This window comes from Flavobacterium subsaxonicum WB 4.1-42 = DSM 21790 (genome assembly GCF_000422725.1).
GTDB classification, from domain to species: Bacteria; Bacteroidota; Bacteroidia; order Flavobacteriales; family Flavobacteriaceae; genus Flavobacterium; species Flavobacterium subsaxonicum.
Genome location: NZ_KE383912.1, coordinates 68,611 through 126,281, shown reverse-complemented (window position 1 = coordinate 126,281; position 57,671 = coordinate 68,611). Strand labels below are relative to the sequence as shown.

The 57,671-nt window shown below is 44.0% G+C and carries 39 protein-coding genes (1 of these 39 running past the window's edge); 20 read left to right on the top strand and 19 right to left on the bottom strand.

The features are described from left to right. The 5 genes in view from G509_RS0120405 to G509_RS0120385 are tightly spaced (at most 16 nt apart) and all read left to right on the top strand, a layout consistent with a single transcriptional unit that may run on beyond the window. Positions 1 to 263: the 3' portion of a sensor histidine kinase gene (locus G509_RS0120405; RefSeq protein ID WP_026993243.1), read on the top strand. It extends 943 nt beyond the left edge of the window; only the last 263 of its 1,206 coding nucleotides appear in the window; the start codon falls outside the window, past its left edge; the stop codon is at positions 261 to 263. 9 nt (positions 264 to 272) lie between these two features. Next, positions 273 to 3,857, top strand: a complete 3,585-nt coding sequence (locus G509_RS0120400; protein WP_026993242.1) for a response regulator — start codon at positions 273 to 275, stop codon at positions 3,855 to 3,857. 16 nt (positions 3,858 to 3,873) lie between these two features. Further along, positions 3,874 to 4,236: a response regulator gene (locus G509_RS0120395; RefSeq protein ID WP_026993241.1), complete on the top strand. Its 363-nt coding sequence runs from the start codon at positions 3,874 to 3,876 to the stop codon at positions 4,234 to 4,236. Then, positions 4,237 to 5,052 carry a CheR family methyltransferase gene (locus G509_RS0120390; RefSeq protein WP_316931122.1) on the top strand — a complete coding sequence of 272 codons (816 nt, stop codon included), beginning with the start codon at positions 4,237 to 4,239 and terminating at the stop codon, positions 5,050 to 5,052. Then, complete coding sequence (locus tag G509_RS0120385; RefSeq protein ID WP_026993239.1) at positions 5,034 to 5,615, top strand: chemotaxis protein CheB; 582 nt, start codon at positions 5,034 to 5,036, stop codon at positions 5,613 to 5,615. Before G509_RS0120390 ends, G509_RS0120385 begins: the two co-directional genes overlap by 19 nt. On the opposite strand, the gene hisIE is transcribed toward G509_RS0120385, so the two are convergent. The 10 genes from hisIE to G509_RS0120335 all read right to left on the bottom strand — a co-directional run bounded on the left by hisIE (position 5,612) and on the right by G509_RS0120335 (position 20,398). Then, positions 5,612 to 6,199 carry a bifunctional phosphoribosyl-AMP cyclohydrolase/phosphoribosyl-ATP diphosphatase HisIE gene (hisIE, locus tag G509_RS0120380; protein ID WP_026993238.1) on the bottom strand — a complete coding sequence of 196 codons (588 nt, stop codon included), beginning with the start codon at positions 6,197 to 6,199 and terminating at the stop codon, positions 5,612 to 5,614. The two genes, G509_RS0120385 and hisIE, sit on opposite strands and share 4 nt — an antisense overlap. Further along, positions 6,196 to 6,948: an imidazole glycerol phosphate synthase subunit HisF gene (gene hisF / locus G509_RS0120375; RefSeq protein ID WP_026993237.1), complete on the bottom strand. Its 753-nt coding sequence runs from the start codon at positions 6,946 to 6,948 to the stop codon at positions 6,196 to 6,198. Before hisF ends, hisIE begins: the two co-directional genes overlap by 4 nt. Further along, positions 6,942 to 7,655 carry a 1-(5-phosphoribosyl)-5-[(5-phosphoribosylamino)methylideneamino]imidazole-4-carboxamide isomerase gene (hisA, locus tag G509_RS0120370; protein ID WP_026993236.1) on the bottom strand — a complete coding sequence of 238 codons (714 nt, stop codon included), beginning with the start codon at positions 7,653 to 7,655 and terminating at the stop codon, positions 6,942 to 6,944. The genes hisF and hisA overlap by 7 nt, the downstream gene beginning before the upstream one ends. After that, the gene (hisH, locus tag G509_RS0120365) at positions 7,652 to 8,230 is read right to left on the bottom strand and encodes an imidazole glycerol phosphate synthase subunit HisH (protein ID WP_026993235.1); all 579 of its coding nucleotides are present in this window, start codon (positions 8,228 to 8,230) and stop codon (positions 7,652 to 7,654) included. Before hisH ends, hisA begins: the two co-directional genes overlap by 4 nt. Continuing rightward, positions 8,227 to 9,315, bottom strand: a complete 1,089-nt coding sequence (gene hisB / locus G509_RS0120360) for a bifunctional histidinol-phosphatase/imidazoleglycerol-phosphate dehydratase HisB (protein ID WP_026993234.1) — start codon at positions 9,313 to 9,315, stop codon at positions 8,227 to 8,229. The genes hisH and hisB overlap by 4 nt, the downstream gene beginning before the upstream one ends. Beyond that, positions 9,312 to 10,337 carry a histidinol-phosphate transaminase gene (gene hisC, locus G509_RS0120355; RefSeq protein ID WP_026993233.1) on the bottom strand — a complete coding sequence of 342 codons (1,026 nt, stop codon included), beginning with the start codon at positions 10,335 to 10,337 and terminating at the stop codon, positions 9,312 to 9,314. The genes hisB and hisC overlap by 4 nt, the downstream gene beginning before the upstream one ends. After that, complete coding sequence (hisD, locus tag G509_RS0120350) at positions 10,330 to 11,619, bottom strand: histidinol dehydrogenase (RefSeq protein WP_026993232.1); 1,290 nt, start codon at positions 11,617 to 11,619, stop codon at positions 10,330 to 10,332. Before hisD ends, hisC begins: the two co-directional genes overlap by 8 nt. Positions 11,620 to 11,625: 6 nt before the next feature. Further along, positions 11,626 to 12,483, bottom strand: a complete 858-nt coding sequence (gene hisG, locus G509_RS0120345; protein ID WP_026993231.1) for an ATP phosphoribosyltransferase — start codon at positions 12,481 to 12,483, stop codon at positions 11,626 to 11,628. A 256-nt stretch (positions 12,484 to 12,739) separates the two neighbouring features. Then, positions 12,740 to 18,541 (bottom strand): choice-of-anchor J domain-containing protein, encoded by a 5,802-nt coding sequence (locus G509_RS0120340; RefSeq protein ID WP_161627190.1) that lies wholly within the window; start codon positions 18,539 to 18,541, stop codon positions 12,740 to 12,742. Between the two features lie 216 nt (positions 18,542 to 18,757). Further along, positions 18,758 to 20,398 carry a tetratricopeptide repeat protein gene (locus G509_RS0120335; protein ID WP_026993229.1) on the bottom strand — a complete coding sequence of 547 codons (1,641 nt, stop codon included), beginning with the start codon at positions 20,396 to 20,398 and terminating at the stop codon, positions 18,758 to 18,760. A gap of 165 nt (positions 20,399 to 20,563) precedes the next feature. Between G509_RS0120335 and G509_RS0120330 the strand changes: the two genes are divergently transcribed. Then, positions 20,564 to 22,381: a hypothetical protein gene (locus G509_RS0120330; RefSeq protein WP_026993228.1), complete on the top strand. Its 1,818-nt coding sequence runs from the start codon at positions 20,564 to 20,566 to the stop codon at positions 22,379 to 22,381. Positions 22,382 to 22,391: 10 nt separating this feature from the next. Here G509_RS0120330 and G509_RS0120325 read toward each other — a convergent pair whose 3' ends face one another. From G509_RS0120325 to fucP, 6 genes are all read right to left on the bottom strand, one after another. Beyond that, positions 22,392 to 23,171, bottom strand: coding sequence for an L-fucose dehydrogenase (locus G509_RS0120325; RefSeq protein ID WP_026993227.1), 780 nt, complete (start codon positions 23,169 to 23,171; stop codon positions 22,392 to 22,394). Between the two features lie 30 nt (positions 23,172 to 23,201). Beyond that, complete coding sequence (locus G509_RS0120320) at positions 23,202 to 23,531, bottom strand: L-rhamnose mutarotase (protein WP_026993226.1); 330 nt, start codon at positions 23,529 to 23,531, stop codon at positions 23,202 to 23,204. Between the two features lie 3 nt (positions 23,532 to 23,534). Beyond that, the gene (locus G509_RS0120315) at positions 23,535 to 24,389 is read right to left on the bottom strand and encodes a fumarylacetoacetate hydrolase family protein (protein WP_026993225.1); all 855 of its coding nucleotides are present in this window, start codon (positions 24,387 to 24,389) and stop codon (positions 23,535 to 23,537) included. Between the two features lie 17 nt (positions 24,390 to 24,406). Next, the gene (locus tag G509_RS0120310; protein ID WP_026993224.1) at positions 24,407 to 25,171 is read right to left on the bottom strand and encodes an SDR family NAD(P)-dependent oxidoreductase; all 765 of its coding nucleotides are present in this window, start codon (positions 25,169 to 25,171) and stop codon (positions 24,407 to 24,409) included. 111 nt (positions 25,172 to 25,282) lie between these two features. Next, positions 25,283 to 26,923 carry a UxaA family hydrolase gene (locus G509_RS0120305; RefSeq protein WP_026993223.1) on the bottom strand — a complete coding sequence of 547 codons (1,641 nt, stop codon included), beginning with the start codon at positions 26,921 to 26,923 and terminating at the stop codon, positions 25,283 to 25,285. Positions 26,924 to 26,929: 6 nt separating this feature from the next. Continuing rightward, positions 26,930 to 28,243 carry an L-fucose:H+ symporter permease gene (gene fucP / locus G509_RS0120300; RefSeq protein WP_026993222.1) on the bottom strand — a complete coding sequence of 438 codons (1,314 nt, stop codon included), beginning with the start codon at positions 28,241 to 28,243 and terminating at the stop codon, positions 26,930 to 26,932. Between the two features lie 171 nt (positions 28,244 to 28,414). Here fucP and G509_RS0120295 point away from each other — a divergent pair, with 171 nt between their 5' ends. The 4 genes from G509_RS0120295 to G509_RS0120280 all read left to right on the top strand — a co-directional run bounded on the left by G509_RS0120295 (position 28,415) and on the right by G509_RS0120280 (position 32,231). Beyond that, positions 28,415 to 29,278: an AraC family transcriptional regulator gene (locus G509_RS0120295; protein WP_026993221.1), complete on the top strand. Its 864-nt coding sequence runs from the start codon at positions 28,415 to 28,417 to the stop codon at positions 29,276 to 29,278. A gap of 264 nt (positions 29,279 to 29,542) precedes the next feature. Further along, a complete protein-coding gene (locus G509_RS0120290; protein WP_026993220.1) occupies positions 29,543 to 30,433 on the top strand; it encodes an AraC family transcriptional regulator in 891 nt (296 codons plus the stop codon). 72 nt (positions 30,434 to 30,505) lie between these two features. After that, the gene (locus G509_RS0120285; RefSeq protein WP_026993219.1) at positions 30,506 to 31,243 is read left to right on the top strand and encodes an SDR family oxidoreductase; all 738 of its coding nucleotides are present in this window, start codon (positions 30,506 to 30,508) and stop codon (positions 31,241 to 31,243) included. Between the two features lie 112 nt (positions 31,244 to 31,355). After that, positions 31,356 to 32,231 (top strand): NmrA family NAD(P)-binding protein, encoded by an 876-nt coding sequence (locus G509_RS0120280; protein WP_026993218.1) that lies wholly within the window; start codon positions 31,356 to 31,358, stop codon positions 32,229 to 32,231. A gap of 16 nt (positions 32,232 to 32,247) precedes the next feature. Here G509_RS0120280 and G509_RS0120275 read toward each other — a convergent pair whose 3' ends face one another. From G509_RS0120275 to G509_RS0120265, 3 genes are read right to left on the bottom strand one after another with little or no spacing between them, the layout of a single operon-like run. Further along, positions 32,248 to 32,793, bottom strand: a complete 546-nt coding sequence (locus G509_RS0120275; protein ID WP_026993217.1) for a DNA-3-methyladenine glycosylase I — start codon at positions 32,791 to 32,793, stop codon at positions 32,248 to 32,250. 12 nt (positions 32,794 to 32,805) lie between these two features. Further along, a complete protein-coding gene (locus G509_RS0120270; RefSeq protein WP_026993216.1) occupies positions 32,806 to 33,720 on the bottom strand; it encodes a helix-turn-helix domain-containing protein in 915 nt (304 codons plus the stop codon). Between the two features lie 19 nt (positions 33,721 to 33,739). Then, positions 33,740 to 34,552 carry an SDR family oxidoreductase gene (locus tag G509_RS0120265; protein WP_035739404.1) on the bottom strand — a complete coding sequence of 271 codons (813 nt, stop codon included), beginning with the start codon at positions 34,550 to 34,552 and terminating at the stop codon, positions 33,740 to 33,742. Between the two features lie 284 nt (positions 34,553 to 34,836). Between G509_RS0120265 and G509_RS0120260 the strand changes: the two genes are divergently transcribed. From G509_RS0120260 to galA, 10 genes are all read left to right on the top strand, one after another. After that, positions 34,837 to 36,480, top strand: coding sequence for a DUF6377 domain-containing protein (locus G509_RS0120260; protein ID WP_035739402.1), 1,644 nt, complete (start codon positions 34,837 to 34,839; stop codon positions 36,478 to 36,480). 173 nt (positions 36,481 to 36,653) lie between these two features. After that, complete coding sequence (locus tag G509_RS0120255; protein ID WP_026993213.1) at positions 36,654 to 38,867, top strand: glycoside hydrolase family 3 C-terminal domain-containing protein; 2,214 nt, start codon at positions 36,654 to 36,656, stop codon at positions 38,865 to 38,867. Between the two features lie 7 nt (positions 38,868 to 38,874). Then, positions 38,875 to 39,525 (top strand): DUF1349 domain-containing protein, encoded by a 651-nt coding sequence (locus G509_RS0120250; protein ID WP_026993212.1) that lies wholly within the window; start codon positions 38,875 to 38,877, stop codon positions 39,523 to 39,525. A 29-nt stretch (positions 39,526 to 39,554) separates the two neighbouring features. Continuing rightward, positions 39,555 to 40,685, top strand: a complete 1,131-nt coding sequence (locus G509_RS0120245) for an acyltransferase family protein (protein WP_026993211.1) — start codon at positions 39,555 to 39,557, stop codon at positions 40,683 to 40,685. 207 nt (positions 40,686 to 40,892) lie between these two features. Beyond that, complete coding sequence (locus G509_RS0120240) at positions 40,893 to 44,960, top strand: hybrid sensor histidine kinase/response regulator transcription factor (protein WP_026993210.1); 4,068 nt, start codon at positions 40,893 to 40,895, stop codon at positions 44,958 to 44,960. Positions 44,961 to 45,488: 528 nt separating this feature from the next. Then, positions 45,489 to 48,641 carry a SusC/RagA family TonB-linked outer membrane protein gene (locus tag G509_RS0120235; RefSeq protein ID WP_026993209.1) on the top strand — a complete coding sequence of 1,051 codons (3,153 nt, stop codon included), beginning with the start codon at positions 45,489 to 45,491 and terminating at the stop codon, positions 48,639 to 48,641. A gap of 10 nt (positions 48,642 to 48,651) precedes the next feature. Next, on the top strand, positions 48,652 to 50,346 hold the full coding sequence (locus G509_RS0120230) for a RagB/SusD family nutrient uptake outer membrane protein (RefSeq protein WP_026993208.1): 1,695 nt from the start codon (positions 48,652 to 48,654) through the stop codon (positions 50,344 to 50,346). 69 nt (positions 50,347 to 50,415) lie between these two features. Beyond that, complete coding sequence (locus G509_RS0120225; RefSeq protein ID WP_026993207.1) at positions 50,416 to 51,987, top strand: glycoside hydrolase; 1,572 nt, start codon at positions 50,416 to 50,418, stop codon at positions 51,985 to 51,987. A gap of 56 nt (positions 51,988 to 52,043) precedes the next feature. Beyond that, positions 52,044 to 54,470 (top strand): glycoside hydrolase family 2 TIM barrel-domain containing protein, encoded by a 2,427-nt coding sequence (locus tag G509_RS0120220; protein ID WP_026993206.1) that lies wholly within the window; start codon positions 52,044 to 52,046, stop codon positions 54,468 to 54,470. 176 nt (positions 54,471 to 54,646) lie between these two features. Next, positions 54,647 to 57,484, top strand: a complete 2,838-nt coding sequence (gene galA, locus G509_RS0120215; protein WP_026993205.1) for a beta-galactosidase GalA — start codon at positions 54,647 to 54,649, stop codon at positions 57,482 to 57,484. The last annotated feature ends 187 nt before the right edge of the window (positions 57,485 to 57,671 follow it).

Below are 57,671 nucleotides of genomic sequence, written 5' to 3'. Positions count from 1 at the left end.
ATAGTAAAGATTTTGATGCAGTACCATCTGCCACAGGTAATTACTGCCGGATAACGGTAAAAGACAACGGTATTGGCTTTAACGAAGTCTACCTGGATAAGATATTTAAGATATTCCAAAGCCTTAACGACCGTAATAGTTACGAGGGCACGGGTATTGGGCTTGCCATAGCCAGTAAAATAGTAGAAAAACACAACGGCTTAATAACAGCAAAAAGCAGCAACGGCAACGGTGCCAGCTTTATTATTGTTTTGCCTTTATAGTAGAAATATATGAACGGAAATTTTAAAAGAAATTTATTAATTAGCTCTGGGGCATCTATACTAATACTGATGGTTAGTTCTTTAGCTTCTTTTTTGAGTATAAGAAGTTTGCTGGACAGTAACGAATGGGTTAGCCATACCCAGGAGGTAATTTATGATGTTAACGAGTTTACCGCTATTATGACCGATGCACAGTCGGGCATGCGGGGCTACTTGGTTACGGGCGAAGAAGACTTTTTAGATAAATTTAGCACTGCCGAAGAACGCAGCGATGTGCTTTACGAAAAGCTTAAAAAACTTACTGCCGATAATCCGCAGCAACAAAGCAATTTACGAGAGCTTAACCCGCTAAAGGATGAGTTTTTTAAATACCTTAACCAGCGCATTTCGCAAAGAAAAAAGGGCTGGCCTGTGGTAGCCGAAGAACTTAACAGGGGCAAAGTGCTTATGGATAAAATGCGCAAGGTGCTTAAACGTATGGAAAGCAGCGAGCAGGACCTTTTAACCGAGCGTACTTCCAAATCTAAAAAATACGGTTTTTACAGTTCGGTACTTATTGTGGCTGCTGCTGTAATTGCACTTTTTATAACCGTTATATTTTTTGCGCGTACGCTGCGTGATTACGCGCAACGCCTTCAGCTTCAGCTACAGCTGGAAAAAAACGACCGTGAAACTGCCGAGCGTATCCGTGTAATAAGCGGTGTTGCAGGGCAAATATCCGAAGGTAATTATGATGTTAGGGTTGAGGACAGCGAAAGCGACGCCCTGGGCAGCGTGGGCGGGTCGCTTAACAACATGGCCAGTGCACTTAGCACATCGTTTAAAACCTTGTCTGATAACGAGTGGCTGCAGGCCGGTATTGCCAGTTTAAATGATGTAATGATTGGCGAGAAGAACCTTAACCAGCTTACTAAAGATGTTATAGAGCACGTGGCTATTTATACCAAAAGCAGTGCCGGGGCCTTATATTTACTGGAAGGTAATGATATGTGCGTAGCATCGGGTTACAGCTATGTGCCAACCGAAGAACGCAAATATATTAAGGTAGGCGAGGGCTTAACGGGACAGGCTGTTAAATCTAATAAGGTGTTAGAATTAAAAGCATTAGCTCCGGATGCCATTAAAATATCGTATGCTTTGGGCGAGGTTAAGCCAAGCCATGTAATTGCAGTGCCGCTTACAGATAATAAAGTGGTAGGCGCACTGGAACTGGTTGCTGTTAAGGAATTTACTAAACGCGAAACAGAATTTTTAAAGGCAGTTGCCAACAATATAGGTATTGCTATCTCGGCAGCACAAAACAGGAAACGCCTGCAGGAACTGTTAGAAGAAACACAATCGCAGGGTGAAGAATTACGCGCACAACACACCGAACTGGAGGGCATGAATGCCGAATTGGAAGCGCAAACGCAAAAACTTCAGGCATCTGAAGAAGAGCTTCGCGTACAGCAGGAAGAGTTGCAGCAAACTAACGAAGAGCTTGCCGAGCGCAGCGTATTGCTGGAAGAAAAGAACATGGAGATCCAGAAAAAGTCGGAAGACCTGGAACTTACCACAAGGTATAAGTCAGAGTTTTTAGCCAATATGTCGCACGAGCTTCGCACACCGCTTAACTCTATATTGCTGCTGAGTAGGTTGTTATCTGAAAATAACGACAATAATATGAATGGCGAACAAATTGAGTTCGCTAAAGTTATTCAAAGCTCCGGTAATGGGTTGTTAGGCCTGATAGATGAAATTCTTGACCTTTCTAAAATAGAGGCCGGTAAAATGGAACTTGAGTTTTTAGATGTGTCGGTTAAAGAAATTACCGATAGCCTTAAAGCCCTGTTTACAGAGGTTGCCAAGCAAAAAAATATACAGTTTAACATAGTAACCAAGGGTGCGCCACTGGTTATACGTACCGATAAAATGCGTTTGGAGCAAATACTTAAAAACCTGCTATCCAACGCTATAAAATTCACATCGCAGGGGTCAGTAACCTTAGAAGTTACCAAGCATCCTAAAGATGATAAGCAGGTGCTGTTTACCGTTAAAGATACCGGTATTGGTATTCCGCGCGAAAAGCAACCGCTTATATTTGAGGCGTTTCAACAGGCAGATGGCTCTACAAAGCGTAAATATGGCGGTACCGGCCTTGGGTTGTCTATAAGCCGTGAACTGGCAAAGCTACTTCGTGGCGAAATTACACTTAAGAGTGCCGTGGGCGAGGGTAGCGAGTTTACGCTTAACATCCCGGTTATTGGGTCGGCCATTGCGCAGCTTCCGGAAAGGACAGAGCCATCAACCGAATCTAATTTTTCTGATACCCCTGTTTTAAACGCTGAGGAAAAGAAAGATGCCATAATCAAGCAATTTATTAGTCCTAACATACCCGACGATGTGCCCGATGACCGCGAGGCTATTGCCGAGACGGATAAGGCCATCCTGATTGTGGAAGATGATATTAACTTTGCAAAATCATTATTGGAATTTACACGGAGGCGTGGGTACAAAGGTATCGTATCGGTACGTGGAGACCATGCCCTAAACCTGGCATTGGTATACAAACCGGTTGGCGTACTGCTTGATATTCAGTTGCCTATAAAAAGCGGCTGGGAAGTAATGGAAGAGTTGAAAAACAACTCGCAAACCAAGCACATTCCGGTGCACATTATGTCGTCTCATAAGCTAAGGCAGGAAAGTCTGCTAAAAGGCGCCGTAAACTTTTTAGATAAACCGGTGGCTTTTGAGCAAATGCCCGACATTTTTAAAAGGATTGAGCACATAATTAGCCGCGAATCGCAAAAAGTATTAATTTTTGAAGATAACCCTCAGCATGCTAAAGCGTTAGCTTACTTCTTAGAGAGCAACAATATTAATTCTGAGATTAAGAGCGAGATAAATGAGGGTGTAAGCACGCTGCAAAGAACAGAGGTAGACTGTGTTATCCTGGACATGGGTATACCGGACAAACAGGCCTACGAAATTCTTGAAAACGTAAAGAAAAACCCTGGTTTAGAGAATCTTCCGGTAATTGTATTTACAGGCAAGAGCCTTTCGATGAAAGAGGAGCTGAAGATTAAAAAATATGCCGACTCAATAGTTATTAAAACGGCGCATTCGTATCAGCGTATGCTGGATGAGGTGTCGCTTTTCCTTCACTTGGTGGAAGAAAATAAGAAAGAAGGCGGCAAAAAAGACTATAAAAAACTGGGCTTGCTAAACAACGTGCTTAGCGACAAAACAGTTTTAGTGGTTGATGATGATGTGCGTAACATTTACTCGCTTACTAAAGCGCTCGAAGCCCTTAAAATGAACGTTATAACGGCTATAGACGGTAAAGAGGCATTAAAATCGTTAGAGGAGCATCCTAACGTAGACGTGGTTTTACTGGATATGATGATGCCTAATATGGATGGCTACGAAACCGCCACACGCATCAGGGAGAACAGGAAATTTAAGACCCTTCCGGTTATTGCTGTTACTGCCAAGGCCATGACAGGCGACAGGGAGAAATGCATTAATGCAGGCGCGTCCGACTATATTACAAAACCGGTAGACGTAGACCAATTGCTCTCATTATTAAGGGTTTGGTTATACGATAAAGCTTAATCTGTAATTATATAATATGAAGAAAAGAGTTTTAATTATAGATGATGATTCGCGTAATATATTCGCGTTAAGCGCCACATTACGTGCCAAAGGTTTTGAGTGCCCGTCGTGCACCAGCGCCAAAGAAGCCTTAGAATTGCTTAAAGGTACCGAGGTTATAGATGCAGTACTGATAGACATGATGATGCCCGATATGGATGGTTATGAGGCTATTCCGCTTATTAAAAAGATACCCGAAAGGGTGGGCACCCCGGTAATATCGGTTACGGCGCAGGCCATGGTGGGCGACCGCGAAAAATGCCTTGCCGCTGGTGCCGACGGCTACATATCTAAACCGGTTGATGTTGATAAATTGTTGCAATTATTAAGTACGATATAGATGGTGTTGATAGATGACCGTGAGCTGGAGGTATTGATAAATGAAGTATTTGAATACTACGGTTTCGATTTTAGCGGCTACTCCCGTGCATCGCTTAAAAGGCGTGTAGACAGGTTGTTGCATTTAGATGGGTTCAGGAATTTTACCGAATTGCTCTCTAAAGTGCGCTCTGAACCGGCCTACTTTAAGCACATGGTAGAAGAAATTACGGTAAATGTTACCGAGATGTTTCGCGACCCTCTGTTTTACAATGTGTTGCGTACCGAAATACTCCCCATAATTGGTACCAAACCCTTTATACGTATCTGGCATGCGGGCTGCTCTACCGGCGAAGAGGTGTACTCTATGGCTATTTTGCTTAAAGAGCTTAATTTATTGCACAAATCGTTACTGTACGCCACTGATATTAATGCACTTGTACTCGATGTAGCTAAAAAAGGCATCTTTCCGTTACAGATGATGAAACAGTACTCTGAAAACTACATGGCATCGGGCGGTAAAAAAGACTTTTCACACTATTACACAGCTAATTACGGCTTTGCAAAGTTTGACAGCGAGCTCTCAGAGAAAATGGTATTCTCGCAGCATAATTTAGTGTCAGACGGATCGTTTAATGAATTCGACCTGATACTGTGCCGTAACGTACTTATATACTTTGATAAAGATTTGCAGGACAAAGCTTTAGTGTTGTTTGACGATAGCCTTGCCAAGCTTGGCTACCTGGCTTTAGGCACTAAAGAAACCATAAAATTCTCTCCCCTTCAAAACAGTTTTAAACAACATAACAAAGAAAAGATATGGAAAAAAGTCCAATAATTTCGGGTTGTAAAGTTGTAATTATCGGAGGCTCAGCAGGTAGCCTCGATGTGCTTTTAAAATTGCTGCCGCGCCTTACTGTAGCTACTTTTGCTATTGTACTGGTAGTGCACCGCAAAAGCAGCGAAGACTCTACCCTCGAAGAGCTAATTGCCATAAAAACAAGCATTCCCGTTAAGGAAGTTGAAGATAAAATAGCCCTTTTACCGGGCAATATTTACATTGCCCCGTCTGATTACCACCTGCTTTTTGAGAAGAACGACCAGCTTTCGCTCGATACGTCCGAAAAGGTAAATTACAGCAGGCCAAGTATTGACGTATCGTTTGAGTCGGCGGCTGATGTATACGGGCCGGCATTGGTTGCAGTACTGTTATCGGGCGCTAACGCCGATGGTACCCAGGGCCTGCAGGCCATTAAAGCGGCGGGGGGTATTGTTGTAGTACAAGACCCGGAAACCGCCGAAATGCCTTTTATGCCCCGCAACGCTATTGAAAACCTTACTGCTGATTACATATTGGGAATCAATGATTTATACGAATTTATAAGTACTATTAACATCTAACGGTTTCTTTCCTGCAAGATAGATTCTATATCCTCTAACTTCATATTCTTAGCTTTCAGTAAAATAAGAAAGTGGTAAAGTAAATCGGCGGCCTCATTTTTAAAGAGGCTGTCATCGTTGTCTTTAGCTTCAATAATAAGTTCAACAGCTTCTTCGCCCACTTTTTGCGCAACTTTATTTATACCCCTCTTATAAAGTTCGTTAGTGTAGGATGTGGGGTCTTCGCCCGATATTTTCTCTTCAATAATTTGCTCCAGTTTATACAAAAAACCTTTGTTAGTGGCTGATTTAAAGCAGGTTTCGCTGCCGGTGTGGCAAGTTGGACCCTCGGGAATTACGGTAATAAGCAGGGTGTCATTATCACAGTCAGGTAATATTTGTACCACATTTAGGTAATTGCCCGATGTTGCACCCTTGGTCCACAGCTCGTTACGGCTGCGGCTAAAAAACGTAACCCTTTGTTCTGCAACGGTTTTTTCGTAGGCTTCCTCATTCATATAACCCAGCATCAGCACTTTAAGGCTGTAGGTATCCTGAATTACAACGGGTATCAGCCCATTGGTTTTATTAAAATCTAATTTCATCGTATAGCAATGTTTTCTGTTTTTAAATAATCTTTAAGTTGCTGAATGCCAATCTCTCCATAGTGAAAAATACTGGCAGCCAGTGCCGCAGTAGCGTGAGTTTGGGTAAATACCTCTTTAAAATGCGCCATATTACCCGCACCCCCCGATGCAATTACCGGAATACTCACGGCATCGCATATAAGGTTCAGTATATCAAGGGCAAAGCCGGCTTTGGTACCATCATTATTCATGGAGGTAAGCAGCAGTTCTCCGGCACCCAGTTGTTCGGCCTGTTGCGCCCATTGCACTGTATCTAAGCCTGTTGCTACTTTACCACCGCTGATGAAAACCTGCCACTTGCCATCAATAAGCTTAGTATCAATAGCTACTACAACGGCTTGTGTGCCAAGGCTTTTGGCAATGTCGGTTATCAGTTTCTGATTTTTTACTGCCGACGAGTTAAGGCTTATCTTGTCGGCACCACTGCGTATAATCTTCTCAGCATCAGCCACTGAGTTAATGCCGCCACCCACGGTAAACGGTATGTTAATTTCGGCAGCAATTTGGGCAACCAGGTCGGTTAATGTTTTTCTATTCTCTTGTGTAGCAGTAATATCCAGAAAAACTAACTCATCGGCACCGGCCAGGGCATACTGAGCTGCCAGCTCTACAGGGTTGCCGGCATCGCGCAGCCCCACAAAGTTAACGCCCTTAACCACACGTCCGTCTTTTATGTCAAAACACGGTATAATCCTCTTTTTCAGCATAATGTACTCAATTCTTTTAATGAAATTTTGCCTTCGTAAATGGCTTTTCCTATAATAACACCTTCACAACCAATTTGTTGTACTTTCAGTACATCATTCATCGTAGCAATGCCACCACTGGCGATCAGGTTGATAGTTACGTTACTTAATATTTCTGTATACAGCTCATTAGAAGCGCCTTGCAGCATTCCATCCTTGCTAATATCGGTACAAATAACGTTGTTTATACCTTTTGCCTTATAGGTTTTTATAAATTCGATTACATCTAACTCGCTGTTTTCCAGCCATCCGCTGGTTGCGATTTTACGGTTAAGGCAATCGGCACCCAGGATGATTTTCTCGGGTCCGAATTTGGCAAGCCATTCGTACACCAGTTCAGGGCTTTTAACCGCTATGCTACCTGCTGTAATCTGGGATGCACCGGCATTAAAGGCAGTATTCAGGTCGGCTTCGGTTTTAATGCCTCCACCAAAATCGATGGTTAGATTTGTGTTTAATGCAATGGATTCCAGTACTTTATAGTTGACTATCTGGCCTGATTTAGCCCCGTCAAGGTCTACTAAGTGCAGGTATTTAATGCCGGCGGCTTCAAATTCTTTGGCAACTTCAACGGGGTCGTTGTTGTATATTTTTTGGGTGCTGTAATCGCCTTTGGTAAGGCGTACACACTTGCCGTTTATAATGTCTATGGCAGGTATAATTCTCATAATTTCAAGAAGTTAGTAAGTATTTGTTCACCCACGTTGCCCGATTTTTCGGTGTGGAACTGCACTGCATAAAAGTTGTCTTTTTGCAGCGCAGCGCTAAACGGCAAAATATAGTCGCATTGGGCAATGGTATATTGAGACAATTCGGCGTAGTAGCTGTGCACAAAATATACGTCGTCATCGGGCAAAATAGTGCTTAATATTTCACTTTCGGACTCTGAGATTGTGTTCCAACCCATGTGCGGCACTTTATCTTTTGGCGGAAATTTTTTTACGTCCACATCAAAAATTCCAAGGCCGGTTGTAGCACCTTCTTCAGAGTACCGACACATCAATTGCAAACCAAGGCAAATTCCTAAAACGGGTTGGGTAAGCTCCAGAATAATTTTGTCGAGACCCTTGGCACGCAAATAGGCCATAGCCGATGCCGCCTCTCCCACACCCGGAAAAATTACTTTATCGGCACTTTGCAGCAGTTGCACATCATCGGTAACCAAACAATCGTAGCCCAGCCGCCTTATGGCGTTCTCGACCGACTGCGTGTTGCCCGCATTATATTTTAGTATGGCTATCATAATGTTCCTTTTGTGCTTGGTATCTTAAAATTGTCGGTTTGCTGCACGGCCATCTTAATGGCTTTGGCAAATGCCTTAAAGATCGACTCGATCTTGTGGTGCTCGTTAGTGCCCTCGGCCTTGATGTTCAGGTTGCATTTGGCACTGTCGCTGAATGATTTAAAAAAGTGCATAAACATTTCGGTAGGCATCTCGCCAATCTTTTCGCGCTTAAAATCGGCATCCCAAACCAGCCAGGGTCGGCCGCCAAAATCTATGGCCACCTGCGTCAGGCAATCGTCCATTGGAAGCAGGAAACCATAGCGCTCAATGCCCTTTTTGCTGCCTAATGCCTGTAAAAAAGCATCGCCAAGGGCAATAGCCGTATCTTCTATCGTGTGGTGCTCATCAATTTCCAGGTCGCCGGCCACCTTAATGGTCAGGTCTACATTTCCGTGGCGCGCCAGCTGGTCGAGCATGTGGTCAAAAAACGCCAGCCCGGTGTTAATGTTGCTTTTGCCGCTGCCGCTAAGGTTAACATCAACAAAAATATCGGTCTCGTTGGTTTTACGGGTAACGGTGGCAGCACGTGGCACGGCTTTTAAAAAGCCGTAAATAGCCTCCCAGCTTTGGGTAACCAAATCGGCTTCGCAGGGCTCTGTGCCCATGTAAATAGCCTTGCTGCCCAGGTTTTTAGCCAGTTGCACATCGGTTAGCCTGTCGCCAATCACGTAGCTGTTTGCAAGGTTGTAATTGCCTTTAAGATAGTGCGTAAGCAGGGCAGTACCCGGCTTGCGCGACAGCAAATTTTCGTGCGGAAAGCTCTTATCGATGATGATCTCGGCAAAGGTAATGCCTTCATTTTTAAAGGCCTGAAGCATTTTGTTTTGGGCGGGCCAAAAGGTATCTTCCGGAAAAGAACCTGTACCCAACCCATCCTGGTTGGTAACCATTACCAGCTCATAATCCATCTCGCGGACAATGCGCGAAAGGTTAGCAAAAACCCCAGGGTAAAACTCCAGTTTTTCCAGGCTATCTAACTGATAATCTATAGGTGGCTCTATAACAAGGGTGCCATCGCGGTCTATAAAAAGTACTTTTTTCATGGTTGTATATTTTGTAAAGCGGTTAAAAGCACGGCATTTTCATGCGGCCTGCCTATGGTTATCCTCAGGCAGTTTTTAACCACTTTGTTACGGTTTCTTATTATTATGTTTTGGGCTGTAAGGGCGTTGTAAACAGCATCGGCATTGGTGACTTCGATTAGAATGAAGTTGGTATCCGACGGGTAAATTTTACGCACATAATCCAGTTGCCTTAGCTGCTGTATCATTATTACACGCTCATTAAGCAGGGTTTCCTTCTGCCTGTCGTACTCATCTGTCTTTTCTAACGTCGCTAAGGCAGCAATTTGGTTGGGCGCGCTAATGTTGTACGGCGGCTTTACCTTGTTTAAAAAGCTAACAATGGCCGCATTGGTAAACGCCATGCCCACACGCGCCGCCGCAAGCCCCCAGGCTTTGCTAAGGGTTTGCAGCACAATGAGATTAGGATACTGAGCTATTTTTTGTGATAGTGATTCCCTGTCGGAAAAATCAATGTATGCCTCGTCTACCACCACAATGCCCTTAAAATTCTGGATAATAGCCTCAACCGCATCAATACTATTGGCGGTGGGGTTGTTGGGCGAACAAATAAATACAAGCTTAAGGCTGGCATCGGTTAGTAGAGGCAGGGCTTCGCTCATATTGATCTGAAAGGTTTTATCCAGGTTAACGGTAACCAGCTCTACGTTATTTATAGCTGCGGAAACCTCGTACATGCCATAGGTAGGCACAAACGTAAGGGCTTTATCTTTGCCGGGTTCGCAAAAAATACGGAAACACAGGTCGATTATCTCATCGCTGCCGTTGCCTAAAAAGATATTTTCGGTTGCAACCGATTTAATTTCAGACAGTTTTTGCTTTAGCTGTTTCTGGAACGGGTCGGGGTAGCGGTTCAGGTTGCCGTACGGGTTTTCGTTGGCATCCAGAAAGATACCCTCGGTGCCCGAAAATTCATCCCGTGCCGACGAATACGGCTCTAAATTGAGTATGTTGGGGCGTACTAATGTAGTGAGGTTAAACATTGTTAAGGCTTTTTAAACGGATGGTTACGGCATTTTTATGGGCTTGTAGCTGCTCGGCGGCAGCCATAAGTTCTATGGCAGGGCCAATATTTTGAAGGCCGGCGGCACTGATTTTCTGAAAGGTAATCTTTTTTACAAAGCTATCTAACGATACCCCACTGTAGCTTTTGGCATAGCCGTTAGTAGGCAGGGTGTGGTTGGTACCGCTGGCATAATCGCCGGCGCTCTCGCAGCTGTAATTGCCTAAAAAGACCGACCCGGCAGTTGTAATTAAATTAACGAAACTTTCTGCGCTATCCGATGCGATAATAAGGTGCTCCGGTGCGTACAGGTTACTGAAATTTACACAATCGTTAATAGTTGCAAGTACAATAGCCTTGCTGTTTTGCAGGCATTTAAGTACGGTTTCCTTACGCGGAAGCGCCTCCGTTTGCTGTTGCAGCGCTTTGATAACCGCATCGGTTACTCCCTCGCTGTCCGAAAGCAAGATAACCTGGCTATCGGCACCGTGTTCTGCTTGTGATAGTAAATCGGCCGCCACAAAATCGGGGTTGCAGGTAGCATCGGTAATAACCAGTACCTCGCTTGGCCCCGCTGGCAGGTCGATAGCCACACCGTAGTTTAAGGCAGCCTGTTTTGCGGCGGTTACGTACTGGTTACCGGGACCAAAAATCTTATCTACTTTTGTAATGCTCTCTGTGCCAATGGCCAGTGCGCCAATGGCCTGTATGCCGCCAATGGCGTACACGGCCGTAATGCCTACCAACTGTGCCGTGTACAAAATGGCGGGGTTAATGTTGCCGTTTTTGTCGGGTGGCGAGCACAGCACGATCTCTTTACAGCCCGCAATTTTAGCGGGTATACCCAGCATTAATACGGTTGAGAACAGCGGCGCTGAGCCTCCTGGAATGTAAATGCCCACCCTGTCTATAGGGCGGCTCTCTCTCCAACACTCCACGCCGGGCGTTGTCTCGATAACCTTTTTTTGTTCCTGCTGCGATGCGTGAAATTGCTCTATGTTGCTTTTAGCCAGTTGTATGGCCTGTTTTAAATCTTGTGGAATTTGCTGTGCCGCGGCCTCAATGGCTTCCGCCGAAACTTTTACGTTCTCTATAAGGGCATCATCAAAAAAGCCGGTGTATTTTTTAACGGCTTCGTCGCCATTGCGTTTTATCTCGGTAAAAATTTGCTGCACCAGTTCCTGCACATCCAGTTGGGGCAGGGCAGGGCGCTCGCAAAGGCTTTGCCATTGGTTTATACTGGGGTTTATTATCTTTTGTATCATGGCTTACAATATCATTTTTTCTACGTTTATAATCAGTATGCCTTCCGCGCCAAGCGCCTTAAGCTGGTCGATGATATCCCAAAATTCGTCTTCTTTTACTACGGAGTGGATGCTGCTCCAGCCCGGTTCTATAAGGGGCAGCACGGTGGGGCTTTTCATGCCGGGTAGTATGTTGCTTATTTTTTCGATCGATTCGTTAGGGGCGTTAAGCAATATGTATTTGTTCTCGGCTGCATTTCTAACCGATTGTATCCTGAACAGCAATCGCTCTAAAATTTCCTGTTTTTCGGCATCCAGGTTGGGGTTGCTTATCAACACCGCCTCGCTGGTGGTAACCAATTCTACCTCTTTTAGACCGTTAATTTGCAGGGTGCTGCCGGTGCTTACAATATCAAAAATAGCATCGGCAAGGCCAATACCGGGGGCAATTTCCACACTGCCGCCAATGGTTTCTATCTCTACCTCTAAGTTGTTTTGTTTAAAGAATTTATCCAGTATGCCCGGGTAACTGGTAGCTACCTTTTTTTGGTTAAAGTAGCTAAGGCCGGTGTATTGCACATCTTTAGGTATGGCAAGCGACAGCCTGCAATTAGCAAAGCCCAGTTTTTTGGTAATAACTACATTCTTGTCTTTTTCCCAAACCTCGTTTTCGCCCAGTATGCCCACATCGGCAACGCCCTGCTCTACATACTGTGGGATATCATCATCCCTTAAAAATAATATTTCGATAGGAAAGTTAGACGATGTAGTTTTTAGCCTGCGCTCGCCGTTAGACAGCTTTATGCCGCATTCTTTTAATAACTGTAGCGATTTTTCGCTTAACCTGCCGTTCTTCTGGATGGCAATTTTTAATTTACTCATTGTTTGTTTTAATAAGCCTGAGTAAAATAAGAGGGGGAGAAGTTGGTGCAAATAAAAAACCCGTCTGATTTTACTCAAACGGGTTTAGAAAAATATTTTAGGTTACTACCATATCATTTCCTTCTCGCGTAAGAGCCAGTTTGAAAATGATGATGATGTAGCTGATTGAATATCATAAATGGGTGTCAGTTCTTGTACTGATTGCGTTGCAAATATATACATTTATGTAATCCAAACTAAAAACTTTAAGGAAATTTTAGTTTTCCTGTCGGTTAATATAGATCCAGCCGGTTTTGGTTTCGCCATTGGTACGCTCAAAAGTATAAAAATACGTACCCGTTGGCAGCTCGTCGCCACCATCGGTCTGGCCATGCCACTCGTTGCTGTAATTTGTTTTATGATACACCTCTTTACCATAACGGTTAAAGATGCTTATGGTTCTGACATTAAGTGCTGTAAGTTCAAAGTTATCGTTAAGGCCATCATTATTAGGCGATATACCTTTCTGAACTTCGCACATAGTGTCGTCTACCACAATGGTAGCCTCAACAGCGCATGTATTGCCCTCTAAAGGCGATACAGTAAGCGTGTAGGTGCCCGGCGTGGTAATAACCAGCGTTGGCTCGCTACCCGTTTGCGGACCCGTCCATTCAAAAGTTGCGTTGTCCTGGTTGTAGGTATCGTCTAAGAAAATAGCCGTAAGCTCGTACTCGTTATTGTTGTTACAGTTTTGCGCCAGCTCAATTTGCGGCGTTGGTGTAACCGTTACCGTAAAGCTGCTCTGTGCAAAACAATCGGCATTTGCCGCCGACTGGGCGTACACATAAATCAACTGGGTGTCTATAATCACAGTTCCGGCAGCTAATAATGTACCCGTGCCGTTAGGGCCGGTGTAGTAGTTGTTACCTGCGCTTAGCGGCTCTAAAGTATAGCTGTCGCAACGGGTAAGGTCGGTAAATACATCGGCCACCGGTTGTGGTGTAACCGTTACTGTAACCTGCTGCGTTGCCACACAACCTGAGTTATCTATAGTTACCACATACAAACCACCCAAAGTAACGGTAATAGCGTTTACATTACCTGCAAACGGAGCTCCGTTTAGTGTCCAGCTGTAAACAACTTCGGCATCGGTAAAGTTTATAGGGGTAACTTGTAACGTGCCTACTGCGCCTTCGCACAATTGCAGGTCGCTGGTAAGCGTAAACTGCGGCGTAAGGTTTTGTACAATAAGCTTAAAGGTTTTAACACCAAAGCATTGGGTAACGTTGTTGTATACCCTAACGTAAATGGTTTGTTCAAACTGCGTTGCATTTTCATACGAAACTGCGTTTAAAGCGCCCGTATTGTTTTCGGCTTCCGCCTGAGAAGCATGGTAGCTTACTATATAATCAGAAGCATTTTGGCCTGCTAATATAACCGCTATATTTTGCGAAAGGTTAAAGGTGGCAAAACCATCGGCATCGCAGATAGTTAGGTCTGTAGGGTTGGCTACAACATCTTCAACAGCAGGGTAAAACTCTACCACAACGGTATCGGTTACCACACAGCTTGTGCCGGTAAGGGTAGCGTTTATAGTATAGGTTCCCGGTTCTGTAACTACAAGTTCGGCACCGGTCTGACCTGTTATAACACCGTTGGCGTTGTTCCATGTAAAATCGAAAATAGTATCGCTAAGGCCGCTTTGCAGTGTAACCTCTCCGCCGGCACAAATAGCGTTGTTGGTAGCAACAAGCAGGTCGACACCAAGGTCAGGATTAGCAATAGCGCTAACGCCACCTTTAATAAACACGCCCGAATCCAGGTTGTTATCGGTCTCGGCAATAGCAATTTTAAGGTGGTACTGCTGGTTAACCTGCAGGGTGGCCGTAGCCGTCATTACAACCGTTTCTCCGGCAAAAGAGGTAGGCGAGTAATCCTGTTGGTCAAAAACATTGTAATGGTCAAAATAAGGCAGGTTATAGCCCGGGCAAACGTTAGGATATCCGGCACCGCTTATGTTGAATACCGATATGGCATCGTCCGTATCCGGAATTACTGCAATATTCTGCGTAGTACCGTCGGGGCCAGTAAGCAATATGGCAAAGGTATCGTAGCTGTAGCACTGTATAAAATCGCCATATTCTTCCGATGCGAATAAAAAGTCTAAGTTAAGCTCCGGTATTGCCGGAATAAAGTCGAATTCTATTACCGATGCATTGGTAGACGGCCATAACGGCGGTGCGCCCAGCATATTTTCCATAACGGCATCAATATCGGTATCGCCCAGCCAAACTGCCGATCCCTGTTCCATAGCCGTATAGTTAGGGCCAGGGACTTTAGTAACGTCTCCGGTGGTCATTACAATACCTTCAGATAAAGGGAAAACCGAACCGTTTTGGTTAAAGTAGCCAATACCGTTAGGGTTATCGCCAAAAATATTTTCAGGGTCAGGGTAGTTAGTACCTGTAGACCAGGTTACATTGCTTACCTGTGTACAGCTTTCGCCGAAAAGTACATCGGTAACCAATTGCTCAACGGTATACTGCGTAGTGCTAACCGTAATTGGTTGTACCGGCACTTTTACACACACATTAAATGTAGTGGTTTGGTTGGTGTCCTCATCTGGGGTAAATATCCTTATCATGTAGGTGTTGCCTACCGTAAGGTTGTTTAGTACCGCGGTGCTGGCGTCAAGGCCATATTCGGCGTATGCAGTGCTGCAATCTCCTATTTGGGTAAGGTTGCCACAACCATCGCCCTGGTAAATCATATACATTAAAAAGCTGGTGCTGCCTGCTATATTTAGTATAGATACCGTGTGTAGCTCGTTGGTGGCCGTAAACTGGAACCAAACATCGTCATCGGCAAAAGTCCAGTCGCCGCAAGGGTTTTCCTGGGCAGATGGTGTTGCACCATATACCGTTCCCGATGCAAAAACATCGCACGCTGCGCCGGTGTTAACAGGTATTACAGTAGCCGAATCGCAATCATCATTAGATATTGCAGTAATAAACGTAGTTGGGTCAGAGGGCAGGCTGCTTTCGGTAGGGCTGCAAACCGCTTTAACTATTACATGATAAATGGTACCCGACTGTATAGGGCTGCCATCGGCAAGTGTGGTTACAATTATCGAGTTGCTGGCAGCAGGCTGGCCCGATGTTGGTACATCCTGGCCTTCGGCATATACTATTACTTCCCATGCAGTTTCTGTACCGCCTGCTGTCCAACTAATCCCGGCAGAGTTTTGTGTTATATCTCCCACAACCACATCAAGCGGTTCAGGGCAAACCGGTATTTGCTCTATAATTATATTATCAAGTGTAAATTCTTCACCAAAAGCATCGGCCGGTGGTACCTGCCATGCAATATATACGGTGCCGGTATAGGCGGCTAACGATACAATTTGTTTTTTATAATCTGAATTGGTGTACGATGCCTCCGGTACCAAAACATTGGTAAAGTCAGCAAGGTCTGCCTGTGTGGTAGAAAGCAAAACTTTAAACGTAGTAGCATCGGCTACTTTGTAGTTATACTTAAGCCTTTGGTTAGGGGTAAGGTTAATGGCCGGCGATATCAACCAATCATTATTGGGCGGGTTGCCTGTGTATATGGTAGCAGCTTCGTCGCCCTCAAAAGGGGTGCCGTCTTCCATATTCCACTCGGCCCAGTCGCCATTGGTATTTTTAATGGTCCAGCAGTCCTGTGTGGCCGAATCTGAGTTAAAACCTTCAAAGAAAGGCACATCAAAAGCCTCGCAGCCTGTGGTAAAAAATATTGGGCCAACCCAGGTGCTGTTACCTTCGGCTCCGCAAGCCGAGCGAACGTAAAACGAATATTGGGTAGAAGGTGTTAACGTTGTTGCCTGATACGGATTAGTAGCCGCTATGCCCGGTGTTTCCGGACCCGGAATTACGCCGGTATTAGGATCGGATATAAACACTTCCCAAGCCGTTTCATCGCTACCCGCTGTCCATGAAAATTGGGCTGTGGTAGCGGTAACGTTGGTAGCAATAAGGTCTATAGGTTCTGCACAGGCAGGCAGGTCTTCTATAATAACATTGTCTATTATTACCTGAAAGCCAGGGTTTAATCCCGGTGGCACCTGCCATGCAATATACACCGGCCCTGCGGGGATGCTGCTAAGGTTTACTACCTTTTGAACGAAATTGGTAGTATTATAGGTGGTTAGCGGAATAAGCTCTGTAGTAAAATCTTCTGGGTCTGTACCCGTAGTAGATAGTACCACTTTAAAGGCAACCGCGCCGGCATCTTCGGTTTTATAATGAAATTTAAGCCTTTGGTTGCCCGTAAGCTGTATGGCCGGAGAAATAAGCATATCGTTATTATCTTCGCCGTTCATGCTGGCATCAAACTGTGCCGCTTCATTACCTTCAAAAGCTTCAAAGTTAGAATCCATGTTCCAGGCACTTTCTTCGCCGCTAAGGTTAAGCACCGTCCAACAGAATTGCGAATCAGAATCGGAGTTAAAGCCTTCGTAAAACGGCGTTGTAAATACGCCGCAAAGGGTATTAAAGGTTACCGGGCCTGCCCAGCTGCTAAACGTGCCGTCGCCACAATCTGAACGAACATAAAACTCATATTGCGAGCTTTCGGGCAGCGTTAACGCTACCGATGCGCTGCTTGTTGCTGTTCCTGCAACCATTGGCATACCTGTGCCTACCGGCTGGTAAACGTATTGCCATGCCGTTGCGGTACCGGCTTCTGTCCACTGTAGTGTAATGCCGCTCGATGTTGCGCCTGATGTGGTAAGGTCTGTAGGTTTATCGCAGTTTTCCTGCTGTATATTAAGGGTATAACCTGTAGCATCGGCAAACCATGTAGAAATCACTATATAGTAGGTAGTACCGGCGGTAACATTAACTTGCTCAATATTAAGGTCGGTTGTCTGCATAAAGTCGTTTATTGCAGCACCGTAACAGGTTTGGCCAATATTAGCGCACGATGTGTACACAAACATACCGGCATAATCCTGGGTAATGTTGGTAAGGTTAAGGCTTATAGCGCCCGTTGTGGTTGGCGTGTACGTATAAATAACATCGTTACCATCTAAATAACTGGCCCAGCTTGGTGTACCACACCCCGTGCCCGAGCTGCCATCTATGTTATCTTCAAAAGTACCGGTATTGTCAGACGATGTAAAAGGTAAAGCGGTTACCGTAATGGGCAGCGCACAGCTGTCGCCATACTTTGCAGTTCCAAAATTGTAGGGGTCAGACCATTCGCTGGTGTTATCGGCACATAAGGCACGCACGCGGAATTTATACTGTGTATCTTGTAGCAGCCCTGTTTTTATATACGGCTGTGTGCCGTTATATTCTACGCCCGTTCCTGTAAACGATTCCTGGCCTGGTACAACCTCAATTTCCCATTCTGTTGCAGGGCCTGTGCTATCCCATGTAAGGCTGGCCTGGTTTACACCAATGTCTGTAGCACCGAGGTTTTCGGGCACCTGGCATTTTTGAAGTACGGCAACATTATCTATAGCCCAGCGCTCATCATTATTGCCCTTCATTACAAAGGCAATGTGTACAGATGTTCCTGCCGGAAAAAGGGTATTGTCTATATTTACTGTTTTTTTAACCCACGCTGTCTGGCTCGGGTTAAGTTCCAGTTCTGTATACGCTACCAGTTCGTCATAAGCAGCCATGTTAAGCTGTTGTGTAACCGTGCCTGTTTCGTCGGTAATCATTACTTTAAACTGCGTACCCTGATCAGCATTAAAAAACAGTTTAGAGTAAAAGGTAAGCTCAGCATTTTCGGGCATGCTAAAGGCCTTTGTAATCAGCCAGTCTTCAGAAAGGTCGGCAGCAGCCAAAGTCTCTTTATCAAGAAATGCAGCGTGCGCACCTTCAAAATAAGGTTGCTGCGCACTTCCGTCGCCCTGTATCCAGGTAACATTTACGCCGGCCTGGTTAATAATAGCCCATCCGGCCGGCCCGGCCGCGCCCGATGTACCCGTAAGGGCGGTCCAGGTGTTTTCAAAACCCTCGTTGGCAAGCTGGGCAAAACCCAGTGCCGGGAGTAGTGAAAGGAGAAACATTAAGGTAATTTTTTTCATAGCAATTGTTCCCATTTTGTAATTAATAATCGGGGTTAATACGGGCAAAAACTCCGCGGTATAAAAATCTAAAATAGCTTTTGGGGACAGCATTTACATTTTTAATGCGGAGTTACATACAACGTTAACACAAATTTTACGTAATATTATAATACCACCTAAAAATGAATAGGGAAACAATACGACATTAACCGGAAAAAGTGAGACATAGGTATCTTAAATGCTTGAAATGTAGTCGTATAAGGCTAAATTTTCGGGTAATTCCATTTTGGCTGCCATACGGTCTTTTCGTTTGCGGCAGGCCTCTATTGTAATGTTTAAAATAGAAGCAATTTCCTTTACGCTAAGGTTCATGTAGATGTAAGCAAGAAAGCGGGTATCGTTTTGCGTAAGGGTGGGATGCAGGTTTTTTAGGCGCATTAAAAAGCCGTGGTTTACCTCTTCAAAATGGGTAATAAAATTATCCCATTCGCCATCGGTGCGCAAATGTTCTTTAAGGGTTTTTATCTGGCTCGATAAGGTAAGGTCTTTAGACAATTTTGGCTTCTTAGCTAACGACGTTACAATATCTTCAATAAGCTGGTTCCTGTCGGATAAATACAATGCCCTTGCCGACAGCTTGCGGTTACGTGCCTCAATTTCGTTCTTAAGGCGTTCCTGCTCCAGTTGCGATGTAGTTTCGTTTTCGCGGTACTGCTTTTCGAGTATCAGGTTGTCCCGCTTTTCTTTTTCCAGTTCTAACGATGTAATGCGCTGGTTGCGCTCGGCAATCAACTTTTTCTGCCGTAGTATAAGGATCGTAACCGTTACCGCCGCAATAATTACAGCCAATAATGAGTAGACGATTTTACGTTCCAAGGCTATCAGTTCTTCTTCGGCAGCCATCTGGTTCTTGTAATTCTGCATCTCAAATTTTACCCTGTTGTTTTCAAACAGCCTGCCGTTTTTAATTTCATGCAGCTGGGTATCCGCCACAATAATAGAATCTTTAAATCTCAGAGCATCGGTAATAGCACCGCTTTTAGAGTATATATCGGCCAATAGCTCATACAGCCTGCGTTTGGTTTCGAGGTTAGAACTCGCATTAAGCAGCTCGTTTACAGTAGCCGAAGCGTTTGCAAAATCACCCTCTTTTAAATAGCTCTTGGCAATAATTTCCGATAAGGGTATGGCAATATCGTTATAGGCAACATCGGCTTTTTGTTTTAGCAGTTCGGTGGCGCTTTGCCTTGCCAGTGCCGTGTTGCCTAAAAGCAGGTCGGCTTCGGCAACGATCATTTCAGCTGCTACTATCGACCGTGGCCAGTGCTTTTTAAGGTTGGGCATGGCCTCCTGCATGTACAGCTTGGCCTGTTTGGGGTTATTGAGTATATTCTCCATATTACCCAGGTTGATAAGGTAAATGCCCAGGCTTTTAAACTTCTCTTCCTTAGCAGTATCGTAGGCCTTCTGGTAGTATTCCTTGGCCTTTTTATAGTTTTTATCGGCGGTATAAATAATGGCAATGTTGTTAAGCATTATCATTTCAAACTCCGGACCCAGCTCTTTGACCGACAGATTGTAAGCTTCCAGGCAGTAGTTTAGTGCCTCGCCATAATCCATCATGTAAATGTAGTTAATGCCTGCATAATTTATGGACCAGAAAAGCTGCTTGTTCCAGCGGTTTTTTTCGGCAAGGTCGCGGGCGGTAGCCAACAGCTCCAACGATTTTACATAATCTTTGGCATGGGTTGCCTCTTTGGCTTTTTTTATAAGCGAATCGCAATAGGTAGCCGTTTGCGCCCTGGCCGAAAAGCACAGCATAACAACCAGTAAAAAACTGTATAGTAATGTGTTATGTTGGTTGCGTTTTTGCATAGTCTGGAGCTGCCGGTTGGCGATAAATGGTAGCCGTAAAAATATAAATTAAAGGGCAAATATATACACTAATTAACTGATGCAAAAACTATTATTCGGGGTATGATAAATATCAGGTTTTAAGTGGATGCGATGTGCAATATTTGCTGATAAATTTATTTGCAAATGACAACAAAAACCCAACAGCCGCACAGCTTTCATATACCTGTTATGGGGCTTGCTTATACTATAGATTCGCCCATTAGGGTGGCGCAATTTGGCATAGACTCGGTAATTTCTATTGTAGACGACGAGCTTATGGAAAAAATGCGTGCCTTTTACAGCCAGAAGTTCGAGCTGCCCTACAAAGAGATTACCCAGAAGATGCATGACTACCGCGCCGAACGCGTAACGGGCTACCTTAACCTTGTTGACAGGATTGTTAAAAAAAAGTATGCTGCCTTTTGTGCCGAACTGGCCACCAGCAAACAGGCACTCAACAACTTTATTGCCATGCTGCCGCAGATGAGCGACATTAAGCGCGGACTGCAGTTTTATGCTTCAAGCGATTTTGACAAGTCGAACGAGATAAGGAGTTTTGTGGCAAAACACCTGCAACCCGGTGCCATAGATGTAAATATTATGACAAAGGTTGATAAAACCAATTACATTAAAAACCTGCCGTTGCCTGCTGCTTATAACGATGCCCATGCGGCATTGCGTGGTTTTGCACAGAGTCAATTAAGTTCATCAGTAGTGCTTTCGGCGGGTATGAACCCTTCGCTGTATAATTATATAGGCGAGTTCAGTGATTTTTTTCCTGATGAGAACGGTAACCTGAAAAAGAAAGTCATACTGAAGGTAAGCGACTTTAGGTCGGCACTTATACAAGGTAGTTTTTTAGCCAAAAAAGGAATTTGGGTAAGCGAATACCGGATAGAGTCGGGCCTTAATTGTGGTGGCCACGCCTTTGCAACAGAGGGTTTGCTGCTTGGCCCAATTATGGAAGAATTTAAACAACGCAAACAAGAGCTTATAGATACCGCACATGGCCTGATGATTAAAATACTCGCGCAGAAAGAAATGCCCGTACCAAAAAAAACTTTGGCTCTAAAAATAACCGTTCAGGGTGGGGTTGGTACCGCAGAAGAGCACGATTTTTTGATTGATGAGTACCAAGCCGACTCGGTGGGGTGGGGCTCGCCTTTTTTACTGGTCCCGGAGGCTACCGCTACCGATGCTGCTACACGTCAGCTATTAATGAATGCCGGTGAAGCCGATTTTTACAGGAGCGATATATCGCCACTGGGGGTACCATTCAATACCGTTAAAGGCACTACAAACGAAGCCTTTAAAAACAAACGCATTGCCGATGGCAGGGCAGGCAGCTCCTGCCCTAAAAAACTTTTAGCCTTAAGCAGAGAGTTTGACGAGCAGGGCATTTGTACGGCATCGCGCAAGTACCAACAATTAAAATTAGAGGAACTTGAGGGGCAGAGCAACGGCCTTTCAGCCTCAGAATATAAACAGCAGCAGCAGGTTATAACCTTAAAGTCGTGCCTTTGTGTTGGCCTGGCCAATCCGGCTTATTTAGAGAACCATATTGCCATAAAGGGCGAAGCACAGGGCGTTGTTATTTGCCCCGGCCCTAATATGGCGTATTTTGATAAAGAAGTATCGTTAGCGGCTATGGTGGGCCATATTTATGGGCACAAATCGGTGTTGGGTGCTGGGTACCGACCTAATATGTTTGTAAAAGAGCTACAGTTGTATGTTGATTATTTTAAGGAAGATATAACTTTAGGAAAAGAGGTAACAACGGCCCAGATTAAAAAATGGACCGCCTTTAAAAACAACCTCTTATCAGGCATCGACTATTATCAAACGCTGTTTGCCGATGGCAATTATTTTGCACAGGATGCCGACATCCTTAAACAATTACAGCACTACAGGTCAGATTTACAGGCAGTAGAAATTCCCGGCCTGGTAGCCTGTGCTGTATAAGTAGTTTATGTTATAATGAGCGGTCCAGGTGTACGTAACCGCCGTCTACATGTATCAGCTGGCCGGTGGTATGGCTGGACCGTTCTGATAATAAAAACAATACCGTATCGGCAATTTCGTCCACTTTGGTCATGCGCTTGCCTAATGGAATTTTATCGGTAATGGTCTTTAGTTTTTCTTCAGGATTATCAAAAGAGCTTATCCATGTTTTATACAAAGGGGTATAGGCTTCGGCCACAATAACGGCGTTAACCCTAATTTCATAAGGCAGCAATTCTACCGCCCACTCGCGGGTTAGGGCGTTGCGCGCTCCGTTTGCCGCCGCATAGCCCGATGTGCCTCCCTGGCCGGTTTCTCCTGTTTTGCTGCCAATATTTACAATGGCGCCTTTGCTCTGCTTTAAAGCAGGCAGGGCATGTTGTGCCAATAAATAATAATGCACCACGTTTTTGTGCAGCGATTGCATAAAGGCATCGTAATTGCCGTTTTCAAGGCCCACGCTGTCGTTAGCGCCGGCATTGTTTACAAGCCCGTCTATAGTTTTATATTTTTCTAAAATAGTATCTATAGCTGCTTTGCAGGCATCAGGGTTCGATAATTCGGCGGTAACATAATCGGCTTTAAAGCCTGATTCCTGAATTTCGGCAACCAGCTTCTCATTATCGGCCGTGTCTCGGCCAATAATTACCGGAAGGGCATTTTCTGCCGCAAGGCCTTTGGCAATGGCAGCACCAATACCTTTGGCGCCACCACTAACCACTATAATTTTATTGCTTAAATGTAAATCCATTTGTGTACGTATTTAATGTTAACCCGATGGTTAAAGCGTAAATATCTTATCCATCATTACCCACTTTTCGCCGGGTTTTGCGTTAGGCAGTGCCTGTTGGTACTTCCACATCAGCTGTTCCCACTCCTGTACTTTGGGGTTGGCGGCATCTGCTTCGGACTTGGCCTCAAAACTAAAACTATCGTTAACCTCCATAATCATAAACAGGCGGTTGCCGGTACGGTAAATTTCCATAGCGGTAACCCCGGCCCCTTCAATACTCTGCTGAATTTCAGGCCATATCCGGTTATGGTATGCCTCATATTCGGCAATCAGGGTGGCATCATCAACCAGGTCTAAAGCAAGGCAATAGCGCGTCATAAATTATATTTTTTGATAAGCCTTAGCCGTTTGTTTGCTCGACCCTAATCCGTCGATTCCTAACTCTACAACATCGCCCGGGTTAAGGTACCACGGCTCCGGTTTCATGCCAAGGCCAACACCGGCAGGAGTACCTGTGGTAATAACATCGCCCGGCAAAAGCGTCATAAACTGGCTGATATAACTCACTAAAAACGGAATATTAAAGATAAGGTTGGCGGTGCTGCCATCCTGAACTTTTTTGCCATTAACCGTTAGCCAAAGCTTTAGGTTGTGCACGTCTTCAATTTCATCGGTAGTGGCAATAAAAGGGCCGAGCGGTGCGAATGTATCGCAGCTTTTACCCTTAACCCACTGGCCGTTGCGCTCAATCTGGAATTCGCGTTCGCTGTAATCGTTATGCAAAACATAGCCCGCAACGTGGTTTAAAGCCTCTTCTTCAGATACGTAACTTGCTTTTTTGCCTATAACAAGGGCAAGCTCCACCTCCCAGTCAGTTTTTTTACTGTTTTTTGGTATGATAAGATCATCGTTAGGCCCCACAATGGCGGTAGTCGACTTAAAGAACAAAATAGGCTCTGCCGGAATGGCCGCATTGGTTTCTTTAGCGTGGTCTTTATAATTAAGGCCTACGCAAACCAGCTTAGAGGGCCTTGCCATAGGTGCGCCCAAACGGGTGCTTTTATCTACTTGGGTTAGTCCGCCTTTATCTACAGCAGTTTTAAGTTCTGCCAGGGCACCGCCGGCAAAAAAAGCTTCGTTATAATCGGCAACAAGGTGCGATACGTCAAACCATGTATCGTTTATAATAACGCCCGGCTTTTCGTGGCCTTCGGCTCCAAATCGTATCAGTTTCATATAATTAATATGTTTTATTAGTTGTTAAGGGTGGTAAAACCACCATCTATAGGATAATCTACACCGGTAATAAAGCCGGCCTCGTCGCTGCAAAGATACAACGCTAACGATGCTACTTCTTCCGGTTCGGCCATACGGCCTATGGGCTGCGTTTTAGACAGTTTCTGGAACATCTCATCGATGTTATCCGGGTAGTTTTTCTGAAGGAAACCATCCACGAAAGGGGTATGCACCCTTGCAGGGGAAATGGAGTTACAACGGATGTTCTCTGCAATATAGTCTTTAGCCACACTCATGGTCATGGCCTTAACCGCGCCTTTGGCCGTGCTGTAGGCAAACCTATCGGGTATACCTACCAATGCCGCAATAGATGCCATATTGATAATAACCCCTCCATCGGCCAGTCGCAATTGCGGAATGGCAGCAAACAGGCAGTTGTAAACACCTTTTACGTTAACGCGCATTACCCTGTCAAAATCGTCTTCGGGGGTGGTATCGGCTTTGCCAATGTGGGCAATACCGGCATTGTTGACCAGTATATTAATAGGCCCAATGGCTTTAAAAGTATCTAAAACCGCTTGCTGGTTAGATACATCGCACACATGCGCCACGGCCTTATTATAGTTTTGAAGGATCTCCGAAACCGTGCCGCCAGCTTGTTCCTGGCTGATTTCTAAAACATGCACTTCGGCACCCTGTTTAGCAAGCAATACCGCAATAGCCCTGCCAATACCGCTGCCGGCACCGGTTACTACCGCTATTTTATTTTGTAATGAAAACATATTTTATGTTTATTTGATTATTCGATAATTTGGTTATTTGATGGCTGGTTGATGGTTGCCAGTTGATGGTTGTTGGGAATTTAAAATTTAAAATTCAACATTTAAAATAAATTATAAACTGACACCCCGTTTCCACGGAATAAAGTCGTCTTGGTTAAGTTGCACGGCTTTAGGTATTTCTAACCCGCTTGCTACCTTAATGCAGTACTCCAGTATATCTTCGCCCATTTGGGTAATGGTTTTTTCGCCACTAATAATGGGGCCGGTATCAATATCTATAATATCGCTCATGCGGTTAGCCAGTATCGAGTTGGTAGCCACTTTAATGGTAGGGCAAACGGGATTACCGGTAGGCGTGCCCAACCCGGTAGTGAACAATATAAGTGTTGCGCCCGATGCTGCTTTACCCGTGGTAGCCTCCACATCGTTACCGGGGGTACACACAAGGCTAAGGCCGGGTTTGGTGGCAGGCTCGGTATAATCCAAAACATCTACCACAGGTGCCGAACCCGCTTTACGCGCCGCTCCTGCCGACTTAATGGCATCGGTAATCAAGCCATCTTTAATATTACCGGGCGACGGATTCATATAAAAACCGGAGCCCACTTTATGAGCAAGCTCATCGTACTCGGTCATTAACCGTATAAATTTCTCTGCCGTAGGTTTATCAACAGATCGGTCTATCATTTCCTGCTCCACACCGCACAGCTCAGGAAATTCAGCCAACAGTACCTTTGCGCCAAGCCCAACCAGTAAATCGGCCGTATGGCCCACGGCAGGGTTGGCAGATATACCGCTAAAACCGTCGCTGCCACCGCATTTAACGCCAACGGTTAGCTTATCTAAGGTTGCCGGCTCGCGTTCCTGCTTGTTGGCTACAATAAGGCCCACAAAAGTATCGCGAATGGCCTGCTGTATCAGCTGCTCTTCGCTTTGCGCCTTTTGCTGTTCAAAGATAAACACAGGCTTATCAAAATCGGGGTTACGGGCAAAAACATCGCGCGTAAAATCAGATAGCTGCAGGTGCTGGCAGCCAAGGCTAAGCACAGTTACACCCGCAACGTTAGGATGATCGGCATACGCAGCCAGCAGCTTGCTTAGCATATCGCTGTCCTGCCTTGTACCGCCGCAGCCGCCATTATGGTTCAGGAATTTTATACCGTCTATATTTTTAAATGTTCGGTTAGCTTTAGGCTCTCGACTGGGCTCAAAAGTAATGTTGGTAACATCCTGGCCATTCTCAAACGCCTGAACCAGTTTGTGGGTGTACGATTTATATTTATCGTCTACCGCATATCCTAACTCGCTGTATAACGATTCTTTTATAATGCTCAGGTTGCGGTTTTCGCAAAAAACAGTAGGTATAAACAGCCAGTAATTGGCCGTGCCCACATCGCCGTTTTTACGGTGGTAACCGTTAAAAGTACGACCGGCATATTTGCTGACATCGGGGGCTTCCCAGGTGTAATCAACATCGCGATAAGCAAAAGGTTCGGCGGCATGTTTAGTGTTCTCCACATTCATGCGCGATCCCTTTGGCACATCAAACTGCACCTTACCAACCAGAACGCCGTACATAAAAATTTCATCGCCGGCATGCATATCCTGCATAAACAGCTTGTGCTTGGCCGGTATAGCCTCTATAGTGGTATAGGTTTCGCCTTCAAAAACAAGCTCGGTACCTTTAGGAAGGTCCTGAAGGGCAACCAGTACATTATCGGCCTTGTTTATTTTAATAACTAAGTGTTTCATTTATAATTATTGTATTTCTAAAGCAATATTATTTTCTGTAGCAGTGGGCCTCCATTTTTTCCATCCGAAGAAAAACACCACCAAAAAGCAAATTAGCGGCACCACGTAACCGTACTGTATGTTACCTGTAATATCTGATATATAACCCAAACCCAATGGTAGCAAAGCCCCGCCAACAATAGACATTACAATGAGCGACGACCCCAGTTTGGTATCCCTTCCTAAACCGGCAATGCCCATAGAAAATATGGTAGGAAACATGATAGACATAAAGAACGCAATGCCTATTAGCGCATATACGGTAACAATGCCGCTTGCAAAAATTGCCACCACGGTTAGCAGTATACTTATAATTGCATACAGCATAAGCAGGCGGTTAGGGGCTATGTATTGCATAAAAAATGTGCCTGCAAAGCGCCCCAGCATAAAGGCAAGGCCTGCTGCCCCGGCATACCAGCTGGCTTGGATTTCTGATATTCCGGCTGATGTGGTTACAAACCGGATAAAGAAACTAAGCACGCAAACCTGTGCCCCCACATAAAAAAACTGTGCTATAATAGCCCAAAGTAAATTTTTATGCCGTAGCGCATGCCTTATGTTAGAGCCTTCTATCTCGGCTTTGTTTTCTTTAATATCGGGTAATTTGGTAAACACGAATAGTATGGCTACTATTATTATAATGATGCCCAGCGTTAGGTAAGGCCCTTTAACACTGCTGGCTTCTTCCAGTAGGTAGGCTTCTTTGTCAGATGGTAGCATAGCCGCCAGTTGTGCCTCGCTGTAGTTGGTGCCCGACAGTATAAATTTACCACCCACAACCGGGGCTAAAAATGCTGCCAGACCGTTAAACGATTGCGAGAAATTAAGGCGCTGTGTGGCCGTTTTTGGGTCGCCCAAAACTGTAACATAAGGGTTTGCAGCGGTTTCTAAAAAGGTAAGTCCGCAGGCGATGATAAACAGCGCCCCCAGAAAGAAAATATATTCTCGGGTATCTGCCGCAGGCAAAAATAATAGCGACCCAATGGCAAAGAGGCTCAATCCTAATATAATACCGCTTTTGTAGCCGTATTTTCTCATAAAATAACCGGCAGGCAATGCCATTACAAAATAAGCTATAAACACAGAGAAATCTACAAAGGCAGTCTCCAGGTCGGTTAATCTAAATGCTTTTTTAAGGTGCGGAATTAACACCGGGTCCAGGTTGTGCACAAACCCCCAAAAAAAGAACAGGCTGGTTACCAAAATTAAAGGAAACAGGTAGCCACGGCTACTTTTTTGTGTAACCGGTGTAATAAAATCTGTATTGGAAGAGTGGCTCATGTTGTTACCTGAATAAATTACGAAATTGTTATAGTGCTAAACGGGTAATTACAAAATACGGTTAAATTTCCAGTTTAAAATTTTACCTTATTGTCTAAATAGTAAGCCATATTGTACGATATTTGTTTGATAAACGAAAATAAGTGCGCAAATTGCAAACTTTTTAAATTAATGAAACCACACAGATTAACCATAGCGTCGGGTTCGGCACAGTCGTTTAGCGGGCGGCATGATGTACTGCCCGATATTAACAACCGCTGGCATTATCATGACGAGCTGGAGCTTATTTATATAAAAAAGGGTAAGGGTACACAGTTTATTGGTGATAGCATCAGCAATTTTGCCGATGGCAATGTTGTGCTGATTGGCAGTAACTTACCCCACTTGTGGCAGTTTGACACGGAATATTTTAAAGAGGGGCTTACTGAAGCCGTTGATGTTTATGTGGTGCACTTTGCCCGCGATTTTTGGGGCAGGGATTTTTTAAACCTGCCCGAAAACCAGGAACTTAACAAGGTTATAGAGCATTCTAAGCAGGGTATACAAATAACAGGGCCGGAGAGAAAAGTTATTGCCGAATTAATTGAGGAAATAGTGGAAACATCGGGTAGCCGAAAAATTATTAACCTTATGGAGGCGCTGCTCGAAATTGGCCGCTGTAAAGAGGTTAACTATTTGGTGTCGTTCGGGTTTCAGTATGACTTTCAGCAAACCGAGCGCGACAGGATACAATCCATCTACAACTACACCATCCTTAATTATAAAAAGAAAATTGAGTTGCAGGAAATTGCGCAGGTAGCAAAAATTAGCCGAAATTCGTTCTGCAAGTTCTTTAAGTCGCGCACGGGCAAAACATACTCATTGTTTACCAATGAGATACGCATTGGGCATGCCTGTAGGTTACTGATAGAAAACAAAATGAGCGTGAAAGAAATTTGCTTTGAATGCGGCTTTTACAACTTTGCCAGCTTTCATAAATGTTTTAAAGACATTACGGGCATGACGCCCCTAAAATACCAGAAATCGTATAACTAATTTGATAATTTGGAAATTTGATAATTCGGGGATCTGGTTATTTGATGAGGAAGTGGATACGGTTATTTGGAGATTTAGTTATTTGTCTGGGATGCCTCTTAGCTCCAGAGGAGCGATATATGTATAAGATAAATATACCCTAACGGTATAGAGCTTCGGAGAAGCGGCATATAAATCAACATGCTATTTCTCCGAATTTAAAATATCATATATACATTTAAAATCAAAAAACTCAATTCAAAAAAATAATTCATAGCTTTAAGCATGCAACTACTCACTACTAATCAGCAATTACCGGTTTACTCTATAGTGCCCGATGATACCGGAAACAAACACTTTAGGGTGTATAATTTTGCGGGCACGTTGCCCAGCCAGGACGACCTGCTTATACCACACCGCAAAGACCATTACCTGCTTGTTTTTATGAGGCGCGGCGGCAGCAGCCACTGGATAGACATGACCCAGTACACGCTTAAAGACAATGCCATTTACTTTGCCGCCCCCAACCAGATTATTGTTAAAGAAGGGGTTGGAGAATTATGGAGCACCGGCATTACCTTTACACCCGAATTTTTATCGCTTCAGGAAAATGATGCGTTGAGCAGGCTGCCGTTTATTCAGAATTCTAAAAATGCACACGAATTACTGCTTACAGCGCCCGATATACTTTTTGTAGAAGATATGCTTAGCAAGATTGATACCGAATACCAACACCCCGGCGAATGGCAACAGCGCATGCTAACCGCGTACCTTTCGGTTTTGCTAACCTATTTAAGCCGCCTTTATACACAACAATATAAAGATGATGAGGCATCATCTGCAGATAAATTATTACTAAGGAAGTTTCAGGCGAAGATCGACGAGTCATACCGGGAACTGCACGAAGTAGGCGATTACGCGTCTATGCTCAACATATCGGCCGGGCATTTAAGCGAGGTAGTTAAAAACCAGAGCGGTAAGCCGGCCATTAAACACATACATAACCGCCTGTTGCTTGAGGCGCGCCGCCTGCTGTTTCATACCAATACTTCTTTAAAAGAAATTGCTTTCGACTTAGGATTTTCTGATGCCTCCTATTTTAACCGCTTCTTTAAGCGCGAAACGGGCATAACACCTGCGGAGTGCCGGGCCAACTTCCGTAAAATGTACCATTAATACCATTAGATGTGTTACAGGCACGCAGGGTGCAGGCTGTAATTTTGTACCAGTAAACAATTAAATACAATTATGAAAACAGTACTTATTACAGGAGCCAACAAAAGCATTGGCTTTGAAACCGCCAGGCAATTATTACAGCAAGGATATTACGTTTACCTGGGCTGCCGCGATATACAAAAAGGGCAGGAAGCCGTAAACCAGCTACAGTCGGAAGGCTTAAATAATGTAGAGTCTATTAATATTGATGTTAATAGCAAACAATCGGTTAAGGCGGCGCGCGAAGTGCTTGGCCAAAAAACTAAAGTGCTCGATGTACTTATTAACAATGCAGGCATTTTAGGCCCTGTGCCGCAAACATCGTTAGAGGCAGATACCGATGCCATTAAACAGGTATTTGATACCAACTTTTTTGGTGTGATAGAAACTACTCAGGCGTTTATCGACCTGCTTAAAGAGTCTGCCGAACCACGAATAGTTAATGTAACGTCTGGGTTGGGTTCTCTTACATTGCATAGCGACCCTTCATGGAAATATTATGCTGTTAAGGCAGCTGCTTATGTATCGTCTAAGGCCGCCCTTAATGCCTACACTATTATAACTGCTTACGATTTACGCGATACTGCTTTTAAGGTAAACGCTGTAGACCCCGGCTATACCGCAACCGATTTTAATAACCATTCCGGACCCGGAAGCGTGCAGGATGCCGCTGCCCGTGTGGTAAAAGCGGCCGTTTTAGGTGCAGATGGCCCTACAGGTCATTTTTTTAGCGACGACAATAACCCCGAAACCGGTATCAGTCCGTGGTAAGATATAGCCTTGCCTAAGGGTATATGTTATTAAAATTATAAAGTGCATAAGTGGTGATTTTCTTTTTGGTAACTTAAAAAAATATTAGGCTACTAAATTTAAATCATCATTTATGCACATTATTTTAGGGGGTACCGGCCACATTGGTAAGTCGTTATGCAAAGAATTGTTGGCGCAGGGCGAAGAAATACTTGTTATTACCCACAACCCCGATAACATTACCGAAATTAAAGCTACCGGTGCCGATGTTGCTGTTACCGATGTGTTAGATACCAACAGGCTACAGGGCATTATTAAACGCGGTAAGCGGTTGTATTTGCTTAACCCGCCCGCGGCTCCTTATACAGATACTGCTGCCGAAGAACGTAAAAGTCTGGAGTCTATCCTGGCGGCGCTTGAAGGAGCAGGACTCGAACGCATTGTTGCTCAATCTACCTATGGTGCACAGCATGGTAATGCCATTGGCGACCTTGGGGTGCTTTACGAAATGGAAGAGGCTCTTAAGGCTATGCCGGTGCCTGTTAGTATTATTCGGGGTGCCTATTACTACAGCAATTGGGATGCTTCTCTCGACACCGCAAGAACAGAAGGTGAAGTGTACAGTTTTTATCCGCCCGATTTTAAATTGCCCATGGCAGACCCTGCCGATATTGGCAAATTTGCCGCCCAACTGCTTACCGCAGAGGGTATGGCATCTAATCTTACTTATTTTACCGGCCCGCAAGATTATTCGCCTAACGATGTGGCTGCTGCTTTTGCAGAGGCACTGGGCAAACCTGTTACCGTGGTGCAAATACCCGAAGACGAGTGGGAAGAATCACTGATTAAAGTGGGCTTTAGCGAAGTCGCTGCGCAGAGCATGGTGAATATGACCAAAATTACGTTAGAGCAAAAATATGAGCAACCCGATGCACCGCAAAGGGGCAGTACCACTATAACCGAGTATATTAAAGCGTTGGTGGGAGTTGACGCTACAGAGGCTAAGTAAACAAGCTATCAGATAGCTACAGCATCCATAGGGCACCTGCTTTTTTGTTTTCGTTATATACAGGGCAGTTGGCTACGTGTGCGCCTGGTAGCATACCGATACTCATAAAAAACTCATTTACAATTTCGCCACCCGTAAATCTAAAGGTCTTTTTAAAGATCTTAACCCATTCTTCTTTGGTTTTTGGGTGCTGCATTTCGAGCCAGTTTTTAAAAGATCCGTGCTCTTTTTGCAGTAGCTGTATGGCTTTGGCGTTTTCTATAGCAGCATTAACTTTAAGGCGATTACGGATTATGCCGGGGTCGGATAAAAGACGCTCGCGGTCAATTTCGGTATAGGCAGCTACTTTGCCAATATCAAAATTATCGTAAGCCAGCCTGAACGATTCTTCTTTTTTAAGGATGATCTCCCAGCTAAGGCCTGCCTGGTTAATTTCCATAACCAGCCTGCAAAACAGTTCGTTATCTTCCTCGATCGGGAAACCGTAATGGTGGTCGTGGTACCTTTTGTGTAGGGCCTTTTTATCGGGGGCCATGGTTTCTATTGCGCTACAGTAAGACATTGTATATGTTTGTTAGTTAAACGATTGCCTGAACTCTACAGGCGAAATATCTGTTTTCTTTTTAAAAATTTTATTGAACGATTGCGGATGCTCAAACCCTAACTGATAGGCCACTTCGGCAATAGAAAATTCGGTAGTGCTCAATAACTCCTTAGCCTTTTCAATCAGTGCATTATGTATGTGTTGTTGCGTATTTTGCCCTGTATGAGCCCGCAGCATATCGCTTAAATAGCGGTTAGACACATTAAGCTTATCGGACAAATACTGCACCGTAGGCACGCCGCTTACCAGCGTTTTCTGTGTAGCAAAGTAGTCGGCCAATAGTTCTTCCATTTTGGCAACCAGGTCGTTGTTGGGCAGCTTGCGGGTAATAAACTGGCGGTTGTAAAAGCGGTTACTGTAATTAAGCAGCTGCTCTATTTGCGATATCATAATATCCTGGCTAAAGTTATCTATAGACAGCGTAAGCTCGTGCTGAATGGTACTAAAAATACCGGTAATTATCTCTTTTTCCTTATCGGAAAGATACAGCGCTTCGGATGCTGAGTACGAGAAAAATCCGTAATTTTTAATGTTCCTTCCCAGCGGATAGTTCCTTATAAAATCAGGATGAAACAGCAGGGTATACCCGCCATAATCGGCCTCCTCCTGCGTGGCAGAGATAACCTGGTTGGGCGATATGAACGACATGCCGCCTTCCTCAAAATCATAATAACCCTGCCCGTACTTTATCTGTCCCTTAAAATTCTTTTTAAACGATACCTTATAAAAATTGAGTATCATTCCCTTGGCAATCTCTTCGGTATCGGCAGTAACATCGCTGTAATCTACCAGGCTTAGCAAAGGATGCAGGGGTTTTGGCAACCCCAGTGCACGGTGCAGCTGTGATATAGAATTGAATACGTAAGGTTGTTTAAAATCTTTCATTGCTGCTAAGTTACTAAAGTTATACGGTTGCTGTTTCAGGTTCAAACAATTTTGTCATGCCAATCCTAAAAGCATCGGCACCCTCGGCCTGCCTTTTGGCTATCAGGCTAATGGCATCAATACCGGCAACGTAAGTCAGTTGGTCCTTACCATCGGTAGCGGCTTCGTACACACTTTGGGCAATTATTTCAGGCTCGGTAAAAATAAGCAGGCCGTTAGAAAATACCTCGTTTAGTTTTTGTGCCAAAGGCTCGTAAGCACTATGCCCGGCAGATTTCATACCTTGCATAAACTTACTTTTAATACCGCCGGGGGCAACGGTTTTAATGCCAATATTAAACGGGGCAAGCTCGTAGGCGATACTTTCGCTCCAGCCTTCCAAAGCCCATTTAGTGGCGTTGTACACGCTTGACAGCGGATTAGACGTAAGTCCGCAAACCGATGTTGTTGTAATAAACAGGCCGCTTTTTTTCTCCCTAAAATGTGGTATAAAAGCCTGTGTAACCCTAAGCACCCCTGTAAGGTTGGTAGCAATCTGGTCGGTTATCTGGTCATCGGTGCAGGCCTCCAAGGCGCCAAATAAGCCGTAACCTGCGTTGTTAAACGCCACATCTATATTGCCTAATGCTATGGCCTTTTGTGCGGTAGACCAAATCTGGTCGGGGTTGGTAACATCCAGCGGTAACAGTGTAACGTTTGGCAGGAGGTTAAGTTCGGTTTCTTTTTCGGGGTTACGCATGGTTGCTATAACGCTCCATCCTTTAGACTGAAATAATTGTGCAGTGGCTTTGCCCAGTCCGGCCGATGCGCCGGTAATAAAAATGGTTTTCATGATGATGTGTATTTATAAATTATTTACACTACAAAGATGCACCGGTACATAAAAGCCGCTGTAGCCAAAATGGTATATGTAGTAGCCGAAAATACGTGTAAGTAAATGGGTGAGTATAAGCCACGACTATCACAAATAATTAATAGAAATTTGATTAATTAGTGCAATTCATGGCAAAGAAAAATCACAAGTGTAATCTGTCTCATAAAGCCGCTGCTTAAATTATTATATTATTAAAGTGTATTGTTATATTTGTGTACCAAAAACATTTATATCCGCGACTTGTGAAAAACTTCCTGCTTTTTCTTGCCTTTATTTTATGCCTGCCATGTTGCTTTGCAAATAAACCCGACTCCATTTTTGCAGCGTTAAACTATGCCATAAAAAATAAAGAGCTGTACGTTAAGGAAAAGGAGAAAACGATAGCCGGTTACAAACGAATGCTTTCGGGCGACCTGTCGTTAGAAAAAGAATACGATTGCAATGGCAACCTGTATAAAGAGTACCGTAAGTTTAAACTGGATTCTGCCATTTACTATGTAAAAAAGAACCTGAGAATATCTAAAGCGCTCAGCAATAACGAACTGGACCAACAGGCACAATTGCAACTGGCCAACCTGTATTCGTCATCGGGCAGGTATCGGGAGTCAGAGATTATCCTTAAAGGCATCAGCACAAAAAACCTGTCTAAAGTATTGCTGCCCATTTATTACGAGGCCTACAGCCAGTTTTTTGAGCATTATTCTACCAATACGTATAACGAGCAGTACGTTACCTATATAGAGGTGTACCGCGATTCGCTGTTGTCGGTTTTAGATACCGCATCGGTTAAATACAAGATCAACCTTGCCCAAAAAAACATCTACAATAAAAATGTAACAGAGGCACAAAACAGCCTTCTTACCCTTTTAAAAACAGCAAAAAGTAAAGATCAGGACTACGCCATGATAGCCTACCTTTTAGGCGATACTTTTAAGATGCAAGACAAACCGGAGCAGGCAAAGGAGTACTATATTATTTCGGCTACAGCCGATATTACCAACGCCATAAAAGACAATGCATCGGTGCAAAACCTTGCCTTGATGTATTATGAAGCCGGCGATATAGATAATGCCTACATTTTTACAAAATCGGCTATAGCCGATGCCATTTTTTGTAATGTAAAGTTCCGTACGCTGCAAATGTCTGAGCTTTATTCTATTATAAACACGGCCTATTTGGATAAAGAAGCCAGGAGCAAGCAGCAACTGCAAACTTATCTTATATTAATCAGTGTGCTTTCGTTATTCCTTATATTGGCTGTAGTATATGTGTACAAGCAAATGAAAAAAGTATCGCGTATTAAAGAAGAACTGGGCAATACCAGTAGTAAGTTAGCCGATCTGAATACCGATATTAGCCGTGCCAACAGCGAATTGCAGGAACGTAACGCCCAGCTTTTTGAAGCCAATCATGTTAAAGAAGAATACATTGCCCATTTTTTCGACCTGTGTTCTACCTACATAAACAAGCTCGAAAATTATCGTAAAGCCTTAAATAAAAAAGCGAACGATAAGCAGTTGGATGAGCTGTTTAAAATGCTAAAATCGACCACGGTGGTAGATAACGAGCTGGAAGAGTTATACGAAAATTTTGATAGTATATTTTTAAACCTGTACCCAACCTTTGTAAAAGATTTTAATGCGCTGCTTGTAAAAGACGAACAGGTAACCTTAAAACAGGGCGAATTGCTTAACACCGAGCTCCGTATTTTTGCCTTAATACGTTTAGGAATTACTGATAGCGTTAAGATAGCGGCGTTCCTTAGATACTCTTTAAGCACCATTTATAATTACCGTACAAAGGCACGTAACAAGGCGGCAGTTTCGCGTGATGCGTTCGAGGTTATGGTGTCTAAAATAGGAAATATACCCGATAAATCACTATAAATAGTTCTTGTTTTACTACTTTTTTAACAGAGGGTAAATGTGTTATATGTCTGTAATTTAACTATTTAATGTTTGTAGGTTGCTACTTTTTTCTACCAAAAATTATATGTACACTATAACGTTATAGTTTTGTACTGAATGTTTTATAAAGAACCAATAATAAAATTAACTATATGTTTAAAAAAAGTATCGCGGTTATAGCCCTTGCTTTAACATCAATAGGCCTGCAGGCGCAAACTAAAACACCTGCTTATCTGGACGACGCCAAGCCCATGAAAGAAAGGGTGGAAGATGCCCTGAAACGCATGACTACCGAAGAAAAAATAGCGCTTATACACGCGCAGTCTAAATTCAGCTCGCCGGGTGTGCCGCGTTTGGGCATACCGGAAATTTGGACAACCGATGGCCCACACGGTATACGTACCGAGGTAAAGTGGGATGAATGGGACCAGGCCGGCTGGACAAACGACTCATGTATTGCTTTCCCGGCGCTTACCGCTCTTGCTTCTACATGGAACAAAGAAATGTCGGCGCTTTATGGTAAATCTATTGGCGAAGAGGCGCGTTTCAGGAATAAAAATATTCTTTTAGGCCCCGGTGTAAACATTTACCGAAGCCCGCTTAACGGCCGTAACTTTGAGTATATGGGCGAAGACCCGTTTCTTGCAGGCCAAATGGTAGTGCCTTATATAAAAGGGGTACAGGCCAATGGTGTGGCTGCCTGTGTTAAGCACTTTGCGCTTAACAACCAGGAGGGCAGGCGTAACGATGTAAATGTGGTTGTGGATGACCGTGCCCTTTACGAAATTTACCTACCGGCTTTTAAAGCGGCGGTACAACAGGGTGGCGCATGGGCCATTATGGGGTCGTACAATCAATATAAAGGCCAGCAATGCTGCCATAACGAGTTTTTACTAAACGATATTCTTAAAGGCGAATGGGGCTTTGACGGCGTTGTAGTATCCGACTGGGGTGGCGTACACAATGGCATGCAGGCCATTAAAAACGGTCTTGACCTTGAGTTTGGTACCTGGACCGATGGTTTATCGGCCGGCAGGAAAAATGCTTACGATAATTACTACTTAGCACAGCCATACCTGGATAAGATCAAATCGGGCGAGGTTGGTACTACAGAGTTGGATGATAAAGTGCGCAGGGTGCTTCGCCTTTGCCTTTTAACAACAATGAATAAGAACAGGCCATACGGCTCTTTTGGAACTGAAGAGCATGCACTTGCAGGCCGTAAAATAGCCGAAGAGGGTATTGTATTGCTTCAAAACAATAATAGCCTGCTGCCGCTTAACCTGACTAAAATTAAGAAGATTGCAGTTATTGGCGAAAATGCCATTAAAGCCATGACAGTAGGCGGGGGTAGCTCATCGCTTAAAGCTAAGTATGAGGTTTCTCCGTTAGACGGAATTAAAAAAAGGGTAGGTAACAAGGCTCAGGTAGTGTATGCACGTGGCTATGTTGGCGATGCCAAGAGCGATTATAACGGCGTTGCCTTTGGCGCCGACCTTACCGAAAAAAGAACGGCAGAACAGCTTTTGGCTGAGGCTATTAAAGTAGCTAAAGATGCCGATGTGGTTATTTTTGTAGGTGGCTTAAACAAAAGCGATTACCAGGATTGCGAAGGCTACGATCGTAAAGAGCTTGGCCTGCCGTACAACCAGGATAAGGTGGTTACAGAGCTTGCAAAAGCAAACAAAAACATTGTGTTTGTAAACATATCGGGCAACGCGGTGGCTATGCCGTGGGTAAAACAGGTTCCTGCTATTGTGCAGGGCTGGTACCTTGGTACAGAGGCCGGTAATGCGCTGGCATCAGTACTAATGGGCGATGTTAACCCGTCAGGCAAGCTTGCCTTTACATTCCCGGCTAAATTAAACGATAACGGCGCGCATGCCCTTGGAGAATTTCCCGGTGGCGATGAGGTTAAATATAACGAGGGCCTTTTTGTAGGCTACCGCTGGACCGAAAAGCAAAATATTACTCCGCTATTCCCTTTCGGGCACGGCTTAAGTTACACTACTTTTGAATATGGTAAAGTAACGGCCGATAAAACCAGCATGGCAGCATCAGATAAAATAACCTTTTCTGTAAAAGTAAAAAACACGGGTAAACGCGAGGGCCAGGAAGTGGTTCAGCTGTATATAGCCGACTTTAAATCGTCGTTACCGCGCCCGGTAAAAGAGCTTAAAGGGTTTGAAAAAGTAAGCCTTAAAGCCGGTGAAGAAAAAACGGTAACGTTTACCATCAATAAGACTGATTTAAGCTTTTTTGATGATAAAAAACACGAATGGGTTGCAGAGCCGGGCGATTTTGAGGCTGTTATAGGCGCATCTTCTTTAAACATTAAGGGTAAAGTACAGTTTGTGCTTAAATAGTAAATTTATGAAGAAATTACTTTTAGGCGCAATAGCATTATGTTCGGCCACTATGGCATTTTCTCAAAGCCTTGAAAAAATGCAGTGGTTTAACGAGCCTGCAAAATGGGAAATAAAAAACAACAGCCTGATTATGCAGGTTACCCCAAAAACCGATTACTGGCGCATATCGCACTACGGCTTTACAGTAGATGATGCCCCTTTTTATTATGCCAATTATGGCGGCGAGTTTGAGGTGAAGGTAAAAATTACCGGCGCTTACAAAACCCGTTTCGACCAGATGGGGCTTATGATTCGTACAGATGAGAAGAATTACATTAAAACCGGAGTAGAGTTTGTAGATGGTAAATTCAACATTAGTACCGTTGTAACCCACGACAAGAGCGACTGGAGCGTTACCACGTTAGATAAAGCCCCACCGTTTATATGGATCAAGGTAGTGCGCAGGCTGGATGCCGTTGAGGTATTTTATTCATACGATGATAAAACGTATATTTTAACCCGAAACGCGCCTTTGGAAGACAATAAGCCGGTAATGGTGGGCCTTATGGCGGCAAGCCCCGATGGTAATGGTTTCGAAGCTAAATTCGAGAATTTTACCGTTAAACACCTGCCGGACCAGCGCCGTACCGACTGGCTTAAAAGCCACCAGGAATAACTATTTACCTTACTATATAAAACGTATAAATGAGCACAGTAGCTGTAAATTCTAAACCACATTACCTTATACTCGATGGCTTGCGTGGCGTTGCTGCCATAATGGTAGTTGTTTTCCATATTTTCGAGGCACACGCCAACAGCCACCTCGACCAGATTATCAATCACGGGTACCTGGCGGTCGACTTTTTCTTTTTGCTTTCAGGCTTTGTAATTGGCTATGCTTATGACGATCGCTGGCACAAGCTAACCCTAAAAGAATTTTTTAAACGCCGCCTTATCAGGCTACAGCCCATGGTAATTATGGGTATGATAATTGGCGCAGTGTGCTTTTACTACCAGGACTCGGTACTGTGGCCGCAAATTAGCGATGTACCCGTATGGAAAATGCTGTTGGTTATGGTTATTGGCTTTACGCTGATACCGTTAACACCATCGCAGGAAATAAGGGGCTGGGGCGAAATGCATCCGCTAAACGGACCCGGATGGTCGTTATTTTTTGAATATATAGCCAATATTATGTATGCCCTTTTTGTGCGTAAGTTCTCTAAAACGGTACTGGCTATTTTGGTGATACTCTCGGGTGCAGCGTTGGTGCACCTTGCGCTTACGGCACCTGCGGGCGATGTTGTGGGCGGCTGGTCTATAAATGCTGAGCAGCTAAAGGTTGGTTTTAGCCGTATGATGTTCCCCTTTTTTGGAGGGTTGTTGTTAAGCAGGATGGCTAAAATTACTTACATTAAAAATGCATTTTTATGGTGTAGCCTGTTACTAATAGTTGTGCTTGCCATGCCGCGCATTGGCGGTGCCGATAACTTATGGCTTAACGGAATTTACGAGTCGGTTACCATTATATGTATCTTCCCGCTTATCGTATATTTAGGGGCAAGCGGTACCGTTCATGGAGCAGCTTCCACAAAAGTGTGTAAGTTTTTTGGCGATATTTCGTATCCAATATACATTACGCATTATCCGCTAATTTACATTTATACAGCCTGGGTAGCCAACAATAAGGTTTCTATACAAGATGGTGCCCCTTATGCTATACTGTTGCTGGTATCGGCAATAGTGATAGCTTATGCATGCTTAAAACTGTATGATGAGCCGGTTAGAAAATGGCTGGGTAAAAAATTCCCAAACAAAAACAAGGTTACAGTTTAAATATATTAGAAAATTATAAAAAGTCGGCTAATGCTTTATTGCGTTAGCCGACTTTTGGTTTAAAGGTAATTCAGTAATCAATTCGCTATTTTTTTGCCTTGTGCATAAAAAAATGCGGTTATATTTTCTATATGTGTTATATTTACACAATATCTCTAACGGCCTGCATATACTGTGTTTTATGCCTGGCATTAAGAAAATACATCCATGAAACCCTATTTTAGTTTACTGCTAACATTACTATTATGGCCCTTTTTTAAATCGGCAGCGCAGGAGTTGCCGGTTAAGTTTCTGGATATCAATCAGGGGCTATCTAATAATTCGGTTATAACCATCCATCAGGACAACAATAGCTTTATGTGGTTTGGTACTTATGATGGGCTTAGCCGTTATGATGGCTATAACTTTAAAGTATACCGAAACCGCATTGGCGATCCTTCATCTTTAGTTACCAACACGGTATATTGCATTCAGGCCGATGCCAAAAACAACATCTGGGTGGGAGGCTCTAAGGGGGCGTGTGTGCTGGACAGGCCTACCGATGTTTTTATTCCGCTAAAATACACATCTACTACTGCTTCAAAAGCAAAAGATATTAAAGGCATAGTACACCAAATAAAACAGGTACAGCCGGGAGTTATTCTTGCTGCTACCCAACAATATGGACTTGTGGCTTTTAACGGAGAATCGTATACCGGTACCCAAATTCCGTTTACTGTGGCAGGCAAAACAAGCACTAATTACGATGTTTTGGCCATACAGCCCATGCCGGCTCAAAAATTTTGCTGGGTGTACATTCGGGATGCCGGCTTGTGCAAATATTACCCTGCTAACCAAAAGCTTATATTAGAATATCTATCACCCATAAAAGCCAATTGCCTTGCATCAGGGGCTAATGGTACGGTATGGATTGGTACCGAAGAAGGCGCCTTTTTATTTGACTCAGTTACGCATACGATTTCGCAAAATTTCATGCCCAATAAAAATAGTGTAACCAATATACTTCCGGAAGATGAAAACCTTTGGATAGCTACCGATGGTGCAGGCATGTACACCTTGTTAAAAGGGTCTAAAACTGCCGTACCTTACAGTACGGTAAGTAATAGCAGGGTGGTTAAAAGCAATTCCGTCTGGAGTTTGTACCGCGATACAAAGGGTAATAAATGGGTGGGCACACTAAGGGGCGGCATTAGCATGATAGGAGCCGTGCCAACATCGTTTAAACACATTAAATATAAAGGTAGCGATGCCGGTAACCTTACCGATAATTTTATTCTTTCTTTTTGCGAAGACGAGAAAAATAACATTTGGATTGGTACCGATGGGGCAGGGCTGCGGTACTGGAACAGAAAAGACAACACTTATACATCGTATAACACAGCTTCCGGCCGTTACACGCTTAGCAGTAACTTTATAACCAGTATAATAAGAGACCAGTCTAACCGAATATGGCTGTCTACCTGGGCGGGAGGGGTAAACCGTATCAATCCGCAAAGTGGGGCTATCGATTATTTATCGTGCTATAATCCCGTTACTAAGCAGGTAGAGAAAAATATATGGCTGGTTTATCAGGATTCTAAAAAAAATATATGGGCAAGCGCCACTAACGAGGGCAGCCTTTACAAATATAATAGCAGTACCGATAAGTTCGACCTTTTTGATGCCACACTTACCAACCTGCAATGCCTTACCGAAACTAAAGACGGTAAACTATGGGGGGGTAATTATACTACGCTCTTTTGTATAGACCCCGTTACCAAAAAACACAACAATTATGATATTGGGTCGCCTGTACGCTCCATTTTAGAAGACACCGGCAACAACTTATGGATAGCCACGCAAGAGGGTGGGCTGCTGTTGTTTGACAGGAAAACCTATAAGTTTTCGCGTTATACTACAGAGAACGGACTACCAAGCAATACCGTGCTACGCCTTTTGCAGGACAAGAATAGCGATGTATGGATGAGTACCTACAATGGCCTTAGCCGGTTGGATATTAAGCAAAAAGTATTCAGGAATTTTTCGCTTACCGATGGTTTGCAGGGCAACCAGTTTAGTTTTAATGCGGGGTTGCAGCTATCATCAGGCGAGTTTATGTTTGGCGGTATAAACGGGTTTAACATCTTTAACCCCGAAGGTATTATAGATGGCAACCATAGCACGCCGCTGCAGTTGGCATCGTTATCGGTAAACAATAAACCCATAGAGCATAACCCTGCTTATGTTACGGGCCGGCAACTGGGGCAGGTAAAAAGTATCGAGATTCCGTTCGACCAGACAACACTTGCCATAGAGTTTGTAGCGCCCGATTATAATAATTCAGATAAAATAAGCTACGCCTATTTGCTTGAAGGCTGGGATGAGCAGTGGACTTATACCGATAACATTCGCAAGGCCAATTACACCCGCCTTTTTGAAGGCAACTATACTTTTAAAGTAAAAACAAAAAACATTAATGGCACCTGGAACAACGCCGTAAGCCTTTTACATATTACAGTTTTACCACCTTGGTACCGTACTTGGTGGGCTTACAGTTTATATGTTATGTTATTTGCAGGCGTAATTTATGCCTACATACGCTACAGTAAAAATAAAGAAAAGCTGCGCTACAATGTTAAGCTCGCCAAAATGGAAAGCAATAAAGAGAAAGAGCTGGCCGAGAAACAGCTGGCTATGTTTACCTACATATCGCATGAGTTCAGGACACCGCTTTCGCTGATAATAAATCCGCTTAAAAAGGCGGTCAAAAATCCGCAGTCAGAAAGTAAAGAACTGGCTTCTAACCTGGCGGTGGCGCATAGAAATGCAAGGCGTCTTTTAAGCCTTGTAGATCAGCTGCTTTTATTCAGAAAGGCAGAGAGCGATGCCGATGCCTTGACTATAAGTGCCATAAATGTAAACCATTTGTGTAACGAGGTGTACCAGTGCTTTGTAAACCAGGCAAAAGAGCAGGACATAACTTTTAAGTTTAAAGCCCATGAAACGGCTGTTGAAATATTTGGCGATTACGAAAAAATTGAGATCGCGCTGTTTAACCTGACCTCCAATTCGTTTAAACATACCCCCGCTGGTGGCAGTATTACATTAGAACTCTTAGAGGCTAATGGTGTAGTATCTATTAGTGTTATAGATACCGGCAGTGGTATAGCGGCGGCCGATATGCCCTTTATTTTCGAGAAGTTCAGGCAATCGGGTGGTGTTAAAGGCCCCGCAAGAGGGTTTGGTATTGGTTTGTTTATTGTTAAGTATTTTACAGAAAAACACAGCGGAACAGTTATTTGCAACAGCGAGCAGGGTAAGGGCAGTACCTTTACGCTTAACTTTTTAAAAGGTTACGAGCACTTTGCCGATTTGCCTATCTCTATCATAAGCCCAAAAATGTCGCAGCTTGTAGAAGAGTTACTGGGCGATACTACCCGCGAAGAAAACAAGCCTGAGCAGAATGTAGAAAACATACCCACTACCGGGGTAGAGATACTAACGGTTAAAAAATCGATACTGGTAATAGATGATAACGCCGAGATACGGGATTACCTCGTGCAGTTATTTAGTCCGCACTATTTAGTATACGCTGCAAAAAATGGTGCCGAAGGTTTAGAAGTTGTTACAAAGCATATACCCGACCTGGTTATAAGCGATATTTCTATGGATGGGATAGACGGCCTGGAGGTGTGCCGCACTATTAAGCAAAATGAGGCCCTGAGCCATATACCGGTTATATTATTAACGGCTACTACCAATCCCGAAATTCATTTACAGGGAATAACCGATGGCGCCGATGATTATATTACCAAGCCATTTGATGCAGATATTTTACAGGCCCGTGTAGATACGCTGCTTAAAAGCAGGGAGAACCTGCGCAGTTACTTTTTAAACAGCATTACACTTAAAGAAAATACCCAAAAAGTACCGGCAGAATATCAGGAGTTTTTAAAAAAATGCATAGAAATTATAGAAGCCAACCTTGATGACAAAGATTTTACCATAAAAACCTTTGCCAAAGCAATGGGCATGAGCCATAGGAGCCTGTATGATAAGATAAAAATAATATCAGGGCAAACCCTTAATGCCTTTATCAGGTCCATACGCCTGCGCAGGGCTGCCTTGCTAATGCTTACCGAAGACATTAACATTGCCCATGCCAGTGCCCAGGTAGGCTTTGAAGACCAGAAATATTTCAGGCAGCAGTTTGCAAAATTGTTTGGCATGAACCCTTCAGACTATATTAAAAAGTACAAGGGTACCTTTAATAAAAACCTAAACATCATTAGGTAATTTTTGAGTGCTTTGCAACTTCAATTTATAATTACTTAACTACATCCTCTTAAATAAAAATATAAGGTTAATGCCTCACGCTAATTAGTAAATTAATGTGAGGTATTTAGATATAATTTTACAACTAAATTGTATTTATCTGATTTTGAGTAGCTAAAAATTATCAATTTTCGAATTTACCACCTATCATTTTCCATTTCACCCTCCTAAAATCCATCATCTTAACTATTACTTTGCAGGTATATCTAAATCACTATAACGATTTAGGTGTTTTTTGAAATACTGAATATAATAAATATCGAATAGTTTGTTAGGCTATAGTTTGGAGTTTTTTACACCTGCCCGCAGGCGGTCATACCTGTGGGCAGTTTAAAATTATAGACCTGATAACAAAAATATTGCTAACCAAATAACCACTTTATCAAACCAAACCAATGTGCCTATGATGTACCTGTAATAAGTACAAACAAATTTGAAAACCAACATTTATTGACCCATAGATGGGAAGAATTCCTAACATTAAATTTTATGAATAACATTACTTTTTTTAAACCTAAAATTGTTTTGCAGGGCTGCATATTTGCCTTGTGCTTGGCAGCTGTAACACAGGAGGCTCAAGCTACAGAAGTTACCGCAAACAAGAGTTCTTATTTTCAGACCACTGTAAAAGGTAAAGTAATTTCTGGCACAGATAAAATGCCTGTTCCCGGCGTTACTGTAATGATTAAAGGCACCACAAATGCTGTAACTACAGATTTTGACGGTAATTACGAAATTGCCATAACAGACCCTAATACGGTTCTTGTTTTTAGCAGTATTGGCTTTGTTGCACAAGAAATTGCCGTAGGCGGGCAAACCAACATATCTATTACCCTTGCCGAAGACGTTAAAACACTTGAAGAAGTTGTAGTTGTAGGTTACGGCGTTAAAAAGAAAGCTACCGTAACAGGATCTATATCTGAGATTAACGGTAAAGAAGTGGCTAAGAGCCCGGCCGTAAATATCTCTAATGGTTTTGCAGGCCGAGTATCTGGGGTTATAGCCAACAATAGGGGTGGAGAACCGGGTTATGATGACTCTTCTATCACCATAAGGGGCCTTGGTACTATGGGTAATAACGATGTACTTGTAGTAGTAGATGGTGTACCCGGACAAATTGGTGGCTTAAGCAGACTATCGGCCCAGGAAATTGAAAGTATTACCGTACTTAAAGATGCATCGGCAGCTATTTATGGTAGCCGTGCTGCAAATGGTGTAATATTGGTAACCACCAAAAAAGGTAAAAAAAGCACTAAAACACAGGTAAGCTATAATTTCGACCAGGGTTTTTCATCGCCAACACGCCTTCCCGATATGGCCGATGCGCCTACATATGCGCAAATTCGTAATGAAATAGCCTATTACAATGCACCGGATCAGGGTATGAACCAGATCTATACCCAACAGGATATCGATATGTTCAGGGATGGGTCTAACCCCGTTACCCACCCTAATACCGACTGGGCTAAAGCAGCTTTAAAAACTACATCGTTACAAAGCCAGCACAACCTTAATGTACAGGGCGGCAGCGAGAGTACTAACTACTTTTTCTCGTTAGGTAAACTGTCTCAGGACGGCCTTTACAGAAACGGTATAGCTAATTACGACCAGTTTAACGTTCGTACAAATATAGATACCCAAATTAACGAGAGGCTTAAAGTGGGGGTTTCGTTATCGGGCCGTAAAGAAGACAGGCAGTTTCCTATACAAAGTGCAGGTAATATATTCCGTGCCATATACAGGGCTTACCCAACCGTTGTGGGCATTTATCCTAACGGATTGCCATCAAGGGGTATAGAAGGCAGCAACCCGCTAATAGATGCTACAAGAACAGCCGGCATTAACGAGAATCCTACATATGTATTTAACGGTATCTTAAGGGGTAGTTACGATTTTGGTTTCCTTAAAGGATTATCAGTAGATGGTTTCTTCTCTGCGGATGTTACAGAGAGCCGTTCTAAAAGCTTCGCTACACCATTTACATTATACACCTATAACGAAGGTACAGATACGTACGATCCAAGTTTATATGGTGGTGGACCTAACCAAAAACCATCGTTATACCAGTCGCAAACAAGTACGTCTCAAAATGTATCTAACATAAAAGTCAACTTTAAGCGCCAGTTTGGCGACCATAACATAGATGCGTTTGTAGGTTATGAGCAAAGCGATTACAAAACAAGTAACTTTAATGCAACACGTTTCAACTTTCCAACAGCATCGCTTCCGGAACTGTCACAAGGTGGTGCTGCAACTGCTGATGCCAGAAATGGTGGCGGATCTTGGAATTATACAAGGCAAAGTTACTTAAGCCGTGTGGCTTATAACTTTCAGGAAAAATTCCTGTTAGACTTACAGGCAAGGGTAGACGGATCGTCTAACTTTCCTAAAGGCAGCCGTTTTGGTTTCTTCCCATCGGTATCTGCAGGTTACAGAATTTCAAAAGAAGATTGGTTTAAGGCAGATGAGGGCTTTTTTAACGATCTTAAAATTCGTGCCTCATGGGGGCAGTTAGGTAACGATAACGTGCCAAATTTCCAGTATTATGATAATTACAGGTTCAATAACCGTTATGTTGTTGGCGATCAGGTGGTATCGGGCATTGACCTTAGAAAATTGGGTAACCCAAACATTACATGGGAAGTTGCAACAAAAACAGATATAGGACTTAATGCCACATTTTTAAAGAACTTTACGTTTGAGGCTATTTATTTTATGCAGGACAGGTCAGACATTCTGTGGGCCAGGAATGGATCTATACCGGGCTCTACAGGAATAGTTAACCCTTATAATGACGATCCACCTAACTATATCCCGTTAGTACCACAAGAAAACATCGGTAAAATGAAGAGTAACGGTATAGAAGCTACATTAGGCTATAGGAAAAATGGCGATTTTAGCTACGGCATATCAGGAAACTTTACCTACGCTAAAAACGAAGTTAAGTATATAGACGAGGCACCGGGACTTTTAGATTACCAAAAACAAACGGGTGCGCAATACAATACCTACCTGCTTTATAATACCGATGGTATCTTCAGGACACAGGAGCAGTTAGATGCTACCCCTCACGTTGAGGGCGCTCAATTAGGAGACCTTGTCTATAAAGATATTAACGGCGATGGCGAGATAACGCCGGATGACATGACAAGGAGTAAATACAGCAACCTGCCACGCATTACGTATGGCCTTGTAATGGATGCTGCCTATAAAAACTTCGACCTGTCGGTAGTATTTGCAGGCCAGGCTCAGGTTAGCCAGTATTTATTAACAGAATCGGGCACAACGGGTAATTTTTACAGCACATGGGCAGATAACAGGTGGAGCCCAAGCAACCCTAATGGTTCATTTCCAAGGGTAGACGAGAGCTCAGGCTCATCTATAAGCGGAGGCCTTTACCGTAACGATTTCTGGCTGCACAATACCTCTTTTGTTAGGCTTAAAAATGTACAGTTAGGGTATACTTTACCAACAGATATTACTCAAAAATATGGTGTTAGCAGCTTTAGGCTGTACCTAAGTGCCTTTAACTTATTTACGCTTACAAAAGTTAAAGATTTTGATCCGGAAGGCAGCAGTGAGAACGGTCAGTTTTATCCGCAGCAAAAAATTGTGAACTTTGGTTTTAACGTTCAATTCTAAAAATTACACTATGAAAAATATTAATATCTTTAAATCTGTAGTGTGCGGTATTGCGGCTTGTGCAGCGCTTACCGGATGCGAAAAAGATTTTCTTGAAACTACTCCTACAGATGTTATTAACAACTCGTCTATACTAACCGATTCTATTTTGTTTGATGCCTATGTAACAAACCGTTACCTTGGTGTAAAGCTAACTAATAAAGAGGGCGACAGTAACCAGCCGGGCTTTGGCCGTGGGTTTGAGTACGGTATGTGGAGCTCGCTAACAGATGAGTCTATTTACAATAATAACGATGATACCTGGCTTATACAACAAGGCCAGCTTGCACCCGAAAACCTTGGTATAGCCGGCACATTCTGGGCAAGGAGCTACCGTAGCATCCGCGAAATTAACTATGCGTTAAACAACATTCAGGATGTAGGCATGAGCCAGAGCCATACCAACCTGCTTATTGCAGAGCTTAAGTTTATACGTGCTTTTAGGTACCACGACCTTATAAGAAATTATGGCGAGGTGGTATTGGTTGGCGACCATGTGGTAGAACTGGGTGATGATTATACAGATCCGGCTTTGTTTAACCGTAGGCCTATTGAAGAGTCTATGGCTTATGTAATTGCCGAGCTTGATGCTGCCGCTGCCGGGCTACCCGTAAGCAACAGTGGCAGTTATGGCGAAGGCCGTGCCACTAAAGGCGCCGCGCTTGCACTTAAATCGAGGTTGCTACTATACGCTGCAAGCCCACTTTATAGCGGTGGCTCTAATACCCAGAAATGGGCAGAGGCTGCTGCAGCTGCAAAAGCTGTTATGGATATGGGCACATACAGCCTGTTTCAGGGTGGTTATGCCGAATTGTTTACCAATCAGCAAAGTAACCAAGAGTATATTTTTGCACGTTTTTACAATATAACAGCCCGTCACCTGGCGTTAGAAATTGCCAACGGCCCTAACGGTTATGGCGGCTGGGGCGGCAATGTACCGTTACAAAACCTTGTAGACGATTACGAAATGACCGATGGTAGCATGTTTAACTGGAGCGACCCTGCACAGGCAGCAGCACCATACGCAAACAGAGACCCTCGTTTTTACGCAACCGTGCTTTATGATGGTGCCCCTTACCGTGGCAGGACAGTAGAGACCTTTAGGCCAGACGGATTAGATAGCCCCGAAGGCCCGGATAACTGGAACTCAAGTAAAACAGGTTACTATCTAAGGAAATTTATCCGCGAAGACCTTCCTATCATCAACCCGTGGGATGTGGCTGGTGTACAAAACTGGATCTACTTCCGCTACGCAGAGATTTTGCTTAACTATGCCGAAGCACAAAACGAGGCTGTAGGCCCTGATGCAAGTGTTTACGAGGCTATAAACGCTATTAGAAGCAGGACGAGCGTTGCAATGCCTGCATTGCCTGCCGGTTTATCTCAAAGCGATATGCGCGACCGTATTCGCCATGAGCGCAGGATAGAGCTTGCTTTCGAAGAGCACCGTTACTATGATGTTAGGCGTTGGATGATTGCATCGCAAACAGAAAACGAGCCTGCACAGGGTATAAGGATTACCAAAGATGGTTCTGGCAACCTGCTGTACGAAATTATGACTGCCCTACAAGGTAAAAGCTTCCAGGAAAAACACTACTGGCTGCCAATTCCAAGAGCAGAGATACTATCGTCTAACAACCAGCTGCCACAAAACCCTGGATATTAAAACTAATGCCGGAGGGCTGCCTAAGGCACCCTCCGGCATTTATAACATTGCTACTCCACTAAAATTACTATGAGATATAACACTATATATTCACAATTTTTCGCAATGCTTTTTGCAGGCCTTTATGGCGCGTGCAGTAGTAGCGATACACCTAAAGAAACCACTCCGCAGGTAGATACTACTACCATTACGCTCAATATAGATGATGCCACAGCGTACCAGACTATAGAGCATTTTGGAGCATCGGATGCGTGGTCGTGCCAGTTTGTGGGCAATTGGCCCGATGCCAAGAAAAACGCAATGGCCGATTTGCTTTTTAGCCAGAATAACGATGCCAATGGCAATCCGTTAGGTATTGGGCTTTCTTTATGGCGTTTTAATGTAGGCGCGGGCAGTGCAGAGCAGGGAACGGGCAGCGGTATTGGCGATGAGTGGCGCAGGGCAGAATCGTTTCTTCAACCTAACGGTCAGTACGACTGGAACAGGCAGCAGGGGCAGGTATGGTTTGCCAATGCAGCCAAACAGCGCAATGTGAGTAACTTGCTAATATTCCCCAACAGTCCGCCGGTAGCGCTCACGCGTAACGGTAAGGCTTTTGCCGATGTTGGCTTACAGTCTAACCTTGCCGCAGATAAGTTTGATGCTTACGCAGAATATCTGTCGGCCGTAACACAGGGCCTTCAGAATATGGGACTTACAGTAAACTACATCAGCCCAATGAACGAGCCACAATGGGATTGGTCTGACGGTGGGCAGGAGGGTACACCTTTCTATAATAACGAGATAGCACAGATAACTACCAAGCTCAACCAAAAATTAGAGCAAAAAAACCTGGCCTCAAAAATTAATGTGGCCGAGGCAGGGCAAATAAACTACCTGTATGAGGTTGGCAACAGGCCGGGAAGATCAGACCAGGTTAAAGATTTCTTTACCACTACATCTCCCAACTACATTGGCAACCTGTCGCATTTAGAAAACGCCATATCAGGGCACAGTTATTTTACTACCTCGCCCTATGATGCATCGGCTACACAAAGGCAGCAGCTTGCTTCGGCGGTAAGCCAAATATCAGGACTTAAATACTGGATGTCAGAGTACTGCATCCTGGGCGATAATGCCGGAGAGATAAACGGCAACGGCCGCGACCTGGGTATAGAGCCGGCATTGTACCTGGCAAAAGTTATCCATCAGGATCTCGCTGTGGCACAGGCAACAGCGTGGCATTGGTGGGTGGCTATTTCTCCATACGATTATAAAGACGGACTTATTTACATAGACAAGCAAAAACAGGATGGCAGCTTTTACCAAAGTAAAATGCTTTGGGCATTAGGCAATTACAGCCGCTTTATCCGTCCCGGCTTTAAGAGGGTAAAGATTGATAACACCCAGAATACTTCGGTCAACAAAAATTTCCTGTATTCATCGTATAAAGACCCATCAACAGGCAAATTGGTAACGGTGGTAATAAACTCCGGCAGCCAGCCGGTAACCTTTAAGTTACAACGCCAAAATGCTAACGTTAACGGTCTTAAGGCGTATGTAACATCGGCCGATAAAAATTTACAGGTACAGGCCATTACCGATGGCGACCCTATTGTTGTACCGGCACATGCCATAGTTACCCTTACAACAGGGCTTTAATAAATACTACCCCCATTAAATAAAAAACCTAATCTAATAACCTAAAAAACAAGATAGTGACTTCTAACAAACTACTATTACTTATCCTGGGTTTATGCTGGTTACCGGCATTTAGCCAGGTTTCTTTTGGCGAACCCCAAAAAATTAACAGCGACTGGAAATTTATTTTAAACGACGCTAAAGACGCCCAGGCAGAAAAATTTGACGATAAAGCCTGGGAGGCTGTAGACCTGCCGCACGACTGGAGTGTTAAAGGGCAGCTTAGCCCAACGTTGGCCAGCTGTACTGGCTATTTACCGGGCGGCATTGGCTGGTACCGCAAATCGCTTGCTGTGCCTGCGGCTAAAAAAGGCCAGAAAGTATACCTTTATTTTGAAGGCGTATACAACAGGAGCGAGGTATTTGTAAATGGGCATTCGTTAGGCAAACGCCCAAATGGCTACATTTCTTTTGCTTATGATGCTACCCCGTACATAAATTACGGTGGCGATAACACTATTGCCGTTAAGGTAGACCACAGCCAAAGTGCTGATTCCCGCTGGTATACCGGCTCTGGTATTTACCGTAACGTTTGGTTGGTCTATGCTAACCCTGTGCACATAGCGCAGTGGGGTGTATATGCCGTGCCTGAAGTTAGCAAAGGCAATGGCACTTTAAGTGTTGAGGTTGAGGTGGAGAACAGTTCGTCTGCCAAAGAAAGTTTAACTATTGTAAACGAGCTTATTGCTAAAGACGGAAAAACCGTTGCAAAAAGCTCTCAGAAATTACAGATAGCAGCTAATAAGAATCAGACAGTTGCAACAAAATTACAGGTTAAAAACGCAAAGCTGTGGGATTTAAATAACCCCAACCTGTACCGTTTAAAAACAACCGTTTTAAAAGATGGCAAGCAAATAGATGCTACAGTAACCACTACAGGTTTCCGTACGTTTACTTTTAATGCCGACAAAGGTTTTGCCCTTAACGGCAAATGGATGAAAATGAAGGGTGTATGCCTTCACCACGACGCCGGTGTACTGGGTTCTGCCGTACCGAGGGATGTCTGGAAAACAAGGCTTCAAACCTTAAAAAGCATAGGCGTTAATGCCATACGTACCAGCCACAATCCGCAATCGCCTGATTTTTATGAACTTTGCGATGAGATAGGTCTTTTAGTACTTAACGAAGCGTATGACGAGTGGGAATATCCTAAGCGTAAATGGCTTACAGGCTGGAATGTAGGTACTCCGGGTTACGAAGGTTCTTTTGATATTTTTGCCCAGTGGGGAGAAAAAGACCTTGAAGATATGGTACGCCGCGACCGTAACCACCTGTCAGTTTTTGGCTGGAGCATTGGTAATGAGGTAGATTACCCTAACGACCCGTACTCGCACCCGGTATTAGCCGGTACATCTGCCACAGGCTTTACACAGGCTATGTACGGTGGTTACAAACCAGATGCACCCGATGCTATGAGGCTGGGTGGCATTGCCAAGCGCCTTGTTGCAGCAGTTAAAAAATACGATAAATCGCGCCCAACTACAGCAGGCCTTGCCGGTGTAGCTATGAGTAACGAGACCGAATATCCTGGTGCTCTTGATATTACAGGGTATAATTATACCGAAAGCAAGTATGACTCCGACCATAAAAAATATCCTAAACGTGTAATTTACGGTAGCGAGAACGTGCACGATATCGAGCCATGGCTTGCCGTTAAAAACAATGAGCATATTTTTGGACAGTTTTTATGGACGGGTATCGATTACCTGGGAGAATCAGGTGCGTGGCCGTCAAGGGGGTTCTATTCAGGGCTTGTAGATTTTGCAGGCCTCATAAAACCAAGGGGTTACTTCCGACAGTCGCTATGGTCTGATAAGCCAATGATCTTTGCCGGTACGTACATTCCACGTGCTAAAGAAAAAGGCTTATCTAAAGATGCATGGCCTTTGTGGAATTACGATAACGGACAGCAGGTTAGGGTGGTAGCTTACACCAATGCCGCTAAAGCCCGCTTAGAGTTAAACGGCAAAGTGGTTGGCGAGGTTAAAAATTACGACCCTAACGTAGGTATCATTTCATGGGACATTCCGTTTGCTGCCGGTAAGCTCGAAGCTATTGGTTTAGATTCTAATAATAAGGAAGTTAGCCGTTATGCTATTACGTCGTCAGACCAACCTGCAACACTTATAATCGACCAGAAAGACGTGGTAATCGACAGGGAGAAAGGCATTGCACAGATAAGGGTACAAGCTGTAGATAAGAACGGTGTGCCGGTAATGCTGGCCGATAACGAGGTTACCTGCACTATAGCCGGACCTGCCAAACTGCTTGGCCTTGAGGCTGGTAACAACAGCGACATGACCGATTATACAGATAACGTGCAGCGTATGTTCCATGGGCATATACTGGCTTACATACAGGCCACAGGCGAAGAAGGTACCGTTACCGTTACTTTTAACAGCCCTTGGCTAAAAACAACATCAGTTACCATCAAAATAAAATAATTTTTATAAATAACTGATATTCAGTTTTTTGCACTCTTATTTTTATAGTCCGCCGGGGTGAATTTCTCACCTCGGCGGATTTTTTTATGCAATTTGACAAAATACTATCAGGTGGTTCAAAATAAAAAGGATATTTTTATAGCGGTTACTTAATCGTTATAATTATATCTTTTTCTATGAAAATTCTCTCCCGCCGCCTTAACTTTATGTGCTTATTTTTATTGGTAACGTGCTATTGTTTAGCACAAAACGGTTCGGTTAGGGAAGATATTATAATAGATCAGGGCTGGCGCTTTTCATTCGGGCACCCCTTTGAAACCGATAAGGATTTTAACCACGGTACGGCCTACTTTTCGTACCTGTCTAAAACCGGCAACGGCGATGGCCCTGCTGCCAAAGCGTTTGACGACCGCGCCTGGAGGCTGCTCAACCTGCCGCACGACTGGGCTGTAGAACAATCGTTTAGCGAAAGCGGCAGCTTTAGCCACGGCTTTAAAACCGCCGGTAAAGGCTTTGCAGACAAGAGTATAGGCTGGTACCGAAAGAAAATAACCCTCCCCGAAGGCGACCTTGGGCGTATCATCTCCTTAAAATTCGATGGTGTTTTTCGTAACTCTAAGGTGTGGTTTAACGGGCATTTCCTTGGTACTGAGGAAAGTGGCTACGACGGTTTTGAGTATGATGTTACCGCTTATGTAAATTATGGTGGCGAAAATACCATAGCCGTGCGCGTAGATGCGTCTATGGAAGAAGGCTGGTTTTACGAAGGTGCCGGTATTTACAGGCATATACATCTGCAAAAGGTTAACCCACTGCATATTAAAACAAATGGAACATACATTACTACCGATATTAAGCCCGGATATGCCTCTGTTAAGGCTCAAATCTCAATCGAAAACAGGGGTACCAATACTATAGCCGGCGATGTAGAAATAGTATCAACGATTGTAGATTCTAAGGGTAAGGAAATTGCTACAAAACAAATCGTGTCGGTGCCAAAACCCTTTAATATTTCACTTTCGGACTCTGAGATTCGCATAAATAACCCCCTTTTATGGGATATCGAAAATCCGAATTTATACCGGTTGGTTACGACCCTAAAACAGGACGGAAAAATCGTGGATATTTACGAAACCACTTTCGGTATCCGAAGCATTCGCTTTGATGCCGAAGAGGGATTTTTTCTTAACGGCAAGCACCTAAAATTGCAGGGCACCAACAACCACCAGGACCATGCAGGGGTGGGTACGGCACTGCCCGATGAGTTGCAGTACTTCCGCATCAAAAAATTAAAAGAAATGGGCTCTAATGCCTACCGCTGCTCGCACCACCCGCCAACGCCAGAGCTTTTAGAGGCCTGCGACAGGCTGGGCATGCTTGTAATAGACGAGACCCGCCTAATGGGCATTAACAATTTGCACCTGGGCGCCATTACCCGCATGATAGAGCGCGACCGCAATCACCCAAGCGTGTTCTGCTGGTCTGTCGGTAACGAGGAGTGGGCCATAGAGGGCAACATAATGGGCGAGCGCATTACCAACACCATGCAGGGCTTTGCCAGGAGCATAGACCCTACACGCCCTGTAACTGTGGGTATTAGCAGCGGGTTTAAGAGCGGGATATCATCGGTGGTAGAGATTATGGGCTATAACTATTTGGGTAACGGCGATATAGATGCCCACCGCAACCAGTTTAAGCAGCAGCCCGGCATGGGTACCGAAGAGGGTTCTACCTTTGCTACCCGTGGCATTTATGTTACCGATGATGCCAAACACTACCAAAACGCTTACGACCGCAAGCCGCGCCCTACCTTTTACAGTATCGAGGAGGGGTGGAAATTTTATGCCACACGCCCTTACTTGGCCGGTATGTTTATCTGGACAGGCTTTGATTACCGTGGCGAGCCTACGCCGTATGGCTGGCCGTCGGTCACCTCATACTTTGGTATGATGGATGTGTGCGGTTTCCCTAAAGATAACGTGTACTACCTAAAATCGTGGTGGGGCAAAGAGCCGGTGCTGCACCTGCTACCGCATTGGAACTGGCAGGGCATGGAAGGCAAAGAGATAGATGTATGGGCGTATTCTAACTGCGATGAAGTAGAGCTTTTCCTGAACAATAAAAGCCTGGGCAAGAAGAAAATGGAGCAATACGGCCACCTGGAGTGGAAGGTTGCCTACCAACCCGGAACGCTGGAGGCTGTTGGCTATAAGAACGGCAAAAAAGTGCTGACCGAAACACAAAAAACTACGGCTAAGCCCGAAAAGATAAAGCTTACACCCCATAAGCCAAGGCTTACCAACGCGACCGACGTTGCTGTTGTAACCGTTGAGGTAGCCGATAAAAACGGCCTGCATGTACCTACAGCGGGCGATGAGATTAATTTTAGTATTAAAGGCGGCGGCAGGATAATAGGGGTAGGCAACGGCGACCCAACATCGTTAGAGAATGATAAGTTTATAGATGCTATTAACCTTGTGTCGATTACAGGGTTTAAAGAGCAGGCACTTACAACGGCCACGTTGCCGCAACAGCTGCCATCGTACCCTGAAAACGCCTGGAAAGAAGCCTTTAAAGACAGGGACTACAAAAATCTGGCTGCCGCATACGTGTACCGCGGGCAGTTTAACGTGGCAAGCAAGTCGAAAACCGATGTGGTTAGCTTCTTTTACCAAAAGGTAGGGGTAGATGCGGTGGTGTTTGTAAACGGCACTAAAGTTACCGCTACTGCCGATGATGCCCAAAAATATGTACTGAATGCCGACCTGCTTAAGCAGGGTGCTAACACCATACACATTGTTGCAACGCCGGTGCATAAAGTTAAGGACTGGGATGTAATAAATGCCAACCCGGGTGTTATACAAATAGTAACACCATCAGAACCCTACAAACGCAAACTGTTTAGCGGCTACGCCCAGATAATTGTACAGGCCGATGGCAGCGGTAAAGAGATCATCCTTTCGGCTACAGCCAAAGATGTTAAGGCGGGTACATTAGCCATTCCTGTAAAGTAATTGCGGTTGTAAGTATTTTATTGCAACTAATTGAATACATTCACTTTTAAGTTGAATGTATCATGAAAAGCCCTATTGCTAAGAATACCTTTAAAACACTAAAACTAACGCTGCTATTTTGCTTTCTGGCACTATTGCTACATTCGTGCATCAGTAGCTATATTGGTTACAATGGTTATGAAAAATG

Bases quoted from the DNA above. Each gene is read 5' to 3' on its own strand.
- G509_RS0120400 (WP_026993242.1), top strand. From the start codon at position 273: ATGAACGGAAATTTTAAAAGAAATTTATTAATTAGCTCTGGGGCATCT.
- G509_RS0120395 (WP_026993241.1), top strand. From the start codon at position 3,874: ATGAAGAAAAGAGTTTTAATTATAGATGATGATTCGCGTAATATATTC.
- G509_RS0120390 (WP_316931122.1), top strand. From the start codon at position 4,237: ATGGTGTTGATAGATGACCGTGAGCTGGAGGTATTGATAAATGAAGTA.
- G509_RS0120385 (WP_026993239.1), top strand. From the start codon at position 5,034: ATGGAAAAAAGTCCAATAATTTCGGGTTGTAAAGTTGTAATTATCGGA.
- hisIE (WP_026993238.1), bottom strand. From the start codon at position 6,199: ATGAAATTAGATTTTAATAAAACCAATGGGCTGATACCCGTTGTAATT.
- hisF (WP_026993237.1), bottom strand. From the start codon at position 6,948: ATGCTGAAAAAGAGGATTATACCGTGTTTTGACATAAAAGACGGACGT.
- hisA (WP_026993236.1), bottom strand. From the start codon at position 7,655: ATGAGAATTATACCTGCCATAGACATTATAAACGGCAAGTGTGTACGC.
- hisH (WP_026993235.1), bottom strand. From the start codon at position 8,230: ATGATAGCCATACTAAAATATAATGCGGGCAACACGCAGTCGGTCGAG.
- hisB (WP_026993234.1), bottom strand. From the start codon at position 9,315: ATGAAAAAAGTACTTTTTATAGACCGCGATGGCACCCTTGTTATAGAG.
- hisC (WP_026993233.1), bottom strand. From the start codon at position 10,337: ATGTTTAACCTCACTACATTAGTACGCCCCAACATACTCAATTTAGAG.
- hisG (WP_026993231.1), bottom strand. From the start codon at position 12,483: ATGAGTAAATTAAAAATTGCCATCCAGAAGAACGGCAGGTTAAGCGAA.
- G509_RS0120340 (WP_161627190.1), bottom strand. From the start codon at position 18,541: ATGAAAAAAATTACCTTAATGTTTCTCCTTTCACTACTCCCGGCACTG.
- G509_RS0120335 (WP_026993229.1), bottom strand. From the start codon at position 20,398: ATGCAAAAACGCAACCAACATAACACATTACTATACAGTTTTTTACTG.
- G509_RS0120330 (WP_026993228.1), top strand. From the start codon at position 20,564: ATGACAACAAAAACCCAACAGCCGCACAGCTTTCATATACCTGTTATG.
- G509_RS0120325 (WP_026993227.1), bottom strand. From the start codon at position 23,171: ATGGATTTACATTTAAGCAATAAAATTATAGTGGTTAGTGGTGGCGCC.
- G509_RS0120320 (WP_026993226.1), bottom strand. From the start codon at position 23,531: ATGACGCGCTATTGCCTTGCTTTAGACCTGGTTGATGATGCCACCCTG.
- G509_RS0120315 (WP_026993225.1), bottom strand. From the start codon at position 24,389: ATGAAACTGATACGATTTGGAGCCGAAGGCCACGAAAAGCCGGGCGTT.
- G509_RS0120310 (WP_026993224.1), bottom strand. From the start codon at position 25,171: ATGTTTTCATTACAAAATAAAATAGCGGTAGTAACCGGTGCCGGCAGC.
- G509_RS0120305 (WP_026993223.1), bottom strand. From the start codon at position 26,923: ATGAAACACTTAGTTATTAAAATAAACAAGGCCGATAATGTACTGGTT.
- fucP (WP_026993222.1), bottom strand. From the start codon at position 28,243: ATGAGCCACTCTTCCAATACAGATTTTATTACACCGGTTACACAAAAA.
- G509_RS0120295 (WP_026993221.1), top strand. From the start codon at position 28,415: ATGAAACCACACAGATTAACCATAGCGTCGGGTTCGGCACAGTCGTTT.
- G509_RS0120290 (WP_026993220.1), top strand. From the start codon at position 29,543: ATGCAACTACTCACTACTAATCAGCAATTACCGGTTTACTCTATAGTG.
- G509_RS0120285 (WP_026993219.1), top strand. From the start codon at position 30,506: ATGAAAACAGTACTTATTACAGGAGCCAACAAAAGCATTGGCTTTGAA.
- G509_RS0120280 (WP_026993218.1), top strand. From the start codon at position 31,356: ATGCACATTATTTTAGGGGGTACCGGCCACATTGGTAAGTCGTTATGC.
- G509_RS0120275 (WP_026993217.1), bottom strand. From the start codon at position 32,793: ATGTCTTACTGTAGCGCAATAGAAACCATGGCCCCCGATAAAAAGGCC.
- G509_RS0120270 (WP_026993216.1), bottom strand. From the start codon at position 33,720: ATGAAAGATTTTAAACAACCTTACGTATTCAATTCTATATCACAGCTG.
- G509_RS0120265 (WP_035739404.1), bottom strand. From the start codon at position 34,552: ATGAAAACCATTTTTATTACCGGCGCATCGGCCGGACTGGGCAAAGCC.
- G509_RS0120255 (WP_026993213.1), top strand. From the start codon at position 36,654: ATGTTTAAAAAAAGTATCGCGGTTATAGCCCTTGCTTTAACATCAATA.
- G509_RS0120250 (WP_026993212.1), top strand. From the start codon at position 38,875: ATGAAGAAATTACTTTTAGGCGCAATAGCATTATGTTCGGCCACTATG.
- G509_RS0120245 (WP_026993211.1), top strand. From the start codon at position 39,555: ATGAGCACAGTAGCTGTAAATTCTAAACCACATTACCTTATACTCGAT.
- G509_RS0120240 (WP_026993210.1), top strand. From the start codon at position 40,893: ATGAAACCCTATTTTAGTTTACTGCTAACATTACTATTATGGCCCTTT.
- G509_RS0120235 (WP_026993209.1), top strand. From the start codon at position 45,489: ATGAATAACATTACTTTTTTTAAACCTAAAATTGTTTTGCAGGGCTGC.
- G509_RS0120230 (WP_026993208.1), top strand. From the start codon at position 48,652: ATGAAAAATATTAATATCTTTAAATCTGTAGTGTGCGGTATTGCGGCT.
- G509_RS0120225 (WP_026993207.1), top strand. From the start codon at position 50,416: ATGAGATATAACACTATATATTCACAATTTTTCGCAATGCTTTTTGCA.
- galA (WP_026993205.1), top strand. From the start codon at position 54,647: ATGAAAATTCTCTCCCGCCGCCTTAACTTTATGTGCTTATTTTTATTG.